A 57,671-nucleotide genomic window follows, 5' to 3' on the forward strand; every position below is an offset into this window, starting at 1 on the left:
CGACAGCGTGGCACGCAAGAAGCCGGCTCCCGACATCTACCAATGGGTACTTGCCGAACTCGGCCTGTCGAGCGAGGCCTGCCTCGCCATCGAGGATTCCGCGATTGGCGTTGCCGCCGCACGGGCGGCGGGTCTGCCGGTTGTCGTGACAGCACACGCCGGATCGATCGGCGAAGACTTCAGCGGCGCCCGCACCGTGCTCGATGGCCTCGGCGATCCGGCTCCGTCTGAGGGCGCGCGGGCGCTCGCCGGAACTCCGCCAGCCGACCACGCCGTAACACTCGCCGACCTGCGCCGCTGGCATGCCGAAAGCGTACGATGAAGTCCTCTGCGAAAGACTGAGCCGATACGCCCACCCACCTCATCACTTCCGATTCAATTTCACCCTGGAGAACGCACCGTGGACCAATCCAACCGCTACGCCAACCTGTCACTCAAAGAAGAAGACCTGATCCGCGATGGCGGCCACGTTCTCTGTGCCTATCACTTCAAACCGAAGGCCGGTTACGAGCCCGTCGCGACGGCCGCTCACTTCGCCGCCGAATCCTCGACCGGCACCAATGTCGAGGTCAGCACCACCGACGATTTCACGCGCGGCGTCGACGCGCTGGTCTATGAAGTGACGGCGCGGCCCGATGGCGACTTCCTGATGAAGATCGCCTACCCGGTGGCGCTGTTCGACCGGAATATCACCGACGGTCGCGCGATGATCGCCTCGTTCCTGACGCTGACCATCGGCAACAACCAGGGCATGGGCGACGTCGAATACGCCAAGATGCACGACTTCTACGTGCCGCCGGCCTACCTGCAACTCTTCGACGGCCCGGCAGTGAATATCCGCGACATGTGGCGCGTCCTTGGCCGGCCGCTCAACAACGGCGGCATGATCGTCGGCACCATCATCAAGCCCAAGCTCGGTCTGCGGCCGCAGCCTTTCGCCGACGCCTGCCATGAATTCTGGCTCGGCGGTGATTTCATCAAGAACGATGAACCGCAAGGCAACCAGATTTTCGCGCCGCTCAAGGAAACCATCCGCCTCGTCGCCGACGCCATGCGCCGCGCCCAGGACAGCACCGGCGAAGCCAAGCTCTTCTCCGCCAACATCACGGCCGACGACCCCTTCGAGATGATCGCGCGCGGTGAGTACATCCTCGAAACCTTCGCCGAAAACGCCAATCACGTCGCCTTCCTGGTCGATGGCTATGTCGCCGGCGCCACGGCAGTGACGACCTGCCGCCGTCGCTTCCCGAGCCAGTTCCTGCACTACCACCGCGCCGGCCACGGTGCCGTCACCAGCCCGCAAAGCAAGCGCGGCTACACCGCCTTCGTGCATTGCAAGATGGCACGTCTGCAAGGCGCCTCCGGCATCCATACCGGTACCATGGGCTACGGCAAGATGGAAGGCGAAGCGGCTGACCGCGCCATTGCTTACCAGCTTGAGCAAGACGTCGCCGAAGGCCCGTACTTCCGCCAGGAATGGCATGGCTTCAAATCGACGACGCCGATCATTTCCGGCGGCATGAACGCCCTGCGCCTGCCCGGCTTCTTCGACAACCTCGGCCACGCCAACGTGATCCAGACCTCCGGTGGCGGTGCGTTCGGCCACAAGGACGGCGGTGCCGCCGGCGCGCGCTCGCTGCGTCAGGCCCACGAGGCCTGGCAAAAGGGCATCAACCTCGTCGATTACGCCAAGGATCACAAGGAACTCGCCGGCGCCTTCGAATCGTTCTGGTTCGACGCCGACAAGATCTATCCGGGCTGGCGCGAAAAACTGGGCGTCTCTGCCTGATCGTTCCCCGGCGCGCCGGCGACTGCCGTTCCTGCGGATAGCCGCCGGCGATTGAGTCCTAGATCCCGCTCCCGCCCGCGCGGCCCGCGTCACGCGGGCGCGGGCTTCGGCGAAAAAGCACCGCGGCCGACTGGAACGATAGCGCCTACAAAGCCGCCAGATAAGCCGGCGCGCGTTCGCGGGTGAATTCCCAGAACGCCGCAATAGCCGGGGTCAGGCGTTTCTGCCGCAGACGAATCAGGTGCCACTGCCGCATCACGGGTGTTCCTTCAACCGCCAGAATCGCCAGCTTGCCCGCCGAGAATTCGAGCCCCAGCGTATGACGCGAAAGAAAACCGATGCCCAGGCCAGCGACAACGGCTTGCTTGATGGCATCGTTGCTGCCCATCTCCATGCCAATCGGCGGACGACTCCCGTGCGCCGCGAAAAACTCCTCCAGCGCCGAACGCGTGCCGGAACCCGTCTCGCGCACGATCAAGGTTTCGCCGGCCAGATCGTCGAAACGCAGCGTGCGGCCGGCCAGCGGGTGCCCGGCCGCCGCGATGAAGACGAGCGGGTGTGGCGCCAGTACGGCCGATTCAACATCGAGGCCTGCCGGCGGGCGCCCCATGACGGCGACGTCGACGGCGTTATCCGCCAGCAGACGACGAACGTTTTCGCGGTTGTCGATCAACAGGCGCAGGCGCAATTCCGGGTGCAGGGCGCGAAACTGCGAAAGCAGGGCCGGCGCGAAATACTCGGCGGTGCTCGCCGCCGCCACGGCAATCCGCCCGCCACGCAGACCGCGCAAGGCAGACAGCGCCTCATCGGCGTCGCGCAGCGACTGCTGGATATGGCGTGCGTGTTCGAGCAGCGTCTCGCCGGCCTCGGTGAGGAAAAGCCGCTTGCCGATGCGCTCGAAGAGATCGGCGCCGGCGGCCTCCTCCAACTGGCGGATTTGCAGGGAGATCGCCGCCTGCGTCAGATACAGCTGCTCGGCGGCACGCGCGAACGACAGATTGGCGGCGGCGACGGCGAATATCTGCAACTGCCGCAACGTGGCGTTGCGAATGCTTGCATTCCTCATATTTACAGCTTCCAGACAAAGACCCGGCGCCTGTCGTGGGCGCCGCAAAAGCGTTTACACTGCACTACAGGGAACCTCCTGTAACCATCGCAGTATCCACCGATTTCACAACTTTTTAGCGCCTGCGGGCGCGACTCTTGCGGGGAGCCTGTCGCATGCTATTCGGACGTACCAACGTCAATAAATTCCTGGTCGAGGAACAGCGCCGCAACCCGGCGCTGGCCGGCGACTTTTCGATGCTGGTCAGCGACATTGTCCGCTCCTGCAAGACCATCGCCCAAAGCGTCTCGCGTGGCGCGCTGGCCGGCGTGCTAGGCGACGCCGGCAGCGACAACGTGCAGGGCGAAGCACAGAAGAAGCTCGACGTACTGGCCAACGAGAGTTTCCTGCACCACTGTGAGTGGGGCGGCCATCTGTCGGCGCTGGCGTCGGAAGAGATGGAAGAGATTTACCCGATCCCCGCCGGCAACCCGCGCGGCGCCTACCTGCTCGTTTTCGACCCGCTCGACGGCTCCTCGAACATCGACGTGAACCTCTCGGTCGGCAGCATTTTCTCGATCCTGCGCTGTCCCGGAAACATCGAAACACCGACGGTCGACGATTTTCTGCAACCGGGCACGCAGCAGGTGGCGGCGGGCTATGCCATTTACGGCCCGGCAACCATGCTCGTGCTCACCGTCGGCAACGGCGTACATGGCTTCACGCTCGACCGCGAGATCGGCGAATTCCTGCTGACGCACCCCGATCTCAAGGTACCGGCAGAAACCGGTGAATTTGCCATCAACACCTCGAACGAGCGCTTCTGGGAGCCGCCGGTACGCCGCTACGTGGACGAATGTCTGGCCGGCAAGACCGGCGAGCGCGGCAAGGATTTCAATATGCGCTGGATCGCCTCGATGGTCGCCGAAGTGCATCGCATCCTCATGCGCGGCGGCGTCTTCATGTACCCGCGCGACACCAAGGACCCATCGAAGCCCGGCCGCCTGCGCCTGATGTACGAAGCCAACCCGATGGCGATGATCATCGAACAGGCCGGCGGGCTTGCCTCCACGGGCCGCCAGCAGATTCTCACGATTGCCCCCGATTCGCTGCACCAGCGCGTGCCGGTCATTCTCGGCTCGCGCGCCGAGGTCGAGCGCCTCGTGCGCTACCACGACGAATACGACCGGGGAGAAGACAAGCCCTACAGCTCGCCCCTCTTCGGTACCCGCTCGCTGTTTGCGAGCGACAACTGACCCTCTGAACCCCCGCCCAGGAGAACACTCGCATGTCGATCAGGCACCCGGTCATTGCCATTACCGGCTCTTCCGGCGCCGGCACCACGTCGGTGACGCGCACCTTCGAGAACATCTTTCGCCGAGAAAAAATCAACGCCGCCATCGTCGAAGGCGACTCGTTTCACCGCTACAACCGGCAGGAAATGAAAGTCCGGATGGCGGAAGAGGCCGCGTCGGGCAATCAGCATTTCAGCCACTTCGGTCTTGAGAACAATCTGCTCTCCGAACTCGAAGAGCTCTTCCGCCATTACGGCGAAACGGGCACCGGGCGCAGTCGCCACTACGTTCACGACGATGCCGAAGCTATCCGTTTCGGCTCGTCGCCAGGCACGTTTACCGACTGGGAAGAGTTGCCGCCAAGCGATCTGCTGTTCTACGAAGGCCTCCACGGCGCAGTGAAGACCGAATCCGTCGACATCGCCCGACACGTCGACCTGCGCATCGGCGTCGTGCCGATCATCAACCTCGAATGGATCCAGAAGCTGCACCGCGACAAGGCGCTGCGCGGCTATTCGACCGAGGCGGTGGTCGACACCATCCTGCGGCGCATGCCCGACTACGTGAACATCATCACGCCGCAATTCTCGGAAACGCACGTGAACTTCCAGCGCGTGCCGACGGTGGACACCTCCAACCCCTTCGTCTCGCGCGACATCCCGAGTCCCGACGAAAGCTTTCTGGTGATCCGCTTCGCCAACCCGAAGGGCATCGACTTCCCCTATCTGCTGAACATGCTGAAAGACTCCTTCATGTCGCGCCCGAACACCATCGTCTGTCCGGGCGGCAAGATGAGTCTCGCCATGCAGATGATTTTCACGCCGATGCTGCTACAACTGCTCGACCGCAAGCGCCGCGCCTTCTGACGCCTGAGGGGCGCCGCCCGCCGACGTTTGCGGTGCGGCGCCCCCTTTGACGCGAGAGCCGCTTACGGCGCCGCGCCTGCCTCCGGGCGGGTGACGAAGCCGATCCGCGACAGGCCGGCGCGACGGGCGGCGCTCAGGGTTTCGGCAACGATTTCGTAGCGGCTGGCGCGATCGGCGAAAAGATGCATTTCGACCCGTTCGTCACGCGCCACAGCGGCATGGAAGGTCGCTTCCAGCGCCCCGCGCACCACCGCCTGCGAGCCGACGAAGATGCGCCCGTCGGCGCCAATCGACACATTCAGGATCGTTGGTGGCGCCGTCAGGGGCGCACTTGCCGCGCGCGGCAGATCGACCGGCACCGCGTGCATCATCAAGGGCGCGGTGATGATGAAGAGAATCAGCAAGACCAGCATGACGTCGACCAGAGGCGTCATGTTGATCTCGACCATCGGCATGGCGGCGGTCTGCTGTGCCCGTGCCGCCTGAAATTTTCGCGTACCGGGCAGACGCGCCGCCATTTACGCCCCCTCCGCCATGCGTGGCAGCGCACGGGCGGACGCTGCAGATGCCGTCGCCTCGTGCGCGAAGAACGCCAGCAGGTCGTCCGCGAAGGCATCGAGTTCGGCAAGGAAAACGCGGTTGGCGCGACCGAAGGCATTGAAGGCGAATACCGCTGGCAACGCCACCAGCAGACCGGCCGCCGTCATGATGAGGGCTTCGCCGACCGGGCCGGCAACCTGCTCCAGCGCCGTCTGACCGGAAATGCCGATGGCGACGAGCGCATGGTAAATCCCCCAGACGGTGCCGAAGAGTCCGACGAAAGGCGCCGTCGCGCCAATCGTCGCCAGCAGCGTCAAGCCCTGCTCCAGCCCAAGCTGTGTGACGGCAAGCTGCTGCCGCAAAGCACGCTCCAGCTGCTCGGACGGCGCGAAGCGTGCCTGCAAGGGAGCCGTTACCGCCGCGTCATCGCCTGCCCGTACCGGCTGCCGACACGCTGCCTCAAGCAGGCGAACGAACGGACTACGCCGACCATGCCGACCCGTCGTCCCCCTTGGATTATTCCCTCCCGCGGCACGCAAACGCTCAAGGCCCTCGGCGAGCGACGCCGCCGACCAGAAAGCGCCGCTGGCGCGGGCGGCACGACGAAGCTGGCGCCCCTGCCACAGCTTGATGAAAATGAAATACCAGCTGGCCACCGACATCAGCGTCAGCAGGAAAACCACACCATGCGAGGCCAGATCACCGGCTGCCCACAAATGCGCGAAGCCAAAGGCGTTGGACGCGGCCTCTCCACTCATTCCATGCATCTCAAGACTCCAATCTGAAAAGAATCGGCACCAGCACCGGGCTGGCGACCGGCGTGTCGCCGCGTTTGGCGGGAACGAAAGTCCATTGCCGGACGGCCTTCAGCGCCGCCTCGTCGAGGCGCGAACTACCCGACGACACATGCAGTTCGACGCTGTCGGCGCCGCCCTGCGCATTGACCCAGACGCGCAGCACGACCTTGCCCTCCTCGCCCGCCCGACGCGCCAGCGGCGGGTAGACAGGTGGCGGGTTGTGCAGATAGTGCGCGTCGAAACGCGGTGGACTGAACGCGCCCTCCGCTCCAGCAATTGACGCGGCGGCAGACCCAGCGACGCCCGTCGTGGCCGACACCGCCATCTCGACGGATGTCGCATTGGCAGGCGCCGGCGCCGCCGGCGCCTCTGCCACCCGACGGCTCGTCACGGCCACCGCCGCTACGGTTGTGCGAGAAGTGGCAACCCGCGTTGTCACATTCGCTGCGCTCGCTGCGGGCGGAGAATGCGCGGGCATCGGCGACGCTGAATGCTCCGGCACCAAGAGGTCGACCACCAGCGGCGGTAAAGGCGTCGTGACGGGCGGCGGCGTACCGACCAGCCAGACAATGAAGGCGCCGTGCGCGACGACGAGGCCAACCAGCAGTGCGCCACGCGCGCGCTGGCCGTGCCCAGCATCCGGCGCAATAGCAGGCCCAACAACGTGGCTATCGCCCGGTGCAGCACCTTGCTCATCAGCGCGCCCATTCGCGTATCCAGCGCAGCGGCCACGCCCTCGTGCAACCCCCTCTCGCGCCAGAACGCGAGCCGGCGTCAGGCGCCCGCCGGGCATCGACCATGGCGAACTCATGACGCACCTCCCGCCACCGGCTGGCGTGGCCGGCGCAGACGGCGCCAGCCAAGCACACACCCCGCGCCACAGATGACGACGCCGAGCGCAGAAAGGACGATCACCGCAACGTCGCGCCCCAGCGTCCAGGTCGCCAGCGGCGGGAAATCGAGGCGATGCAGCGCCCCGAAGAGCCAGCGATGCCAGCGGCTAGCGCTGTCGACGCGCGCCTCGATGTGCGCCGTCGTCGGGTTGAGATAAACGAGCGTGTGCTCCGCGTCAGCGAAGCGCAGCCGCAGTACCGGCCAGCTGCGCGGCCGATGGCGCAGCGGGTAGTAGTTATCGTCCGCCTGGTCGAGCCAGTCGGCCGCTACCAGCGGCGCCTGCGGGCGCAACTGACGGGCGCGCGCGATCAGATCGGCGCGCGGCAGAAACGCCGTCACCTCGCCCGCCGGCAAGGACTGCACGCGACTGCCGCTGCCATCGAGCAGCACGGCATACGGCGCGCCACCCAGACGCTGCCATTGAATCTCGCGTACCGCCGGATCGGCGGCTGCCGCCGGCCAATGCGCCAGCACCGACGCATCGAGCGGCCCGCCAGCCAGAACCTTTTGCTCGGCCGACAGCGAAGCCCCCCCCGCCAGCCAGCCGAAGGGCGACAAGGACAGCCAACCGCTGAATAGCCAGGTCGCGACAAACACCCCGCCGGCGATGCCCGCCCAATGGTGCCAGCGCTTGACGCCATGGCGATACGGCGATACCCGCCCGCCCGGATAAGGCGAACGCCAGCGCAAACGCTGGATCCCGAGGAGAAGGCCGCCAAGGGCCAGCAGCAGGGCGGCGAAACTCAACCAGAGCACGACCGCGCGCCACAGTTCGCTCATCTGCCGCAAAGGGGTGAAATACAGCCAGTGCAGCACGCTGCCGACCCAGTTCCAGGCGCGCTCCTGCGCGTCGCTATCGAGCACGACTTCACCGCTGCGCTGCGACACATAGAAGGCATGCCCGGCGGCATCGTCGATCTCGACGCGATAAAACGGTCGCCAGGCGTCGAAACGCTTGTAAACCGTCCACTGGTCGCGCGTCAGTTCGACGACCGTTGCGTTGGCCGTGGCGCCGACCGCTTCACTGGCCTTTTCACCGGCCATCGTCCTGAACGGCGTTCCGGCCACGGCGCTGGCGGGTGCGCTGCTCGGCGACAGCCCGGCCGCCACCGTCGCCAGAAGAAAATTCTGCGCGATGGCCGCTGCCTCCTCAGCCGACACCGGCGGACGCGGCGTGCCGTCGGTAGCCGCCACAGCCCACCAGCGACCGCCCGCCAGAAAGTGATACGTCGGCCCGGCGGCCGTGCGGTTAACGCGCACGACCTCGGGCCAACCGGGCAAGGCCAGCGCCTGCCAGGCCGCCAGCGGCGTCACGCCAGGCACTTGCAGAGCCAGCGCCGGCAAGGCGCGCAGACGCTCCGCCTCGGTCAGCTGCGGGCGCGCCACGAACAACATGACAACGCCCGAAACACACCAGAGCAGGACGACAAGGCCCAGGCCGACGCCAAGCCAGCGATGCGTCAGATGCAGCCAGCGCATGACGCGCCCGGCCACGTCAGAAGCTCATCTCGGCCACCAGCTCCAGCCGGCGCGAGTCGCCGAGCACAAACTGGCTGTTGTACGCGCTCGTCGCGTACACGCGGTCGGTCAGATTACGGCCGAAGAGACGCAGCGTCGTCCGTTTGTCGACCGTCCACGCGAGACTGGCGTCGGCCACCGTGTAGGCCGGCAATTCGCTGAGATTGGCGTTATCGGCGTAACGCTTGCCGACATAGCGCCCACCCAGCGAGGCCTGCCAGGCGCCGATGCGGTAATGCGCCCAGAGATTGGCAACGCGCTCCGGCACATTGGTCGGGCGATTGCCGGCACGCGACATCGCCACCCCGCCGACCGACTCGGAAAACTCGTCGTAACGCGCCTGCAAGGTCGTGAAGTTGCCCTCGACGCGCCAGTTTTTCCAGGGTGAGATGGCGCCCGTCAGCTCGATCCCCTGCGAATGCTGGCTGCCGCCCTGAATCGACAGGGCCGCGTTATTGGGGTCGCGGGTGATGATGTCGTCTTTCTTGATGCGGTAGACCGCCGCCGTCCACTCGCCACGCCCCTCGGCAAAGCTCTGCTTGATGCCGGCCTCGATCTGCCGGCCGGTGGTCAGGCGATACGAGCGGTTGGCGAGATTCATGCTCACCAGACTGGTCACCGGATCGCTGCCGGTGCTCGCCTGCACGTAGAGCGAAGTCGCCTGCGTGGCGCGGAACGTCAGCCCGAGGCGATAGGCATTGCCGGCGAGCGTCGTCGTCAGGCCAGTGCCGCCACCGACGAGATCGCTGCGCGAGATGTCGGCCAGGTCGCGACGCGCGCCGGCCAGCAGCAGCCAGCGCTCGCTCAGAGTCCACGCGTCCTCGGCATAGAAGGCGTTGAAGGTCGTTGCCGTCTCGTAGCGCGGCAGCGTCGGATCGGCGCTCGCCCAGTTCCCGTGATCGGGATTGCTGGCGCTGACGACCGACGAGCCGCTGTAGGGTGAGTTGTTGATGTGGCGGAAATTCACGCGTGCCGTTTCCCAGCCGAGAACCGTCGCATGACCGTCATGGCGCAGCGCCGCTTCCAGACGGTTGCCGGTCTGCGCCATCTCGTGTTCGATGTGCAGGTAATCGCTGCGCGCCACCGTACCCAGCGCCGGATTGAGCCGGTAGTTCTCGATGTTCTGCCAGAGACGCGTCGCTTGCAGGGTGTACAGCTCGTTGCTCAGGGTCAGGCCGTCATTGACGCGCCACTCGCCACGCAGGCGCAGGCGCTTGTCTTCGTAGCGGATGTTCGAGTTATCGGCGTTGTAGTTTTCGCGGCGCAGCGACTCCTCAATGTGGCCGTTGTTGGTCGGCGTGCCCCAGTAACGCTCGGGATGCTGCATGCTGTAGTCGGCAATCAGATCGAGGCGAACGTCGCTCGACGGCTGCAGGCGCAGAGTGCTCATCAGCTTGCCGCCGCGCGAATCGCCAAGATCGCGATAACCGGGGCTGGCCGTGCCGTAGGCATCGAGGCGAAAACTGCCGATCTCGCCAACGGCGCCCGTCGCACCGACGCCGGCGCGCGTGCCGCCTTCGCTATCGACACCCAGTAACGTCTCGAGACTCGCCTGCCGGCTGGGCGCCTTGCGCACGGCGTTGACCGTCGCCCCGACCGTACCGCTGCCAAACACCACCGACGCCGGCCCGCGCAGCACTTCGACGCGCTCGTAGCCCCAGGCGCTGCCGGGATAATTCTGCGTGCCCGCGCCGGTCTGCAAACGCACGCCGTCTTCGGCGATACCGACCGAGTTGGTGCCGGAAAAACCCCGGCTGGAAAACGACAGCCCACCATTACCGCCCGAGCCGGTATCGGTCAGGCCGGTGCTGCGGGTAATCGCCTCGCGCACCTGAAAATCGCCGCGTTCGCGCATGGCAACGCTATCGATAGTGTCAACACTGGCCGGCAGATCGCGCGTCGCGATGCCGGTCCGCGAACCGGTCAGGCTTACCTGATCCAGCGCCAGCGTCGCGACATCCTGACTGGCGCTGACTTCGACGGTCGACAACTGCGTCTGCGCATGAGCACTGCCGACGGCAGCAAAGGCCGCCGCCAGCGCCAGCGATACGGGAGAGACGCCCAAACGCCCGCCACGACCGGCGGACGGGGTGAAACGGAAAGAAGCCGAGGGGAAACAACGATGGCCGGGAACCCGGCGGCGACGAAAAGACACGAGCAACACTCCTGAAGGTCAAGAACGACTGGCCGGGCATCAGGAGCAGGCACTACAGGGCACAGGCGCAGCGCGGGCACGGCGCAAACGCGCCCGCCCCGTCGCTTGGCGGCAACGGAAATCCCTGTCATGACTCGGCTCTATCCGCAACCCCGCGGCCAGAAGCTGGTTAATGCCGCGCCACCAACACAGGCAGCGCGTCATCGCACGATCAAAGGCCGGTCTCCGGGCTCACACGTCTTGAGGCATCGCCTTCCCAAAACTGTCCCCTCCACAACGACTGGAGAGGTCCGAGGTTTCAGTGGCTGGCATTTCCGGGGAGGAAACGCCGTGATGCGTCCGCACGTGCTTACCGTTGCGGGGGCAGCCGAAGCTTGGCGGCCAGTGGCCGTGACTTCGTTCCCGTTTCACCCGGCGGTTGTGGCCGCCGGACACCTTTGATCACGTCACCCGGAATAGCCACGCTGCGTAGCGGGCTATCCCGAGTGGGCACGAATAGTACGCGTAAATGCGCCCGAGAGGGGCAACACGCCGCTGACATTGCCGGCCGCGCAACGACTGGGCTATCATCCGCGACCATTCGGGTGCCGCGCTCCACGTCCGTGGAGCCGGTGAAACGGGAAGCCGGTGACTCTGAGTTCGCGCTCGGACAGTCCGGCGCAGCCCCCGCTGCTGTAAGCCGGACGACTCCGCCATTCGCCACTGTGCACATGCACGGGAAGGCCGGCGGGGAAGGATGAAGGCAAGCCAGAAGACCGGCCCGATGATTACGTAGCACCATTCTCCGGGGTGACGAGAACGGTTGTGATGATTTGCTGCGCGCGCCGTTCGCCCAGCCCTTCTTACGATCCGCCCCGCTGGTATCCGTTTTTGCCGCTTCCGAGGGGACGTCATGCACATCATGGAGGGCTTTCTGCCGGTCGAGCACGCGCTGGGTTGGGCGCTGGCGTCGGCGCCCTTCGTCGCCGCAGGCATTGTTTCGATCCGGCGGACGATCCGCGCCCGCCCCGAACTGCGCATGCTGCTCGGCGTTGCCGCTGCCTTCACCTTCGTCCTCTCGGCGCTGAAGCTGCCGTCGGTCACTGGCAGTTGCTCGCATCCCACTGGCACCGGCCTCGGCGCGATTCTTTTCGGCCCGGCGGCGATGGCACCGATTGGCGCCGTCGTCCTGCTCTTCCAGGCGCTGCTGCTGGCGCATGGCGGCCTGACGACGCTGGGCGCCAACCTGTTCTCGATGGCCATCGTCGGCCCCTTCGCTGCGGCCGGCGTCTTTCGCCTGACGAAAGGGCTGGGTGCGCCGTTTGCGCTGTCGATCTTCCTCGCCGCCAGCCTCGCCGACCTTGCCACCTACGTCGTCACCTCGCTGCAACTGGCCTGGGCCTTCCCCGACCCGGTCGGCGGCATGGCCGCGTCATTCGCCAAGTTCGCCGGAATCTTCGCCGTCACGCAAGTGCCGCTGGCGATCAGCGAGGGACTGCTGACGGTGCTCATCTTCAACGCGCTGGCGCGCTTCAATCCGCAGGAATTGCGCGAACTGCGCGTCACCGGCCAGGCGGAGTCGCAGGCATGAAGCACCGCCAGAACCTGCTGTTGCTGATTGCCGTCATCCTCCTCGTCGCCCTGCCGCTCTGGCTGGTGCCGAAACCCGCTGCCGACGCCGAAGGCAAGACGGCCGACCTCTTCACCGGCGCCGACGACAAGGCGCGCGACCTGATCGGCACCATCGACCCGCACTATCAGCCGTGGTTTGCTCCCTTGCTGGAGCCGGCCAGCAACGAGATTTCCTCGCTCCTTTTTGCCCTGCAAGCGGCGCTCGGCGCCGGCTTCATCGGCTACTACCTCGGCGTCTCGGTCACGCGCGAAAAAGCGGCGCGCACGGCAGCAGCGAACGCGAAGGCGGAAACACCATCAGGCGCGAAGAGGGTTTCGGCGGCGGCGGCACCCGCCGACGAAGTGCCAATTGCCGACGCCCGCGCCACCGGGGAGCCTGCCGCCCGTGCTGATTGAGCAGGCCGCTTATGCCAACCGCTGGCGCACGGTGACGCCGGGCGCCAAGGCCCTCTTCGCCGGCTGCGGGCTGGTGGCGGCCTTTCTCGCCGCCGCGACGCCCTGGCAGGCGGCCGCCGTCACCACCTGCCTCGCGCTCGTCACCCTCGTCGGCGCCGGCATCGCGCCCCGCCTGTACCTGCGCGTGGCGGCGCCGGCGCTTGGCTTTCTCGCCATCGGCTGCCTGTCGCTCACCTACTCACTTAATTTTGACAGCGACAGCGGCGGACTCTCGCTCGCCGCCAGCGCCAGTGGCCGCACGCAGGCGCTCGAAACTGGCGCACGCGCGCTGACGGCGCTCGCCGCCCTGCTCTTCCTCGTCCTCAGCACGCCGCTGAGCGACCTGATCGCGTTGCTCCGACGCCTGCAGATGCCGGAAATCCTGCTCGACATCATGGTGCTCTGCTACCGCACACTCTTCGTCTTCAGCGCCGCCCTGCGCGACATCCATACCGCGCAGGCGGCACGTCTGGGCTATGCCGCCCCGCGTCTGGCGCTACGCTCTTCGGCGCTCTTGCTGGCCGGCCTCGTCGGTCAGATCTGGCAACGCGCGCACGCCCTCCATCTGGCCGCCGAGGCACGTAACGGCGACGGCCCGCTGCGCTTTCTTGCCCCCCCCTTCCGGCACGCCCGACGCGACACGACGATTGCCGCCCTGGCCGGGCTGGCCCTGATCGCCCTCGCCGCCAGCGCCCGCATCGCTGCACGCTGGCATCCGGCATGAGCACGCGCATGAACTCACGCAGCGCCGCGCCCATCCCCCCACGGAACGGCCCCCTGCTCGAATTCGACGCCTTGCGCTATCGCTACGACGACGGCACGGCGGGCCTTGACGGCTGTTCGCTGAGCGTGCAGTCGGGCAGCCGCAACGCGCTGATCGGCGCCAATGGCTCTGGCAAGACGACGCTCTTCCTGCACGCCAACGGCCTGTTGCGCCCCGAGGCGGGCGAAGTGCGTTACGCCGGCACGCCGCTCGACTACCGACGCGCCGGCCTGCGCGCCGCCCGCACGCACATCGGGATCGTTTTCCAGAACCCCGAGCATCAACTCTTCTCCGCCAACGTGCGCGAAGACGTCTCCTTCGGCCCGCTCAACCTTGGCCTTGATACGGCGACCGTCAGCGCGCGCGTCGACGCGGCGCTCGCCGCCGTCGGCATGCAGACGCTGGCCGAGCGGCCGGTGCACAACCTCAGCTTCGGCCAGAAAAAGCGCGTTGCCATCGCCGGCGTACTGGCCATGCAGCCGCGCGTGCTGCTGCTCGACGAACCCATGGCCGGCCTCGACGCACGCATGCAGGACGACCTGCTCGCCCTGCTCGAACGCCTGCATCACGACGGCATGACCATCCTGCTGGCGACGCACGACATCGATTTCGCCTATCGCTGGGCCGACCAGATTCACCTGATGGCTGCCGGACGCTGCACCGCCACACTCGCCACTGCCTCGCTCGCCGAGCACGCCGACGCGCTCGCCGCCGCCGGCCTCCGTCTACCCGACGTCATCCACGTACAGCGCGCCCTCGTCGCGCACGGTGTCTTGCCGGCCAGCGCGCCGGCCGCCACCTGCCTGAGCGATCTGCTCGCCCGACTGGAACGCCTGCGCAGCAATGCGCCATCCACCGCCAGCGTCTGAACTCCACCGCCCATCTCCCACACGTCATGACACCGCCAGACACCTCAACCACCGCGCCCGCCCCGGAGCAAACCGCCGCGCCAACCCTGCCCGGCAAGATATGGTTCGTCGGCGCCGGCCCCGGCGACCCCGAACTCCTGACCCTCAAGGGGCGGCGACTGCTGGAAGAAGCAGGAGCCATCCTGTACGCCGGTTCGCTGGTCAACGAAGCCGCGACGCGCTTTGCGCCCGCCGGCTGCGTCATCCGCGACTCGAAGGACATGACGCTCGAAGCGATGAACGACTGGCTGATCGAACACGCGCAGCGCCACGCCACCGTCGTCCGCCTGCAAACCGGCGATCCCGGCCTCTACGGTGCGCTGATCGAAATGACGCGACCGCTCACCGCCGCCGGCCTCGCCTGGGCGGTCGTGCCGGGCGTCTCGTCGGCCTTTGCCGCCGCCGCAGCCGCCGGTGAAACGCTGACGCTGCCGGAAGTGACGCAAACCGTCATCCTCACGCGCGCCGGCGGACGCACGCCGGTGCCGGCCGGCGAAGACCTGGCGGCACTGGCCACCCACCGCTGCACGCTCTGCATCTTCCTGTCGATCACCCTGCTGCACGAAGTGCAAGCCGCCCTGCGCGCCGCCGGCTGGCCGGAAGAAGCGCCGATCCTCGTCGTCCAGAAAGCCTCCTGGCCGGGCGCCGAAAAGATCGTCCGCGGCACGCTCGCCGACATCAAACGCCGCTGCCAGGACGAAAAAATCGGCACACAGGCAATGATCATTGCCAGCCCGACCCTCGGCGCCGGCAACTGGGAGAGCGTCATCCGCTCGAAACTCTACGACCCCGCGTTCACGCACGGCCACCGCCGCGCCAGCGCATCCGCCGACTCCGACACCGCGCGACCGGCCGATCCCTCCTGAGGACTTCCCCATGCACGACACGACACTCCTGCTCGTCGGCCACGGCTCCCGGCAGCCGGCAGGCAACGCCGAAATCGAACGCTTCGCCGCCCTCTGGCGCGAACGCCACCCCGACTGGCGCATCGACGTCTGTTTCATCGAATACGCCGACGTGCTGCTCGACGCCGGCCTCGACCGCGCCGCGCAAAGTAGCAACGGCAGCGGCAGCATCCGCCGCGTCATCGTCATCCCCTTCATCCTCAACGCCGCCGGCCACGTCAAGATGGAGATGCCGGCCGCCATCGCCGCCGCGCGGGCGCGCCACCCCGAGGTACGCTTCGACTGTCTGCGCCACCTTGGCATGGGGCCGGAGGTGCTCGCCATCCTTGAGGATCAGCGCACGACGCTGCTGCATTCGCTGGACATGCCCGATCCGCGCAGTACCGGCGTCATCCTGCTCGGGCGCGGCTCCTCCGACGCCGGCGCCAACGGCGAACTGGCGAAGATGGCGCGCTGGATCTTCGAGGCCGCCGATCACGACCTCGTCGACATCGCCTTCACCGGCGTTGCCTGGCCGCGACTGGAAACCGTCGTGCAGCGCCAGGTACGGCTTGGCATGACGCAGATTCTGGTCATTCCGGTGTACCTCTTTACCGGCGTGCTGATCGAGCGCATTGCGGCGCAACTGGCCCGGCTGCGCCGCCAGTACCCGCAGATCGCCTTCGCCGCCAGCGAGCACTTCGGTTTCGACCCGCGCATTGCCGCACTGCTCGACGCACGCCTTGCAGCCCACCTCGCCGCCGACCTCGAACACGGCGACGCCGCGAGCAGCCTGCTCGAATGCGACGGCTGCAAATACCGGCAAGCCGCCGAAGAAGACCACCTGCACGATCACAGCCACACGGGCGCGCATGCGCACGGAGCAGGGCACGCGGCGCATGGCCACGCCGATATGCACGCAGAGACGCACGCCAACGCGCATGCCGACCATCAGCACGCCGGGCACGCCCACCATCATCACCCGCACACGACGACGCCGCACCGGCACGCCTGAACCATGAGCACGAATACGATCACCGAGCAGATGACGGCCGCCGGCCAAGCCATCGAACACGACTCCTTCGCCATCATCGACCGCGAAGCCGGGCCGCACGCCTACACCGCCGCGCAATGGCCGGTGGTGCGGCGCATGATCCACGCCAGCGGCGACTTCGCCTTCAACGGCCTGGCCGAATTTCACTCCGACGCCATCGACGCCGGCCTGTCGGCGATTCTGCGTGGCGGCACGCCTATCGTCGCCGACGTCGAAATGATCTGCGTCGGCCTGTCGGCGAGCCGTCTCGCCCACTTCGGCCTGCGGACGCGCCACTACATCGCCGACGCAGACGTCATCGAACGCGCCCACGCCGAAGGCAGCACACGCGCCGTTCAGGCCATGCGCAAGGCGCACCGTCAGGGTGAACTCGACGGCGCCATCGTCGCCATCGGCAACGCGCCGACCGCCGTTCTCGAACTGCTGCGCCTGATCCGCGACGACAACGTGCGACCGGCGCTGGTCATCGGCCTGCCGGTCGGCTTCGTCTCCGCCGCCGAGTCGAAAGACCTGCTCGCCGCCAGCACGCTCGTGCCGTGGATCGTCGTGCGCGGTCGCAAGGGCGGCTCGACGCTCGTCGTCGCTGCCATCCACGCGCTGCTGGCACTCGCCGAAGACCGGCAACGCCATGGCGGCTGAAACACCCCGCCTGCGCAAGGCGACGGCAACGCGCCAGCGCGGCCAGCGCACCGGCTACACCACCGGCGCCAACGCCGCGGCGGCCGCCGTCGCGGCGACGCTCGGCCTGCTGCGTGGCCGCGTGCCGGACGAGGTTTTCTGCCGGCTGCCCAACGATCAGGAGATCGCCTTCAGTATCTGCGAAGGCGAGCTTGATGGCGACACCGCGCGCGCCGTCAGCATCAAGGACGCGGGCGACGATCCCGACGTCACGCACGGCGCCCGCCTGACGGCGACGGTACGCCGCGTCGCCGATGGGCGGTCGGAAGTGCGTCTGGGCGGCGGGCCGGGCGTCGGCACCGTCACCCGCGAAGGCCTCGGGCTGGCTGTCGGCAGCCCGGCAATCAACCCCGTGCCGCGTCGCAACATCCTCGACAACGTACGGCGGCAGGGCGCCGCGCTGCTGGCGAGCGGCGACAGCCTCGACGTCACCATCGCGGCACCGGGCGCCGAAGAAATCGCCCTGCGCACGCTCAATCCGCGCCTTGGCATCCTCGGCGGCATTTCGATTCTCGGGACGACCGGCATCGTCCGCCCGTATTCGACGGCGGCCTTTCGCGCCAGTGTCATTCAGGGTATCGAGGTCGCCGCCCGGCAGGGACAGCGCAGCGTCGTCTTCACCACCGGCGGGCGCAGCGAGAAATTCGCCATGCGCCAGCTGCCGACGCTGGCCGACGCCTGCTTCGTGCAGATGGGCGACTTCATCAAAGCCGCCTTCCAGACCGCCATCCGCCAGCACATGCAGCACATCTACATCGGCGCCATGGTCGGCAAGCTGACGAAGATGGCGCAAGGGCTGGCGGTCACGCATGCCTGGAAGGAAGCGGTCGACCGCGATATCCTCGCCGACTGCGCCAGCGCGGTCGGCGCATCGGCCGATCTCATCGCCGAGATTCGCGCGGCCGAAACCGCCCGTTTCGCTGCCGAACGGCTGACGCAGGAAGGCCGCCATGTCGCCTTTCACCGGGAACTGGCGCGGCGCGCGATGCACAGTCTGCGTGACTGTTATCCGGGCCCTTATCAACTGAGCGTGCTGGTCTGCGATTTCGACGGCCAGCTGATCACCCGCGTCGAGGAGAACGACTGTGACGGCGCCTGATTGCAACATTCTCGGCATTCTCGACGACGGCCTCGCCGGTCTGGGCGACGACGCCCGGCAATGCCTGCACGAGGCCGACCTCGTCATCGGCGCCGCGCGCACGCTGGCGCTCTTGCGCGAGCTGCCCGGCGAACGCGAATGGCGCACCCTCGACGGCGCCCTCGGCGACGTTCCCGGCTGGATTCGCGACGCCCGGGCAGCCGGCCGGCGCTGCGTCGTGCTGGCAACCGGCGACCCGCTCTGCCACGGCATCGGCCGCTTCCTCGTCGCGAAGCTCGGCACCGACGGCCTGCGCATCGTGCCGGCGCCCTCGACCCTGCAACTGGCCTGCGCACGACTGCACCGCCCCTGGCAGGATTACCGCATCGCCAGCTGCCATAGCGGCAATAGCGGCGAGTGGAACGGCTGGGACGACTCTGCACGCCCCGAACACGCCCTCTACCCGCTGCTGCGCGCCATCGCTGAATCGCCGCGCGTAGCCGCTTTCACCGGTCCCGAGAACACGCCGACACGGCTCGCCCGCGCCCTGCTCGCCGCCGGCTATGGCGACGAAATTCGCCTGTCGGTCGCCGCCCGGCTGGCGCTCGCCGACGAAGCCCTGTTCGCCGACCTCAGGCTGACGGAAGCCGCGACGCGCGAATTTCCGCAACCGAACGTCGTCCTGATCGAGCGCGATACGCGGCGCGCGACGACCACCGGCAGGCATGGAGCGAAGGAAACGGACGCCACGGAGTGCGCGCCCCGCCACGCCGGAGAGCCGCCGCTGTTTGGCATTCCAGACGCCGATTTCGTGCAGCGCCAGCCGGAAAAAGGCCTCATCACCAAGCTCGAAGCGCGCGCCGTCTCGCTCGCCAAACTGGCGCTGCGCGCCGACAGCATCGTCTGGGACATCGGCGCCGGCTCCGGCGCGGTCGGACTCGAAGCCAGCCGTCTGTGCCCACGCGGTCACGTCTTCGCCATCGAAAAGAATGCCGCCGACGCCGCCAACGCGCGCGCCAACGCGTATCGCCTGCGCGCCACCAACTACACCTTGCAGGAGGGAAAAGCGCCGGCCGGTCTCGATAGCTGGCCGGCGCCCGACGCCGTCTTCATCGGCGGTTCCGGTGGCGAACTGACGACGCTGATCGACGCCGTGCTGCGGCGCCTGCGTCCGGGCGGCCGACTGGTAATGAATTTCGTTACCCTCGAAAACCTCGCCACGGCCACCGCCACCCTCGCGCGCCTTGGCGCCGCGTGGGACGTGGTGATGCTGCAAGCCGCACGCAGCCAGCCGATTCTCGACATGCACCGGCTGGCCGCACAAAACCCTGTCTGGATCGTCGGCGCCCAAGCCGGCTCCTCGCCCGAAAGCTCCCATGACTGACCCCCGCTACGGCCGCCTGATCGGCGCCTCCCTTGGCCCCGGCGATCCCGGCCTCATCACCCGCCGCGCCTGGGCCGCCCTCGAATCCGACGCACGCTGGCTGTACCCGGTAAAAAAAAGCGGCGGCGGTCGGGGCGACTCCTACGCCCTTGCCATCGTCGAGCGCAGCGGGCTGCCGATTCCGGACGACGCCGAGGCACTTGTCTTCCCGATGTCGCGCGATGCGCAGGTGCTCGCCCGCGCCTGGGCGACGGCGGCGGCACGCACGCTCGACGTGCTCGCCAGCGGCCGCGATGCCGTCTTCCTTGTCGAAGGCGACGCGTCCACCTTCGCGACCTTCGGCCATCTCGCCCGTGCCGTGCGCGCGCTCAACCCGGCCATCGAGGTGGAAACCATCGCCGGCGTCAGCTCCTTCGCCGCCGCCGCGGCGACGACGGGCGTGCCGCTCGCCGAAGAGGACGAAACGCTGGCCGTCATCCCCGCTGCCTACGGCGTCGCGGTGATCGACCATCTGCTCGACGATTTCGACACGCTCGTCCTGCTCAAGGTGAAGCCGCTCATCGACGAAGTGCTCGACCTGCTGGCGCGCCGCGACCTGCTCGCCACCAGCTGCCTCATCGAGAAAGTCGGCACGCCGGAAGAGCGCATCATCCGCGACGTCGCCAGTCTGGCCGGCACGACACTGCCGTATCTGTCGCTGATGCTGGTGCGTAACCCGAAACGGGCGCGCGGCGAACTGCGTCGCGGCTGCCGCAAGCGTCTCGCCCCGGCGGGTGCGCCCGACGAAGCCTCGACGATCACCGCCACGCAAGAAGCCGCTGCGTGACGCCAACACCGGCTCCACGCCCCTCTTTGCCCATGCACACCAACGTTGACCGACTCTCCCATTCCCGTGCCCGCCGCTGAACGCCTGGCCGTGCTGGCAATCACCCGGCACGGTATTGCCCTGGCCGCGCGCCTGCTCGCCGCCCGGCCCGACGCAACACTCTTCGTGCCCGAAAAATTCGCCGCCGAAGCAGCGCAGGCCATCGCCGCGATGCGCCCGCCAGCCGTCGCCCAGCCCGCGACCACGAACGATGCTGGCGCTGGCGCACCGCGGCCAACGACCAACGCCCGCCAGCTGCCGGCGCAGCTCAAGCCCTATGCCGGAAGTGCCGGCGCGCAGATCGGCGGAATCTTCGCCGCCTTTGACGGCATCGTCGCGATCCTCTCGCTGGGCGCCATGGTGCGCCTCGTCGCGCCGCACCTGCGCGACAAGACGCGCGATCCAGGCATCGTCGTCGTCGACGAAAGCGGCCAGTTCGCCATCCCCATGCTCTCCGGACATCTGGGCGGCGGCAACGCATTGGCCGGCACCGTCGCCCGCCTCATAGGCGCCACGCCGGTTCTCACCACGGCCTCCGACGCCCGCCAGACGCTCGCCGTCGACCTGCTCGGGCGCGAACTCGGCTGGGTCTGCGAAGGCAGCCACGCCGCCCTGCTGCGGGCGAGCGCCGCCGTCGTCAATGACGAGCCGGTCGCCCTCGTGCAGGAATGCGGCAGCCACGACTGGTGGCGGCGACACGCAAATGGCCGCTGCGGCCCACTACCCGCCAACATCCACTGCTTCACCCGCCTCGAAGCGCTCGAAGAACTCGCCCACGTCAGCCCCGACGCAGCACCGTTTGCGGCCATCCTCTGGGTGAGTGAGCGCCCCTTGCCGCCCGCACTGGCCGAGCACTTTGGCGATACGCTCATCCGTTACCGCCCCGGCGCACGCGGCGCGAATCCCGCCACACCCGAACACAGCAGCACATGAATGCCATGCCCTCCTTCGCCGGCACCTTCCGAATTGCGCTCGGCATCGGCTGTGACCGTGGCACGCCGCAGGCAACGATTGCCAGCGCCGTTGCCGGTGCGCTTGCCGCCGCCGGCCTCAGTGACGCGCGCATCGTCGCCGTCGCCAGCATCACCCTGAAAGCCGACGAAGCCGGTCTCCTCTCCTGCGCCGCCGCACATGGCTGGCCGCTGCACTTCTATCCGCCCGCCGAACTTGACTGCGTGCAGGTTCCGCATCCGTCGGCCATTGTCCGCCGTCACACCGGCAGCGGCTCGGTCTCCGCTGCCGCCGCGCTACGCGCCGCCGGCGCCGTCAGCGACAGCGGCACCGAACTCTCGGCCCTGTTGCTCGAAAAGCACACGCTGCGCGGCGCCGACGGCCGCAACGTCACCGTATCCATCGCCCGCTGCGTCGACCACAGCACGCCTTCCCCGGACCATTCATGACAGCCCCTCTCCCCGCCCGTCCCGGCAAGATCACCCTCGTCGGCCTCGGCCCCGGCGCCATCGAACACATGAGCGGCCGGGCGCGCGCCGCCATCGCCGAGGCCGACACCGTCATCGGCTACGCGGCCTACATCCGCCTCGTCGCCGAACTGCTACCGGGCAAGGAAGTCATCAAGAAAGCGATGACCGAAGAACTCGACCGCGTGCACGAAGCCGTCGACCGCGCCCGGCAGGGCAAAAACGTCGCCCTCATTTCCTCCGGCGATGTCGGCGTCTACGGCATGGCGGGCGCTACCTACGAAACGCTTTTTCAGGCGGGCTGGACGCCCGACGACGACATCGCCGTCGAAGTCGTCCCCGGCACCTCGGCGATCAACAGCTGCGCCGCGCTCGTCGGCGCGCCGCTGACGCACGATTTCTGCGCGATTTCGCTCTCCGACCTGCTGACGCCCTGGCCGGTCATCGCCCGCCGGCTCAACGCCGCCGCCGCCGCCGATTTCGTCGTCGCTCTCTACAACCCGAAAAGCGGCCGCCGCACGCGGCAGATCGCCGAGGCACGACGCCTCTTTCTCGCCCACCGCCGCCCCGAAACGCCGGTCGCCATCGTCAAATCGGCGTACCGCGCACGCCAGCATATCGAATTCGCTACCCTCGACAGCCTGCTCGACGCCGATATCGGCATGTTGAGCACTGTCCTCATCGGCAACAGCAGCACCTTCATCCAGCACGGTCGAATGGTGACGCCGCGCGGCTACGCCAACAAATACGAAACCGCCAGCGGCGCCGCGCATCGTGGCGAGCGGGCTGGCCATTCGCTGTCGAGCGGCCTTGACGGCTGGCTCGCCGCATTGCGCGAGGAGCACGCAAACGGACAGAGTATCGCCGCGCTGGCCAGCCGCTTCCAGCTACCCCCCGACTACATCGCCGCCACGCTGGCCGACGTTGACGAGGCCCTGCACGCTGCCAGTGACACCGCACACGACGCGTGACGCCCTCTGAACACGTGAGCCTCGCTCGCACTGCCTTCCCCGTGCCCCGCAAGGCGCCCGGGCACGGTGCGAAAACGCCCTCGTCATGATTCGACCCCAATACGATAAGTCAATGTTCTAACTTAACTTTTCGCACCCACTCCGGGACAATTCAGCACTTGGCAAGCGCTCGCGCGCAGAGGACAATGCCGCCACTCTTTAGGGCGGCGGGCTCGTAGCACTGACTCGCAGCACCGCACGACGGGACGCCCTCCCGCTCTTTCTGGTTGAGCCTTCCTTGCCTCCGCACGCCCACGATCCCCCCGCCGCCGGTCTCTGTTGCGTTCCGGCGACTGTCAGCCCCCCGACACCGGAACTCAGCCCCTCGTCGCTCACGCCAGCCGCTACGGCCGAGGCGGCGTCTGCGTCTGTGGCCTCGCCTACGGCCGCCGCAACGACCCGCAGCATGCCGACCGTCGCCGCTACGGGAGAACCGTCCGCCTCTGGAGTCTTGGAAGCCGGGGGATCGCACCGGCTGGTACCGGCTCTGACGCCTCCCCTTCTCCCCCTGCTGGCGCCCGACGCGCCCACCGCCGAGCAGCTGCTGGCGCTGGCCGCCGCCATTCCCGGCGTCGTCTTCCAGTTCATCGCCCGCCCCGACGGACGCCGACAATATCTCTATATCAGCCCGGGCATCGAGCTGACACACGAAGTCAGCATGCGCGCCGCCTATGCCGACGCCGAACGGGTATTAGCCTGCATCGTTGAAGAAGACCGTCCCGGCCACCGCTCGCTGATGGAATACGCCATCGCCACGCGCAACCGCTGGCGACACGAATACCGCATCCGCACAGCCAGCGGCCGTCTGAAGTGGATACACAGCGAAGCGCTGCCGCAGTTGCAGGAAGACGGCAGCACGCTCTGGCACGGCGTCTTGAGCGACGTCACCGATCGCCACCGTCTGCTCGACTCGCTGGCCACCAGCGAAACCTTCAACGCCACCATTCTCAACTCGCTCGCCGAACACATCGCCGTGCTCGACGAGCGCGGCGTCATCGTCGCGGTCAACGAAGCCTGGCGACGTTTCGGCGCCGAAAATGGCGCGCCGCCAGAGTTCTCGGCGTGGACGGGCCTGAGCTACCAGCGCGTGTGTACGCGCGCCGGCAAGGCGCCCGTCGACGCCACGGGCAACCGCGCCTGGCAAGGCATCGAAGCGGTCATCGCCGGCCGGCTGGAGGAGTTTTCGCTCGAATATCCCTGCGATTCGCCGGACACGGCGCGCTGGTTCGCCATGCGCGTACATCCGTTGGCACCGCCGCGACGTGGCGCCGTCGTCGCCCATCTCGACATCACCCGCCGCAAGCTCGCCGAACAGGCGCTGCGTGAAAGCCAGCGCAGCCTGCTGCTGGCGCAAAACGCCGGGCGCGTCGGCAACTACAGCATCGATCTGAGTAATGGCCGCTGGCAGGCGTCGGCGATGGTCATCGACATCTGCGGCATCGCCCCGGCGGTGGAATACAGCGGCGAAGACTGGATCGGGCTGATCCACCCCGAGCACCGACAACGCGCCGCCGCGCACTACGACGAAGTGCTGGCGACCGGCTGTCGTTACTCGCAGGAATACCGGATCGTTCGACCGCTCGACGGCGAAACGCGCTGGATCGCCTGTGAGGGCGAACTCGATCCGCGCCCCGACGGCAAGGCACGCCTGATCGGCACGATCCACGACATCACCGAGAGCAAGCGCGCGCAGCGCATGCAGCTGCGCGCCATCATCGACGCCGCCCCGTACGGCATGTTTCTCGTCGGCGAAGATGGCGCTATCCAGCTGCACAACGCGGCGGCGGCGGAGATCTTTGGCTACCCGCTCGGCGAACTGCAGGGGCTGCCCATCGACCGTCTGGCGCCGGCCAACCAGCGCGACGCGCATGCCCGCTACATCCGCCACTACTGGCAGGATGCCGCGCTGCCGCGCAGCAGCCTGAACCGCGAGCTGACGGCACGCCATCGCGACGGGCATGAGTTCCCGGTGGAAGTCAGCCTCAGCCCGATGTGGCTCGACGGCCAGAAAGTGCTGATCGCCGCCGTCAACGACATCAGCGCCCGCAAGAACGACGAACTGCGCCTCAAGCACAGCGAAGAGCGCCTCGAAATGGCCACGCGCGCCGGTGGCATCGGCATCTGGGACTGGCTGCTCGACAGCGACACGCTGCTCTGGAACGAGACGATGTTCGCCCTCTACGGCCTGCGTCCCGACGAGTTTGGCGGCACCTCGGACGACTGGCTGCGCTGCGTGCACCCGGACGACCGCGAACGCGTCCACGCCAGCGATCTGCGCGCCCTGCGCGACACGCACGAGCACGACTGCGAATTCCGCATCGTCTGGCCGAACGGCAGCGTGCGCCATATCAAATCGGTCGGCAAAGTGCTGCGCGACGAAGGCGGCCACCCACGCCGCATGCTCGGTACCTGCTGGGACATCACCGCGCAGAAGCACGTCTCCAACCAGCTGCAACTGGCGGCCACCGTGTTTTCGGCGATTCGCGAGGGCATCCTCGTCGCCGACGAAAACAACCGCATCGTTGCCGTCAACCCGGCCTTCACCCGACTCACCGGCTACACCGCCGAAGAAGCGCTCGGCGAGACGACGCGCCTGCTCAAATCCGGCCGCCACGACACGCCCTTCTACCGCGACATGTGGCAGACCCTTAAGACGCACGGCCATTGGGAAGGCGAAATCTGGAACCGCCGCAAGGGCGGCGAGATATACCCGGAATGGCTGATGATCAGCGCCGTGCACGATGAAACCGGCACCCTGCGCTCGCACGTCGCCATGTTCTCGGACATCACCGAGCAAAAACGCGCCGAGCAGGCGATCTGGCAAGAAGCCAACTTCGACGCGCTGACCGGCCTGCCCAACCGCCGCATGCTGCGCGACCGCCTCGAACAGGAGCTGAAAAAGGCGCACCGCACCCGCCTGCCGCTGGCACTACTCTTCCTCGACCTCGATCACTTCAAGGAGGTCAACGACACGCTCGGGCACGGCATGGGCGATCTGCTGCTCAAGGAAGCGGCGCAGCGTCTGTGCCAGTGCGTGCGCGAAGCCGACACGGTCGCCCGCTTCGGCGGCGACGAATTCACCATCGTTCTCGGCGAACTCGAAGATCGCAGCAGCATCGACCGCATCGCGCAGGAAATCCTGCGCCGCCTGGCCGCGCCTTTCCGCCTGCCGGACGAAACGGCCTACGTCTCGGCGAGTATCGGCGTCACCCTCTTTCCGGACGACGCCCGCGACATCGACGCCCTGCTGAAAAACGCCGACCAGGCGATGTACGCCGCCAAACGTCAGGGGCGGAACCGCTACAGCTACTTCACGCCGGCGATGCAGGAGCTCGCGCAAAAGCGCATGCACCTGACCCGCGATCTGCGTAGCGCGCTCGCCAACAACGAATTCCGCGTTTACTACCAACCCATCGTCACGCTGGCGGACGGCCGCATCCACAAGGCAGAAGCGCTGATTCGCTGGCAGCACCCGCAACGCGGTCTGGTCAGCCCGGCAGAGTTCATCCCCCTCGCCGAAGAAACCGGACTGATCAACGACATTGGCGACTGGGTGTTTCGCACCGCCGCCACGCAGGTCGCCCGCTGGCGGAAACACTACTGCCCCGATTTACAGATCAGCGTCAACAAGTCGCCGGTCCAGTTCCGCAACAAGGACGACGACCTCGCGCCCTGGTTCGACTGGCTGAAAGGGCTCGGTCTACCGGGGCAGAGCATGGTGATCGAAATCACCGAAGGCCTGCTCATGGAGGCCAGCCCGCTCGTCCGCGAGAAGCTGCTCGCGCTGCGCGACGCCGGCATCCAGGTCTCGCTCGATGATTTCGGCACCGGCTATTCGTCGCTGTCCTACCTGAAGAAATTCGACATCGACTACCTGAAGATCGACCAGTCCTTTGTCCGTAACCTGGCGCCCGACTCCGACGATCTGGCGCTCTGTCAGGCGATCATCGTCATGGCACACAAACTCGGCATCCACGTCATCGCCGAAGGCGTCGAAACCGAGGCGCAACGCGCCCTGCTGGGCAGCGCCGGCTGCGACTTCGGGCAAGGCTACCTGTTCGCGGAGCCGCTACCGCCCGAAGACTTCGAACGCCGACTGGCGGGCTGAAGCGCCCTCACCTGGCGCGCGCACCAGGCGGGCAGTGGCCGGCAAAGCGAATGGCGTGACCGAGGCCCCGGCTCGCGTGCCACACGATGTGCTGCCTGACGCGACGACCGAGCGTCTCGGCCAGCCAGGCCCCGGCGTTGATACCCCCAGACGCAAAAATCCCGGCACGAGGCCGGGATTTCATCAAACCGCGTCGGTAACGCCCGTGGCCTAGACCGACGGGCGTTCATCGAGCGCTTAGCGGTCGCCGAAGCTGCGACGAGCGGCCGTGTCGCGCGGCGCCGAGCGATTCTGAGCATCACGCGCGCCCCCCCAACCCGTTCGCCCTTCGGCGCTGTGGCCCGGCTTGCCGTATCCACTACGCGCTTCGCCGTTGCCACGGCCGCCCTTCCAGCCACCCGGCTTGCTGCCCGGCGCACGCGACGGCGGCGACGAACGACGCACCGGTTCGAAACCCGGAATGACATTCACCGGAATTTCCTGCTGCGTCAGCCGCTCGATCTTGCGCACGTTGAAGCGTTCGCCGTGATTGACGAGCGATACCGCCAGACCATTACGGCCAGCGCGACCGGTACGGCCGATGCGGTGGATGTAGTCTTCGGCAAACTTCGGCAGATCGTAGTTGAAGACGTGGGTGATCGTCGGCACGTCGATGCCGCGCGCCGCCACATCGGTCGCCACGAGAACGCGCAACTGACCGCGACGCAGCGCGTTCAGCGTACGGTTACGTGCGCCTTGCTGCATGTCGCCATGCAGGGCAGCCGCGGCGAAACCGGCGACGTTCAGACGATCGGCGATGGTGTCGGCATCACGCTTGGTCGCCGTGAAGACGATGGCCTGGTCGATGCTCGTATCGCGCAGGAGATGATCGAGCAGACGATTCTTGTGTGCCAGATCGTCCACAAAGTGCAGACGCTGCTCGATGTTGTCGTGGCGCGCGGCAACCGCCGTCGCCTGAACCAGTTGCGCGTCGCGCGTGATGCGGCGGGCCATGTCGCCAACGACGCCGTCGAGCGTCGCCGAGAAGAGCATGGTCTGACGCGTCGCCGGCGTTGCGGCAACGATGCGTTCGATATCGTCGATGAAGCCCATGTCGAGCATGCGGTCGGCTTCGTCGAGCACCAGCGTTTCGAGGCAGGAGAAGTCGATCTTGCCCGACTCCATGTGATCGATCAGGCGGCCCGGCGTCGCCACGAGGATCGCCGGATTCTGCGCCAGCAACTGCATCTGCTTCGGGTAAGGCATGCCGCCGAGAATGGCAACGGCGCGCACATGGCGCAGCGTGGCACCGTACTTGTCGGCAGCGGCGGTCACTTGCAGGGCCAGTTCGCGGGTCGGCGCCAGCACCAGCATCTTCGGCTGCGCCGGCGAGAAACGCTGACGGTCGCTGCGGCCACGCGGCGCGTGACGGCCGAAATTCGGCGTCGACGGGGCGGCCGCCGTCGGGGCCTGGCTGGCAAAGCGGTGCAGTGCCGGCAGCAGAAACGCCGCCGTCTTGCCCGAGCCGGTTTGGGAAGACACCATCAGGTCGCGGCCGGCGAGAGCCGCCGGAATCGCTTGCGCCTGTACGGGTGTCGGTTCGTTGTAGCCCGCATCAGCGAGCGCCTTGAGCACAGCCGCGTGCAGGCCGAGTTCGGCAAAAGTCATCAGTCTCTTTCGTGGGTAAGGCGCGCTGCAACCGGAGAAATTCCAGTGCCGGCGCGAAAATGCGCAACGCCAACCAACGAAATGACCGAGGGAATCTCGGGGGGATTTCGGCACAACAGCTTTGTGCCGGATCGGCAGTCGATGAATCGACGCCAGGAGGCAGGAGGGCTTGGCGGCCAGGTTCGCGATGCTTGTCCTGTGTGTCGCGGCGAATCCGCAAGCGTGCAGGACTGCGCAGTATAGCGGAAACCTCGTACTAACGCTAACTTATTGCCAGATGCGCTTGCGCGAGGCGCCTTGCGCGCGTCGCGCCCGCCTAACGCGTCGGCGCCTATGTCTGGGCGACAGCGGCAACGACAGGGGCGGTCGAGTCGGTCGCAAGATCGGCCGCAGGATCGATCGCGACATCGGCGGCAATATCGCTCGCCATATCCGCCGCGAATATCTCCGTGACCAGCACGCTCTGAGCGCCGAAACAAAACTTCGAGCGCCGCCCCCAGAGCACCGGCGACGACCCGCCGAGCACGGCACAGGCGGGAGCATATAAAGGGTGCCTGCCATCGATGCGGCACACATGCAGTCGCCCACGTTCGAAGCCCGGATGCGCAAACAGCAGCGAGCCGAGCGAACGTTCCCCCAGACGCGCCAGCCAGCGCGTCAGCGGCCCACGTGGCTGTGTCGCCAGCACGGTATGCGCGAACACGCGCGGCCGCCCGTCGCACAGAAGCGTCACGTCGCGCACCCACACCTGCGCCCGCGGATCAAGGTGCAAGCTCGCCGCCTCATCCGGCGTCGGCCGTGCCTTCAACTGCCGCAAGAGCTGCAAGGAGAAGTGCCCGCAAGAGCGCAGCCGCGCAGTCAGCGAGCCCCGGTCAAACAACCAGGAGCGAGGGGCTGGCACGTCCGGATGACGCGCCAGCGCCACCTGCCAACGCCGGGTGAGGCGACCACTCACGCAACGCCCCGAGAACGCAACCGCGCGACGACTTAAACGACCACTCACACGACTCCTTACTGCGGCGCCGGCGAGCGCTCGACACCAACGATACGCATGCCCCGGCCAAGACTGCGGCTGGCGAACCAGCCCAGATTCATCTCCAGCGCAAAACGGGCAGGCTGCGCGGCGCAGTGGTTGTTCTCCGTCTGCGGCTGCATGTCCTCGATATTGATGATGCGGCCCTCCTCATCGAGGAAGGCGACCGACAGCGGCAGCAGGGTATTACGCATCCACATGCAATGGCGCGCCCGCTGCGGAAAGACGAACAGCATGCCCTGCTGCGTCGCCAGCGTCCGCCGGTACATCAGGCCCTGCATGCGCGTTGCCTGATCGGACGCCACCTCCGCCTCGATGCGGTGAATACCGGCCGACAATTCGATCTGCGGAAATTCCGCCGCCTGCGCCGAGGCGAGGCCGAAGGCCAGCGCGACCAGAGAAACAACTCCGCCCAAGCGATGCCAGAAAATCACGGTGCGCATGCGTAACCTCGTTCAGTGGCGGGGCGCTGGTTTGTGGCGACGATTGGCATGCGCGCCGTGGCGGCGCGAGGCCGGCAGTGAGGCAGCGTTATGCGCCTTGCCCGGCTTATGCACCGACAGAGGCGCGCGCGACGCGGCGTTCGGGTGCGCCGCCGGGTGATGCGGCGCTGCTGTCGAGCTTGCAGATGTCGCCGGTTTTGCGGAAGCAGAGCGCACCGCCGGAGCGGGAGCCGTGGGCGTGACCGGCTTCGTCGGCTTTACAGCGACGGGCGCGGCGTGGGCTCGCGGAGCCACAGTCTGCGGCGCCATGACGACCGTTCCATCGGCATCTTCCGCCGTCTTGGGGACGGCATGCGCCGCCAGCGTCGCCACCATCAGCAGCAGAGCCAGAGAAAATCGTTTCATCGATGTTTCCTCGAAGAAGAAGGAGCCCGCGGACGTGGCCGCGAGGGCGCTGCCAGCGGCGGCAGCGCAAGGAACTCAGGCGAGACTCGCCGCCATTCACCGGGCGCCAGCGACTCGGTGGTCGCGGGGCCGATAGCATAGCGAAACAGGCGCAAGGTGGGAAACCCGACATGCGCCGTCATCCGCCGCACCTGCCGGTTGCGCCCCTCGGCGATCTGAATCTCCAGCCACGACGTCGGCTTGTCGCGGCGAAAGCGGATGGGCGGCTCGCGCGGCGGCAAGTCCGGCGCGTCGATCCGCCGCACCTGCGCCGGCCGTGTCGTGAAGTCGGCATAGCGCACGCCCGCGCGCAAGGCCGCCAGGGCGTCGTCCGTCGGGATGCCTTCGACCTGCACCCAGTAAGTCTTCACCAACTTGAAGCGCGGATCGGCGATCCGCGCCTGCCATACACCGTCGTCCGTCAGCAGGAGCAGGCCCTCACTGTCGGCATCGAGACGCCCCGCCGCATAGACGCCAGGCACGTCGATATACGCCGCCAGCCCACGCCAGCGCCCCTCGTCGGTGAATTGACTGAGGACGCCGTAGGGCTTGTTGAATAAGAGGATTTGCGACACGTCAGTCCGAAGTCCGTCCGAGAATTCACACGACACAAGAAACCCGCGATTGGCCGGGCGCTCGCCCGATCCGTACGGCGCGACACATGAGGCGTACGCAGCATCGCCAAGGCGGGCGCCCCGCAAAACGCGATGCGACGCCAGCGCCCACTTACCTCAAACCGACCCGCCACTGGAATGGCGGGCAAGAATGCTCACGCCGGCGCGCATTGTAGCGGCCCGCCAACGCGCGCAGTGAAGACGGGTATACTTGCGCGCTTCGCGGTCAGCCTCCGTCAGACTCGTGCGTTAGCTGACGCACACCCTGCCGGACGCTCTCCGCCGGCAACTTCACGGCGAGCACAGATGAGGCAGAACACCGCCGCATCGCACCCAAGCTTCCTCATGACAAACACCCCGCCCCCCTCCTCCGGCGCCGCACCGACCGACGCGACGACCTCACACCCCGGCGCACTCGCCGCACTCGCCGCCGCCGAAGTCCCCGCGACACACCCCGACCGCTGGGCCGGTGAACTGGCGGCACTGAACACCCGCCTGCGCGATGGCGAAACGATCTTTGGCTGGCTGGAAATCGACTTGAGCCCCGCCTTGCGTTTCGTTCCCGGCCTTATCGTCCTCACCGACCGGCGCCTGCTGGCGCGCGGTGCCGACGATACCGGCCCGACCAATGCAGACGGCTGGAGCGAGTGGCCGCTCACAGCCGACCTCTCGCTCGTGCGCCACGATCATGCCGGCGTCGGCGCGCTGACGCTCTACGGTGCCTCCGGCATGCTGACCCGCTGGCGCTACACGTTGGTGTGCGATCTGGCCGCCGGGCGCCTGATCGAGCAATTCGACCGCCGCCGCACGGCATTGGCAAGCGGACGCCAACCGGCTCCGCAGGAGCAATCGCTCTGTCCGCTCTGCGACACCGTCCTGCAACCGGGACAGGACGAGTGCCCCAACTGTAACCGCGAGATTCACGCACCGCCCTCGACGTGGACGCTGTTCCGTCTCTGGCGCTTCGCCCATCCGTATCGCGGCCGCCTGCTGATGGGCTTCCTGCTCATGCTGGCGTCGACGGCGGCGACGCTGGTGCCGCCGTACCTGACCATGCCGCTGATGGACGAGGTGCTGATCCCGTTCCAGAACGGCGCGCCGATCGACACGCACAAGGTTTATCTGCTGCTCGGTGGTCTCTTTGCCGCCGCGCTGGTTGCCTGGTCGCTCGGCTGGGCAAAGACCTACATCCTCGCGCTGGTCAGCGAACGCATCGGCGCCGACCTGCGCACGACCACCTATCAGCACCTGCAGACGCTCTCGCTCGAGTACTTCGGCGGCAAGCGCACCGGCGACCTGATCACGCGCATCGGCTCCGAGTCGGACCGCATCTGCGTCTTCCTCTCGCTGCACCTCTTGGACTTCGCCACCGACGTGCTGATGATCGCCATGACAGCGGCCATCCTCATCTCGATCAACCCGTGGCTGGCACTGGTGACGCTGGCGCCGCTGCCGTTCATCGCCTGGCTGATCCACGTCGTCCGCGACAAACTGCGCTACGGCTTCGAGCAGATCGACCGCGTCTGGGCGGAAGTGACGAGCGTACTCGCCGACACCATTCCCGGCATCCGCGTGGTCAAGGCTTTCGCGCAGGAGAAGCGCGAGGTCGAGCGCTTCCGCGACGCCAATGCGCGCAATCTCGCGGTCAATGACCGGGTAAACAAGATCTGGTCGCTATTCACGCCGACCGTCACGCTGATGACCGAAATCGGCCTGCTCATCGTCTGGGCCTTCGGCATCTGGCAGGTGTCGCAGAACTCGATCACCGTCGGTGTGCTCTCGGCCTTCCTCGCCTACATCGGCCGCTTCTACACGCGGCTCGACTCGATGAGCCGCATCGTCTCGGTGACGCAGAAAGCCGCTGCCGGCGCCAAGCGCATCTTCGACGTGCTCGACCATGTGTCGAGCGTGCCGGAAACGACCAATCCGGTACCGCTGCCGCAGCCCTTCGCCGGCAACATCTCGGTGCGCAAGGTCGGCTTCCGCTATGGCAACCGCACCGTGCTGCGCGACGTCGATCTCGACATCCACGCCGGCGAGATGATCGGTCTCGTTGGCCACTCGGGTTCGGGCAAGAGCACGCTGGTGAACCTGATCTGCCGCTTCTACGACGTTTCCGAAGGCTCGATCCGCATCGACGGCGTCGACCTCAGGTCGCTGTCGGTCGCCGACTACCGGCGCAACATCGGACTGGTGCTGCAGGAACCCTTCCTCTTCTTCGGCACCATTGCCGACAACATCGCCTACGGCAAACCCGACGCCAGCCGCGCCGAAATCATCGCCGCCGCACGCGCCGCGCATGCGCACGAGTTCATCCTGCGCCTGCCGCACGGCTACGACTCGCTGGTCGGCGAACGCGGCCAGGCGCTCTCCGGTGGCGAACGCCAGCGCATCTCGATCGCGCGCGCGCTGCTGATCAACCCGCGCATCCTGATCCTCGACGAAGCCACCTCGTCGGTCGATACCGAAACCGAACTGGAAATCCAGGGCGCGCTGGAAAACCTGATCCGCGGCCGCACCACGATCGCCATCGCGCACCGCCTGTCGACGCTGCGCCGCGCCGACCGGCTGGTCGTCCTCGACCGCGGCCGCATCGTCGAGGAAGGCCCGCACGACGATCTGATCGCCCGCGAGGGCGCCTACTTCCGCCTCTACGAAGCGCAAACCAAGCAACTCGAAGAACAGATCGCCGAAGCCGGCTGGACCATTACCACCGAGCGCACACCGGCGGCCCCCCGCTAAGACCGCCCGCCCAAGGAACTCGCCATGTCGCACCTCCCCTCGGACATTCCCTTCAACCTGCACCGCGACGCCTTGGGCCAACTGGTATTTACCGACCGCGACGGTAACCAGCACGCCGGCGTCGTGCCGGTGCGCGCCTTTCCAATCACGGCGCCCGGCGCCAGCGTCTCGATTGTCAGTGTCGATGGCGGCGAACTGGCCTGGATCGAAGACCCGCAGACGCTCGACGATTCGCTGCGCGCACTGATTGACGAAGAACTCGCCAGCCGCGAATTCATCCCCGAAATCCGCCGCGTCAAGAGCGTCTCCAGCTTCGCCACGCCAAGCACCTGGACACTCGAAACGGATCGCGGCGAAACCTGCCTCGTCCTGCGCAGCGAAGACGATATCCGCCGTCTGACGCCGCCCGCCTTGCTCATCGCCGACGCCCATGGAATTCACTTTTTGATCCGCGACCGCACGGCGCTCGACGCGCACAGCCGCAAGTTGCTGGATCGATTCCTGTGACCAGCGCCCGCACCGGCGTACTATTTTTCGCGCGCGGGTCAGCGGCGCCGCACAGCGCGCGTTAATCTCGCAAACCCGAAGCGGACGATGCCCTCCTTTTTACCGCGCAATATTGACGATTTCGCGACGCTTTTTTTACTTTCCCGCTGATTAATTTCCGCTCCAAAGAGCCCATGAAAGACATCAAGATTCTCGAAATCCGCCACCTGCGCGGACCGAACATGTGGACCTACCGGCCGGTGCTTGAAGCGCTGGTCGACATCGACGAACTCGAAGACTTCCCGTCGAACCTGATCCCCGGTTTTTACGAACGCCTGTCGGCGGCGCTGCCCTCGCTGATCGAGCACCGCTGCAGCTACGGCGAGCGCGGCGGCTTCCTGCGCCGCGTCAAGGAAGGCACCTGGCCGTGCCACATCCTCGAACATTGCACGCTCGAACTACAAAACCTTGCCGGCATGCCCGGCGGCTTTGGCAAGGCGCGCGAAATCGAGAAGCGTGGCGTGTACAAGGTCGTCGTCCGCGCCTGGCACGAAGCAGTGACGCGTGCCGCGCTGTACTCGGCGCGCGAGCTGATCATGGCGATGATCGAAGACCGCCCCTTCGACGTCGACGCGGCTGTCGCCAATCTGCGCGACCTCGTTGACCGCCACTGTCTCGGCCCGTCGACGGCGTCGATTGTCGATGCCGCCGACGACCGCAACATCCCGGCGATCCGCCTCCTGGCGCGCGGCAACCTCGTGCAGCTCGGCTACGGCGCCCGCAGCCGGCGCATCTGGACGGCCGAAACCGACCGCACCGGCGCCATCGCCGAGACCATCTCGCGCGACAAAGACCTGACGAAATCGCTGCTGGCCTCGTGCGGCGTTCCCGTCCCCGAAGGCCGCCTCGTCGATAGCGCCGAAGATGCCTGGGATGCCGCCGAAGACATCGGCGGGCCGGTCGTCGTCAAACCCTACGACGGCAACCATGGCCGGGGCGTGTTCATCGAGCTGACACGGCGCGAAGAAGTCGAATCCGCCTACGCGATTGCGCTGGAAGAAGGCAGCGGCGTCATCGTCGAACGCTGCATCCCCGGCGCAGAACACCGCCTGCTCGTCATCGGCGGGCGACTGGTCGCCGCCAACCGCAGCGACATGGCCTCGGTCATCGGCGACGGCAAGCAAAGCATCCTCGAACTGATCGCCAGCCAGATCAACGCCGACCCGCGCCGTGGCAGCACCGAAGACCACCCGCTCAACATCATCCGTCTCGACTCGGCGGCGCGCATGGAAATCAGCCGTCAGGGGTTCACGCCCGAATCGGTTCCGCCAGCCGGTCAGGAAGTGCTGATCCAGCGTAACGGCAACCATGCCTTCGACGTCACCGACGAGGTACATCCCTCCGTTGCCGCCGCCGCCACGCTGGCCGCGCGCATCGTCGGCCTCGACATTGCCGGCATCGACCTCGTCTGCCGCGACATTGGCCGCCCGCTCGAAGAACAAGGCGGCGCCATCGTCGAGGTGAATGCCGGACCGAGCCTCCTGATGCACCTGAAGCCCGCCGTCGGCAAGCCGCGCCCGGTCGGACAGGCCATCGTCGAACACCTCTTCCCCAACGACGACGATGGCCGAATCCCGGTCGTCGGCATCACCGGCAGCCGTGGTAAAACGCCGGTCGCCCGCATCGTCGCCAGCCTGATCTCGCTGTCCGGCAAGTGCACCGGACTCGCCTGTAGCAAAGGACTCTTCATCGACCGTCGGCAAGTCGAAGCCGGTGACCGCACCGACTGGGACGCTGCCAACCGCATGCTGATGAACCGCTCCGTCGAAGCCGCCGTCTTCGAAAACGGTGCCGACGAAATCCTCGGTGAAGGCCTCGCCTACGACCGTTGTCAGGTGGCGGTCGTCACCAACATCGATCCGGCGCTGCACCTGGGCCGCTTCCACATCGACACCACCGAAAAGGTCTTCAACGTCCTGCGTACGCAGGTCGACGTCGTCCTGCGTCATGGCGTCTCGGTACTCAACGCCGGCGATGCGATGGTGGCGGAGATGGCACCGCTGTCCGACGGTGAAGTCCTCTGGTTTGCGCGCGACGCTGCGCTGCCGGCCGTCGTCGAACATCGCGCCGCCGGCGGCCGCGCCGTGCTTCTGGACGGCGACCGCATCGTGCTGGCGAAGGGCGAGCAGGCCACGCCGCTCGTCGCGCTCGGCGACATCCCGCTGCTCGCCGGACACCGCGACGCGGCGCAGATCGACAACCTGCTCGCCGCGATTGGCGCGGCTTGGGCGCTCGACATCCCGACCGACATCATCCGCACCGGCGTCGAAACGTTTGACGTGATCTAGAGAATCGAGAACTGCCGCCAGCCGCCTGCGCGGCTGTCTGGCGCACCTTACCGAGCCTGAGGAAGATCGTTCATGGAAGTATCCCGCCTCCGCGCGCTGCGCGGTCCGAATTTGTGGAGCCGGCACACGGCCATCGAAGCCATCGTTTCGTGCGACGAACAGGAGCGCAGCCTGGCGCTGCTCCCCGATTTCGAGACCCGCCTGCGCGAGCGCTTTCCCGAAATCGCCCTGCTCCAGCCCGCCGGCTTCCAGGAGAAAGTGGCGATGGCGCACGCCTTGGAGTTCGCCGCTCTCGGCCTGCAAGCACAAGCCGGCTGCCCGGTCACTTTCAGCCGGACGACAACGACCGTCGAGCCGGGTATCTATCAGGTTGTCGTCGAATACAGCGAAGAAGCGGTCGGCCGACTGGCCTTCGATCTGGCGCTCGAACTGTGCGTCGCCGCTGCCACCGAGCAGCCCTTCGACCTGCCGGCAGCGCTTTCGCGGCTGCGCGATCTGGACGAAGACGTACGCCTCGGCCCGAGTACCGGCTCCATCGTTTACGCCGCCGCCGCGCGCGGTATTCCCTTCCGGCGGCTGACGGAAGGCAGCCTCGTGCAATTTGGCTGGGGCAGCCGCCAGCGCCGCATTCAGGCCGCCGAGACCGACGCCAGCAGCGCCGTCGCCGAAGCGATTGCGCAAGATAAAGACCTGACCAAGATGCTGCTGCGCGCCGCCGGCGTGCCGGTTCCGCTCGGTCGTCCGGTCAGCGACGCCGAAGACGCCTGGGCGGCCGCTCTCGAAATCGGTCTGCCGGTCGTCGTCAAGCCGCAGGACGGCAACCAGGGCAAGGGCGTCGCCGTCAACCTGACGACGCGTGAACAGGTACAGACCGCCTACAACGTCGCCGAAGCCATCAGCGATGAAGTGCTCGTCGAACGTTACCTGCCGGGGCATGACTATCGCGTGCTGGTCGTCGGCAGCAAGGTCGTCGCCGTGGCCCGCCGCGACCCGCCGCAAGTCATCGGCGACGGCGTACAGACGGTTCGCCAGCTCGTCGATCAGGTCAACCGCGATCCGCGCCGTGGCGCCGGTCACGCCACCTCGCTGACGAAAATCCGCTTTGACGATATCGCCCTGGCGCGCCTCGCCGAACAGGGGCTCTCCGCCGACTCGATCCCGCCGCTCGGCGTGCGCGTCGTCCTGCGCAACAACGCCAACCTGTCGACCGGCGGCACGGCCACCGACGTCACCGACGATACGCACCCCGATTTTGGCGCCCGTGCCGTCGCCGCCGCACGCACTGTCGGCCTCGATATCTGTGGCGTCGACATCGTCTGTGAAGGCGTGCTGCGCCCGCTCGAAGAGCAAGGCGGCGGTGTCGTCGAAGTCAACGCCGCGCCGGGCCTGCGCATGCATCTGCAACCCTCCTACGGCAAGGGGCGCGCCGTGGGTGAAGCAATCATCAGCAACATGTTCGCCGACGGCGACGACGCGCGCATCCCGGTGGTCGCCGTCGCCGGCACCAACGGCAAAACGACGACCGTGCGCCTGATCGGCCACCTCATGCAGCAGCGCGGCTGGCGCATCGGCCTGACCAGCACGGACGGCGTCTATGTCGAAGGTACGCGCATCGACACTGGCGACTGCAGCGGCCCGAAGAGCGCGCGCAACGTCCTCATGCATCCGGACGTCGACGCGGCGGTATTCGAGACGGCGCGCGGCGGCGTCCTGCGCGAAGGGCTCGGTTTCGACCGCTGCAATGTCGCCGTCGTCACCAACATCGGCAAGGGCGATCATCTCGGCCTGTCCTACATCAGCACGGTCGAAGACCTCGCCGTGGTCAAGCGCGTCATCGTCCAGAACGTGACGCCCGACACCGGGGTTGCCGTGCTCAACGCCGCCGATCCGGTCGTCGCCGCCATGGCCGACTCCTGTCCGGGCACCGTAACCTTTTTTGCCGCGGATCGCACGCTGCCGGTCATGGCCAAGCATCGCGCGCAAGGGCGCCGCGCCGTCTGGCTCGACGGCGACGCCATCGTCACCAGCGAAGACCGCCACGAAGAACGCTACCTGCTCGCCGATATCCCGCTGACCGCCGGCGGCACCCTCGGCTTCCAGGTCGAGAACGCCATGGCAGCGATTGCCGCTGCCCGCGCCATCGGCATCACGCCTGAGCTTATCCGTCAGGGTCTGGCGACCTTCGTCAGCGATGCAGCGACGACGCCGGGACGCTTCAATCTCTTCCAGTACCGCGGTGCCACGCTGATTGCCGACTACGGCCACAACCCGGACGCCATCGGCGCCCTGGTGCGCGCCATTGACTCGATGAACTCCAAACGCCGCTGCGTCGTCATCAGCGGCGCCGGCGACCGCCGCGACGAAGATATCCGCCAGCAAACCGAAATACTCGGCGATGCCTTCGACGACGTGGTGCTCTATCAAGACCAATGTCAGCGCGGTCGCGCCGACGGCGAAGTGCTGGCGCTGCTGCGCGAAGGTCTTGCCAACGCGCGCCGCACCAGCCGCGTGCAGGAGGTCCACGGCGAATTCCTCGCCATCGACACTGCCCTCGCCGGACTCGCGGCGGGCGACCTCTGCCTGATTCTCATCGATCAGGTCGAAGAAGCCCTGGAGCACATCGCCAAGCGCGTCGCCGAGGGTTGAATGCCAGCGTGGCGACGCCATCGTTCAGTCACGGCGGCCGACCAGATGGCCGGCGCCGTCTCGCCGGATGAGGTACGCCGGTGAAGCGCCAGCTCTGGGGTGACATCGCGCTGGCGCTGGCGCTCGTCGCGCTCGTTGGCGGCGGTGCCTGGTGGGCACGCTCGTCGTCTCCGGCGGCGCCGAACGACGCCGCGACGAACGCCAACTGCGATCTCAATGCCGGCGCCTGCGCCCTCCGTCTGCCTGACGGTGGCACGCTCGATCTATCGATCACGCCGCGACCGATCGCCCCTCTGCAACCACTCGAATTGCGGGTAAACGTCCGCTCCAGCAACGTGCGCCCGCTCGCCATCGACTTTCGCGGCGTCGACATGGACATGGGCCAACTCCGTGTGCCGCTGACACCCACGCGAGAGGGTGACGGCCACTTCGCCGCAACGACACAACTCCCCGTTTGCAGCACGGGCCGCATGCGCTGGCAAGCGCACATCGAGCTTGAGGATGCGAGCGGCGCGAAGTTCTCGACGGAGTTTCTCTTCGCGGCGGGCAATGCCACGCCGGCGGCAGCAGGCCCCCCCCCGGCGCCAGCGGCGAATAAAGAAGGCCCTCCCGCCCACCGCGCCGAGGTGGCGCCCACGGCTATTGCGCCAACACCTCCGCCCGCCGCCACGCTCGCCCGCAACGCAGACGACTTCACCTTGCGTAGCGCGCACGGCCCGGTCTCGCTGCACGACTTTCGCGGCAAATGGGTTCTGCTCTATTTCGGCTACACCTATTGCCCCGACGTTTGCCCGACGGCACTCGGTGTCATCGCGCAGGCTCTGGCAAAGCTATCGCCGGAAGAGCGGACGCGCGTGCAGCCGATCTTCATCAGCGTTGACCCGGCACGCGACACTCCGGAACGGCTGCGCGACTACACCGCGTTTTTTGACCCCGCCATGATCGGCCTGACGGGTAGCACCGACGATATCGCCGCCCTCGCCCGCCGCTATCGCATCTACTATCAGGCCCAACCGGCCGACGCCAACGGCCGTTACAGCGTCGACCACAGCGCCACGACGCTGCTTCTCGACACGGCCGGAACGCTACAGGAACGTCTGCCGCACAGCACGACCGCCAACGAACTCGCGCACGCGCTGCAACAGCGGCTCGCTGCCTCTCGCTAAGCGCCCTCTCCCCGACGCCCGGTCGCCCCACCACCTTAGCGCGAGCCTCCCGCCGCCGAAACCGTGCGCCGCCCCGATAAGCCGCGACACCACCAAGCCCCACCCACACGCAAACACCGGGCACCTTGCCGCAGCAACGCAGTCATAATCGCTGTCGGCGCCATGCGCACCGACGACAGACAGCCGCACGTACAATCGTCACAATGTCTTGCCCCACGATGTTCCGCCTCGCCGCCCACCGGTGGCCCTTGCCTTAAGGAGAAACCCATGTCGCTTGCCCGTCGCCCCCTTCACTCCGGCATTGCCATTCTGGCGCTGGGGTTGCCGCTCATCGTCTGTGCGCAATCCTCGTCCACCATGTCGCACGCGCATGGCGAGCATGCCATGTCAATGGCGACGATGCCCAGCGTGCGTGTCGTCGATCCCTACGTGCGACTGGTACCCGCCACGGCGCCGGCAAGCGCTGCCTTCTTTGTACTGCATAACGACAGCCATGATGCGCGGCGACTGGTCCGCGTCGACAGCAGCGCCGCCAAGATGGTCGAACTGCACAACCACATCAACGATAACGGCGTGATGAAAATGCGCCCCGTCAAGGACATCGAAATCCCCGCCATGGGCGAAGCCACCCTCAAGCCGGGCAGCTACCACGTCATGCTGATCGACCTCAAAGTGCCGCTGAAGGAAGGCGGCAGCGTGCCGCTGACGCTCGTCTTCGACGATGGCAGCGTGCAGAAGGTCGATGCGCCGGTGCGCAACATTACCGCCATGGACATGCCCGCGCACAGCGGGATGAAGCCCTGACCGCTTAAAACGCCAGGCCGGCGACCAGCAGCACGCAGAAGAGGAGTTGCAACTGCGCCGTACGCGCGAGCAACTCATTGAACGCCGGCCCGGCCGGCTCGCGCCGGAAGCGTGCAATCAGCGCAACGATTGCCGGCAGCGCCAGCAACGGCAGCGCCAGGGACCAGCCACGACCCGCCAGCCCCGCCAGCAACGGCAGCAGAGCAAACGGCGCCAGCATTTCGGCGGCGAAGACCAGTTCGATCCGCTGCCGGCCGAGGAACACCGCCAGGGTGCGCTTGCCGGCGCGCGCATCGGTGTCGAGATCGCGTGTGTTGTTGACGGTGATCACCGCCGCCGCGAGCATGCCGACCATGGCCGCCGCCACCAGCGCCGCCGGATCGAGCGTCAAAGTCTGCAAATAGTAGCTGCCGCCGACGGCCGCCAGACCGAAAAACAGCAGCACGAACACTTCGCCGAACGGCGAATAGGCAATCGGCCGCGGGCCGCCGGTGTAGGCCCAACCAGCAACCAACGACGCCAGGCCGATGGCAACGATGGGCCAACCACCGTACCAGACGAGATAGACGCCAAAGTTGAAGGCAAGACCAAAGGCGATCCACGCGCCTCGCCGCACCGCCGCGCCCGTCAGCCAACCCATCGCCGTCGCGCGCGGCGGCCCCAGGCGATCCGGCGTATCGGCGCCGCGCTCGAAGTCGGCAACGTCGTTATGCAGATTGGTGCCGATCTGGATCAGCATCGCCGCCAGCAAGGCGATCAGCGCCGGCAAAAGGTAAAACGTCTGCGTCTGCGACCAGGCGACCGCGCTCCCAACGAGCACCGGTGCCGCCGAAACGGTCAGCGTTTTAGGCCGTAAGGCGAGCCACCAGGCACCGACGAGCGAAGGCCGCGCAGCGGAAAAACCCGGCGCAGATGCGGTATGGGCAGGGGTGCCGGCCGGCAGGCGGCGGCTTTCGGGAGGCGTGATAGAATTCAAATCTTTTCCAGAGGCAGCCACGTTCCTTGTCGACGCTCCGAGGATTGATCAGAGGCCATCACCGTGATTGACCGTCCGGAAGGGTGGTGCCGAGAGAGGGACTCGAACCCTCACGTATTTCTACGGCGGATTTTGAATCCGCTGCGTCTACCGATTCCGCCATCTCGGCCACGACACGCGGGGAGCGCATCGGGGAGGGCGAATTATCCTCGATTCCCTCGTCAGCGACAAGCGAGCATGCAGCGCATGTGTCATTGAATGTTTCGCCCCGCCCTCGCGCGCGCTAATCTGCGGGCGAATTCACCGAATTCACCGAATTCGCCGATCCCCACACAGGCTCACCGATAAAACTGGCAGCGAATCCGCCAACGAATCTGCCCACACCACGCGCTGCGTTGCCCGCCTTTCTCGCCCATCTCTGCTGCCCGTCCCCGTTGCCAGCTCCTTTTGCCCGACTGCCGCATGCTCACTGTTGATGATTTCGATTTCGTACTGCCGCCCGAACTGATCGCGCAGCACCCCGCCGCCGAACGACGGGCGAGCCGCTTGCTGCACGTGCGCGGCGCCCACGCCGAGGCGCGCAGCGACCGCTCCTTCGCCGAACTCCCGCAACTCGTTGCCGCCGGCGACCTGCTTGTCTTCAACGATGCACGGGTGATCCGCGCGCGCCTCTTCGGCAGCAAGGAGTCGGGGGGACGCGTGGAAGTCATGGTCGAGCGCATCCTCGACGGCCGGCAGGCGCTGGCGCAGGTGCGCGCCTCAAAATCGCCGAAACCGGGCACGCGCCTGCGGCTCGAAGACGCCTTCGACGTGCGCGTCATCGGCCGCAGCGGCGCCAACAACGAATTTTTTCTGCTCGAACTGTGCGACGACAGCGCGCACGCCGGAGGCGCCGGAACGACCGAAGGCGCCGGGAGTACAGAAGGCACCGACTTCTGGACGCTGCTCGAACGCCACGGACATCTGCCACTGCCGCCCTACATCACGCACGCCGCCGGCGTGGAGGACGAATCGCGCTACCAGACGGTATTCGCGCGTTATCCCGGCGCCGTCGCCGCGCCGACCGCCGGCCTGCATTTCGACGAAGCCCTGCTCGACGAACTGCGCGCACGCGGCATCGAAACCGCTTTTCTGACGCTTCACGTCGGCGCGGGCACCTTCCAGCCGGTACGCGTCAGCCAGATCGCCGAGCATCGCATGCACCGCGAGCGCTTCGAGATTCCGGCGGCGACGATTGCCGCCATCGCGGCGACCCGAGCGCGCGGTGGCCGCGTCATCGCCGTCGGCACCACCAGTCTGCGCGCACTGGAAGCCTCCGCCGCGGCGACCGGCGACCCCACGGCCGGTCTTGCCGAGACGGAGATTTTCATCACGCCGGGCTACCGCTTCCGCGTCGTCGATCGGCTGCTCACCAACTTCCACCTGCCGCGCTCGACCCTGCTCATGCTGGTGTCGGCCTTCGCCGGTCTTGATACCATTCGCGCCGCTTATCGCCACGCTGTCGAGCAGCGCTACCGCTTCTTCAGCTACGGCGACGCCATGCTGCTCGAACGCGCCGATACCGCCGACACCCCGAATCAACCCCAGCCGCCCGCCCCGGAATCCACGCATGCACTTTGACCTGATCACCACCGACGGCGCCGCGCGCCGTGGCCTTCTCACGCTCGCCCACGGCGAGGTCGACACCCCCGCCTTCATGCCGGTCGGCACCTACGGCACGGTCAAGGCGATGACGCCGCGCGACCTCGCCGCCACCGGCGCGCAGATCTGCCTCGGCAACACCTTCCACCTGTGGCTGCGTCCGGGACTCGACGTCATCGGCGCGCACGGCGGCCTGCACCGCTTCATGAACTGGGACGGCCCGATCCTCACCGATTCGGGCGGCTTCCAAGTGTTCTCCTTAGGCGCCTTGCGCAAGATCAGCGAAGAAGGCGTGCGCTTCTCGTCGCCGATCAACGGCGACAAGCTGTTCCTCACGCCCGAGGAGTCGATGCGTATCCAGCACGTGCTCAACTCCGACGTGGTGATGATCTTCGACGAGTGCACGCCCTACCCGGCCGACCGCCAGCAGGCGGCCGACTCGATGCGCCTCTCCTTGCGCTGGGCGCAGCGCTCGCGCCAGGCACACGACGCGCTCGGCAACGCCAACGCGCTGTTCGGCATCGTTCAGGGCGGCATGTACGAAGACCTGCGCGACGAATCGCTGGCCGGGCTCACCGACATCGGTTTCGATGGCTACGCCATCGGCGGCCTCTCGGTCGGCGAACCCAAGGAAGACATGACGCGCATCCTCGCGCACACCGCGCCCAAACTGCCACAGGACCGGCCACGCTACCTGATGGGCGTCGGCACGCCCGAGGATCTGGTCGCCGCAGTGTCCGCCGGCATCGACATGTTCGACTGCGTGATGCCGACGCGCAACGCGCGCAACGGCCACCTGTTCACGCGTTTCGGCGACGTCCGCCTGAAGAATGCGCGGCACAAGAGCGACCTCGCGCCGCTCGACGCCTCGTGCGACTGCTACACCTGCCGCAACTTCACGCGCGCCTACCTGCACCACCTCAACCGCTGCGGCGAAATCCTCGGCGCGCAGCTATGCACGCTGCACAACCTGCACTACTACCAGACACTGATGCGCGAACTGCGCGAAGCCATTGCCGCTGGCCGGCTCACTGAGTACGTCGCGCAGTTCCACCGTGAGCGCGCACAGGAAGAACGCGCCGCCTGACGCGGCGCTCCCGCGTTACGCACACTCACCTATCTCAGGTGCGCGCTTCGAGCGCCTCCCAGCGCTCGAGCAAAGCCAGCAGTTCGTCGTCGATCTGCGCCAGCCGCGATGACACGGCGGCTGCCTCCTGCGCCGGCCCCGTGTAGAGCGCCGGATCTTCGAGACGTGCGCCAAGACGCTTCTGCTCGTCCTCCAGCTCGGCGATGCGGCCGGGCAAGGCTTCCAGTTCGCGCGTTTCTTTGTAGCTGAGCTTGCTGCGCGCTGGGGCCGCGGTGCTCGGCGTTGCCTTGCCGGCCGGCGCCTTTGGCGGCGCCGACGAACGCGCTGCGGCGCTCTCGGCGAGCGCCTGCGCACGCTGCTGCGCGTGCCAATCGGCCCAATCCTGATACCCACCGACGTACTCGCGCCAGAGACCGTCGCCCTCGGCAGCAATGGTCTGCGTCACCACGTTATCGAGAAAGGCGCGGTCGTGGCTGACGAGAAAGAGCGTGCCGCTGTATTCCTGCAGGCGCTGTTCGAGCAGTTCGAGCGTTTCGATATCGAGATCGTTGGTCGGCTCGTCGAGGACCAGCACGTTGGCCGGACGCGCGAAAAGACGCGCCAGCAACAGGCGATTGCGCTCGCCGCCCGACAGCGAGCGCACCGGCGAACGCGCCCGCTGCGCGGGAAACAGGAAATCGCCGAGATAGCTGATGACGTGTTTCTTTTCGCCACCGAGATCGACGAAGTCCGAGCCGGGCGAGATCACGTCGGCGAGCGTCGCATCGTCGTCGAGCTGCACGCGAAACTGGTCGAAGTACGCGATTTCGAGCTTGCTCCCCAGACGCACACTGCCGCTATCCGGCGCCAGCTCGCCGAGGATCAGGCGCAGAAGCGTGGTCTTGCCGGCGCCGTTGGGGCCAATCAGACCGATCTTGTCGCCACGCTGAATACGACACGAAAATTCGCGCACGATCTGGCGGCGGGCGCTGCCCTCGCCGAAATGCTTGCTGACAGCATCAAGCTCCGCGACGAGTTTGCCGCTCTCGCGCCCGGCATCGAGCGACAGCGCCACCTGCCCGGTGCGATTACGCCGTGCCGCCCGCTCGCGGCGCAAGCCCTCAAGGCGCAGGACACGGCCTTCGTTACGCGTACGCCGCGCTTCGACGCCCTTGCGAATCCACACTTCTTCCTGCGCCAGAAACTTGTCGAACTTGGCGTTCTGAATCGCCTCGTCGTGCAGCATCCGCTCCTTGCGTTGCAGGTATTCGCCAAAGCTGCCGGGGAAGGAAGCGAGGCTGCCGCGATCGAGTTCGACGATGCGCGTCGCCACCCGATCGAGAAAACGGCGGTCGTGAGTGATGAAGAGCAGCGTCGTGCCGCCGCCAATGAGCAGATCCTCCAACCACTCGATGGCTGCGATATCGAGGTGGTTGGTCGGCTCGTCCAGGAGCAGCACGTCAGGCGTCACCGCCAGCGCCTGCGCCAGAGCGAGACGTTTTTTCTGGCCGCCGGAGAGGCTGCTGACGCGCGCCGTCGCGTCCAGCGAAAAGCGCTCGATGACCCGCTCGACATTAGCCTCGAGCGACCAGGCATCGCGCGCTTCCAGCGCCTGCTGCAAGGTGTGCAGGCGTTCGAGCAGGGCGTCCGGCGACAGCGCCGCCAGGGACGGATCGGCGGCATGGCCCGCCTCGGCCGCCAGCGCCTGCGAAACCGCGTGGTAGTCGGCGAGCAGCGCCGATACCTCGCCCATGCCGGCAACGATGACTTCGAGCACCGACATCTCGGGATCGAGCGGCGGCTCCTGCGCCACATAGGCAACGGTCAAGCCCGGCGCGCGCCACACCTCGCCGTCGTCGAGCGAAGAAGAACCGGCGAGCACGCGCAGCAAGGATGACTTGCCGCAACCGTTGCGGCCAATCAGGGCGACGCGTTCACCGGGGTCGAGCTGGAAATCTGCGTTATCGAGAAGAGGTGCGGAACCGAAGGCAAGGTCGCCTGCGGACAAGGTAAGCAAAGGCATTGATCAGGGTTTTCCGGTGAGGCGCTTGAGGTCGGCGATAACGTCGGCGGCGTGTTGTTCGGTATCGACCGACAGGTAGGTCTTGGCGATCTTGCCTTGCGGGTCGATCAGGAAAGTGTAACGGCGTGCGAAGCTGATGACACCAAAATCGCTGAAAGCGCCGTAGCGCTGGGCCACGACGCCCTTGCGGTCGGCGAGAAGCGGAAACGGCAGACGATGCTTGCGCGCGAAGGCGGCGTGCGAGGCCGAGTCGTCGACGCTGACGCCGAGAATCCGCGCGCCCAGTGCCGAGATTCGCGAGAAGTCGTCGCGAAAACTGCACGCCTCCTGCGTGCAGCCGGGCGTGTCATCCTTCGGATAAAAATACAGCACCACCCATTTGCCTTGCAGGCTGTCCAGACGCATCTCGCGCCCGTCCTGATCGGGCAGGGCAAACCCCGGCGCCATCGTTCCTACCGCAGGCACTTCGGCCGCCTGCGCGTTCACGGCAGCGCCGGGCATTCCGGCAAAGGCGACAAGGCCGAAGCACAGGCCGATCAGCAAACGTTTGATCATGAAATTCTCCTCGAAAGACAACTCACCGCGCCGCGACCGAGGCGGCTACACGCGGCCCGCACGGACGCGGACATCAAGGCGCCTAGAGATGAAAGCGCGAGAGCATACCCTGCAATTCATCAGCGAGGCGCTGCAAGCCGACGGCTTCGCTGGCGTTGCTGCCGGCAGTGTCGGTGTTGTTCTTCGACAACTGCGCGATGCCTTCGATCAGCCGGGCAATCTCCTGCCCGACGGCGGTTTGCTGTTGCGTGCTCTCGGCGATGCTGCGCACCGTCTCCAGCGCCCGTTCGGCACGTTCGTCGATGACGGCAAGCGATTCGGCCGCGCCCCGCGCCGTGTCGACGCCGCCGTTCATCTGCGCGCTCACGGACTGCATGCTGGCCACGGCGCGGGCGGTTTCGTCGATGATGGTGCCGATGGTCGCCGCAATTTCGCCCGTCGACAGCGCCGTGCGTTCGGCAAGCTTGCGCACCTCGTCGGCAACGACGGCAAAGCCGCGCCCCGCCTCGCCAGCCCGCGCCGCCTCGATGGCGGCATTGAGCGCCAGCAGATTGGTCTGATCGGCAATCTCGCGGATGACGCCGACCACGCCGGAAATCTGCTTCGAACGCTCGCCCAGCGATTCGATCTGCTGCGCCGAGTCGCGCACATCGCTCGAGATGCGCTCCAGTTCGCTCATCGTCTGCACGATCACCGTGCGCCCTTGCGCGGCGGCGCTGCGCGCATCTTCAGAGTAGGTGCTCGCCGCGTTCGCCCGCTCGGCGACATGGGTGATGCTGTCCGACATCTCCTGCGAGGCGGCGCTGATCCCCGAGGCCGACTGTGCTTGCTGTTCGGCGCCGCGCATCGTCTCCTGCGCCGTCTGCTGCAAATGCGTAGACGCAGCACCCAGACGTTGCGCGGCATCGGTGATCTCGCCCAGCAAGGTACGGAAGCGGCGAACCATGGTGTCGATGGCGCGGGCAACGACTTCGGCTTCGTTACGACTACCGATATCGCTGGTCATGATCTGCACTCGCAAATCGCCCTCGCCGAGTTTGCCGACCTCGTCGGCGAGCATCCCCAAACCGGCCAGACGCTGCCGCACCAGCCAGAAAATCGCCAGGCAGAGAAAAGCCGCCGAGAGCAGCGAGACGACAATCAGCGCATTGCGCAGCTTGACGCTCTCGACGAGGAATTCGTCGAGCCAGCTGCCGGCCACCAAGGTCCAGTTCCATTTGCTCGACGTGGCGATGACGCTCAATTTCTCGCGTTCCTCGCCCGCGCTGTCGAGCATGCGGTAGTGCGCCACTCCTTCCTTGCGCGTGATGAAATCGCGCAGGCTGTTGCGTAGCGACTCATCGAGGCCCGCCTCGCCAATCGTCTTGCCCTGCCATTGCGGGTGCAGCACGAATTCGCCAATCGCCTGTTCATCGGGCAAGGGGCGCATGATGAAGACGTAACCGCTGCTGCCAACGACGACCTTGGCAAAAAGATCGTGGATCTGCGTCATCTCCGCCGCCAGACTGAGCCGGATCGACACGCCGCCGTAGACCTTGCCCTCACGATCCTTCAGCGGCTTGACGACGCTGAAGAAATAGGCGCCCTGACGAATGGTCAGACCGCTGTAATCCTCGCCCTTGAGCAGCGCGGCGGCAACCGGATCGCTGGCCGGAATCTCGCTGCCGTACAGCGTCTTGCCGTCCTTTTGCAACAAGGTTGCGGCACGGAATACGCGCCCGTTGTACACCGAAAGAATCGCCGCGTCGTCGCCGCTCAACTCGCGGAACTCGACCAGACGCCGGTTGCTCCCGTTAATGACCTCATTGCCGATACGAATGGCCGGCAGATCGACGTTGCCGGTTTTGACCATCCCCTCGCCCGGCGTGACCGCCGCGCCGAGGAACTTGAGGAAGAACTGGTGCTGTCGCTCGCCACGCGTCTTGACGTTGTCAAAGTAGCTGTCGAGCGTGCCCACCATGACCTTCGTCTGCTGAACGAGATCCTCGCTCGCCGCGTTCACGGCAGCGCGCGAGGACATCCACTGGCCGATCACGGTCAGGGCCGTGAACACCAGCAGCAGCAGAACAACCGTCGCGAGGATGATCTGTTGCGCAATCGGCAAGCGGCGATACGACTTCATGCGTCCCCCCGTTTTTCATGAAATGGTGCGCGTCGGCTTCTGCGGCCCGACATGGCGGCTGACAACGCCTTATATGACAGGCGCCCGGCCGACAGTTCATATTTTTCAACGCATTTGGTGCTCACTGCGGCAGCGGCTACAATGGCGCCCGCTCTCCGTAGTTCAATGGATAGAACAGGGTCCTCCTAAGACTCAGATGTGGGTTCGATTCCCGCCGGGGAGGCCAACTTCAGCGCCACCGTCGTTCACACGACGAGTGGCGCTTCCTCCATCAGGGGGATCTGTTCGCGCAGTTCGAGAATGCGATCCTGCCAGTAGCGTGTCGTGTTGAACCACGGGAAAGCCCGCTGAAATGCCGGATCGTCCGCACGCCGCGCCAGCCAGCCCGCGTAATGGATCAGGCGCAAGGTGCGCAGCGCCTCGATGAGATACAGCTCGCGCGGATCGAACGACCGAAACGCAGTATAGGCATCGAGAATCTCGCCCAATTGCTGCTGTTGCTCGGCGCGCTCGCCGGCAAGCAGCATCCACAGATCCTGCACCGCCGGCCCCATGCAGGCATCGTCGAAGTCGACAAAATGCGGGCCGGCGTCCGTCCACAGCACGTTTCCGGCGTGACAATCCCCATGCAGCCGCAGCCCAGTGACGGCGCCCGCGCGGGCGAAGGAGTCGCGCACGCCGGCGAGTGCCGCGTCGACGACGCCGAAATAGACATCGGCCAGCTCGGCAGGCAAAAACCCGGAACGCCAGAGGAAATCGCGCGGCGCCTCGCCGAAGCTGCGCACGTCGAGCACACGCCGCGCCAGGAACGGCGCACGAGCGCCCACCTGATGCATGCGCGCCAACATGCGCCCCATCCAGGCGAGCGTTTGCGGCCGCTCGAATTCAGGCTGGCGCCCGCCCTGACGCGGATAAACGGCAAAGCGCAAAGCCTCGGCCCCTTTCGCCTCGCCCGCAAAATGCAGGCTGCGCCCCTCTAGAAGCAAAGGCGCCACCGCCGGCAACTCGGCGGCAACCAGTTCGTCGACGAAGGCATGTTCTTCAAGAATGGCGGCGTCCGACCAACGTCCAGGCCGGTAGAACTTGGCGACGACGGGTTCCCCCTCCTCCGGCCACACCATGTACACGCGATTCTCGAAACTGTTGAGCGCCAGCAGACGACCATCCGGGCGCAGCCCGACGGCCGTCAGCGCATCGAGCAGGGTATCCGGCGTCAGATCGGCAAACGGCGTGCGGCCGGCAGCGCTGGCGCTTTCCCAGGAACTGTCGGGATCCGCTGCGCGGGTGCGATCCCGGCCGGCGGCAACGCCCGAGCGGGGTTTTCGTTTCATGTTGGCTCCTCAATGCAAAAAGGGCGATGTTGCAAGACGTGACGCGAGGCGCACGCGGTGACGCGCAGTAACGCAATGTGCGATGTCTTGTCGCCGAACCGACATAGCCTACGCCAGACTGAACGCCGTCGCTCCCCCGCCACGTCGCCAGGGCATGTCACGCCTCGCCCCAACTCGCCGCCCCCCGGCTCAGCGCTTGCCCGCTCCTGCCTGTCATCGACTGCCGTCAGCCCCCGTCACGCAGCGCGGCGCGGCTTGCTGTCGCCCCGTGCCAGAAGGTAATATGCGCCCTCATTTCAAGGCATTGGACGCATTTCGCGAACCCGTCGCCGCGCCTGTTCGCCCTGATGCCGATGCGCCAACCGCTCCCCGTCGCTGTGTATTCCAGACCCCGTCACTCGCTGCTGCACCTGCGAGCCGCCGCGCTTTGCCATCGATGCGCCCGCTCATGGGGCGAGGTGGAATCGGCAAAGGCAGCGCAATCGGCATCCCGTGCGCACGCCGCAGCGCGCGCTGGCCGCAGGCTCTCGCCAAACGCAGGCGCACCGGGCGCGTGCCGGTCGCCGACCGAGGGCGCCCGCGGCGCACGCCACCCACTGGAGAATTCCTGATGAACGCCCCCACCACGGGTTCCCCGTCACCGGCACCGGTCACGCTCGTCGGTTGCGGACCGGGTGCCGCCGACCTGCTGACGCTGCGTGCGCTGCGCGCCATCGAGCAGGCCGACGTGCTGGTTTACGACAACCTCATCGGCGAAGACATCCTGCACTTTGCCCGCCCGGACGCGGAGCGTATCTACGTCGGCAAACAGGCGTCCCGCCATACCTTGCCGCAGGAAGAAATCAACGCGCTGCTCGTCCGTCTGGCGCAGGCCGGGCGCCGCACGGCCCGCCTGAAGGGCGGTGATCCCTTCATTTTCGGGCGCGGTGGCGAAGAGATGGACGCGTTGCGTGCCGCCGGCATTGCCGTCGAGATCATCCCCGGCATCACGGCTGCCGCCGCCTGTGCTGCGGCAGCCGGGATTCCGCTGACGCATCGCGAGGAAGCCCGTTCGCTGGTACTGACGACGGGGCACGGCAAACCGGGCGCCGACGAACCTGACTGGGCGGCGCTCGTTCGCCCCGGCCAGACGGTCGCGTTTTACATGGGCGTCAGCAATGCCGGCGAAATCGCCGCGCAGCTGCTGCGGCATGGCATGGCCGGAACGACGCCGGTCGCCATCATCGAACGCGGCGCCACGCCACGCCAGCGCATTCACGCCGCGACGCTGGCGACGCTGGTGGCACGGCTGAGCGAAGCGGGCGTCAAGGCGCCGGCCTTGCTCATCGTCGGCAACGTCGCCGCGCGCGTCGCTGACGGTCGCTGATCGTCGACAACAGTCGCTGACCGCGCCCACCGAGATCGTCGCCCGCATGGCCCGCCATAGCATCGACATCAGCGAAAACGCCGGCATCCGCTCGCTGCATTTCGGCTCCGACTGGGTGCAAGGCGCCATGCGCGTGCGTCGCCCCTTCGCGCTGGAACTCGCCTATACCCGCGAGATGATGAGCGGCCTGCTGCTGCGCGATGCGCCGTGGCCGGCCAAGGCGCTGCTGGTGGGGCTGGGCGCCGGCTCGCTCTGCAAATTCATTTACCGCAACCTGCCGCAGACGGCGATTACGGTCGTCGAGATCGACGAGCGCGTCGAGATCGCCGCTCGGCTGCATTTCCGCCTGCCCGACGACCCGGCGCGGCTACGCATCGTCATCGCCGATGCCGTCGACTATCTACTGCGCAGCAACGAGTCCTTCGATCTCATCCTGCTCGACGGATTCGACAGCAACGGTCGCGCGGGCGCGCTCGATACGGCGCCGTTTTACGCTGCCTGCCGCGCTCATCTGGCGACGGACGGTCTGCTCGCCGTCAATCTGCTCGGCCGCAGCCGGGGATTCCAGGCCAGCGCGGCGCGCATTGCCGACGCTTTCGACGGACGGGCGTGCGTCTTCCCCTCCTGCGACAGCGGCAACGTCATCGCCTTGGCCGCCACGGGCGACGCCATCGACATCGCCCCCGACACGCTCAAGCAACGCGCCACAGCGCTGAAAGAAAGCACGGGACTCAATCTACTGCCGACGCTGGCACGGCTGGCGCAGGCGGGCGCCTTTGCCGGTGGGCGCTGGCGCTTCTGAGCGGCGAGCCGCTACGGATTCGCGCTCAGGCTGTCACGCTGCTGCCAGTCGCCGCCCAAGGCCTGATAAAGCGCAGCGGTATCCGTAAAACGTGCCGCCTGCGCCTGAACCAGCGCGATCACACTCTGCGCATGCGCCTGCTGCGCCATCAGTACCGCCGGATAACCGACGGCACCGACCTGCCACTGCCGTTGCGCGATCCTCAGGCTGCGTGACGCGGCATTTTCGGCGGCGGCGACCGCCTGCACACGGCGGGCGTCGGCGTCGATGGCGTGCAAGGTATCGGCCACCTCCTGAAAAGCGCTGAGCACAGTGCTCCGGTACTGCGCCGCCGCCTGCTCGTAGGCGGCCTGCGCCGCACGCTCGCGATGCGCAAGCGCGCCCCCCCGAAAGAGCGGTTGCGCGATATCCGCCCCGGCGCTCCAGAATCCGGCCCCCGTCTTGAGCATTTGCCCCAGCGTCTCCGCCGCGCCGCCCAGCGTTGCTGTCAGGGTGAACGACGGTAGTCGGGCCGCCTTCGCCACGCCGATCTGCGCGCTTGCCGCATGCCATTGCGCCTGCGCGGCGCGAATATCGGGACGCTGCTCGACCAGACGCGACGGCAGACTGACGGGCAAATCCTGCGGCAACGACAATGCCGCAAGCTCGAAACGCTGGCGGATGCCTGCCGCCGGCGAACGCCCGGCCAGCACGCTCAACAGATCGCGCTGCTGGGCCAGTTGCAGTTCCAGCGGCGGCAGGCTGGCGCGGGCCTGCGCCAGCACGGCTTCCTGCGCGCTGACATCCGCCGCCCCCAACTGGCCTAGCACTTGCTGTCGCCGCACCAGGTCGAGCTGCCGTGCAGCGGCCTCGATCAAGGTATGCGTCGCGGCGATCTGCGCCCGCAATGACGACTCCTGAATTGCCGCCACGACAATGTTCGTTGTCAGCGTCAGGTAAACCGCCTCGCGCTGGAAGCGCTGCGCTTCGGCCTGCGCCTGCAAGGACTCGACCTGACGGCGATTGGCGCCAAATACGTCCGGCGCGTAGCCGATGCTGAGCTGGCCGGTGTGCAGGGTGTAATACGTCGCCCCCGACGACGCCGGACTGGCGAGCGGCGCGGCAATACGCTGTCGCGACGGCATGAGGTGCGCATCGACACTCGGGAAATACGCGCCCTGCTGCGCGAGGACGTTTTCCTGCGCGCCACGCAAGGCGGCCTCGGCGGCTTCCAGGTCAGGATTTGCCTGCACGGCGGCATCGACGAGCGTATTGAGTTCAGGCGAACCAAAGCACGTCCACCAGCGCAGCGGAATCTCGGCCCCCTCAGCCCAGCGCTGGGCCACGCCACCAAGAGTCGGCGCTTCGGCGGTCGCCGCCGGCAGCGCCTCTGCGGTATAGCGCGTCACCGCCGGTGCCGGCGGCGTAGGGAAATCCGGCCCCACCGCGCACCCCGCCAGCGCGGCAGTCAAGACCGCCCAGGTCGGGACGAAGGCGACATGTTTTTGCCTCATGAGCGGTCTCCTTCGTCAGCGCCCTGATCAAAATCAGCGAACGCATCGGCAGGACGACGACGCGCGCGTGCCTGCGCATGCGTCTCGATCCAGTGATAGAGCGCCGGCAGCAGCAACAAGGTCAACACCGTCGCACTCACCAGGCCGCCGACGACCACCGTCGCCAGCGGACGCTGCACGTCGCTGCCAAGACCGGTCGCCAACGCCGCCGGCACAAGCCCCAGCGCGGCGACGGTCGCCGTCATCAGCACCGGGCGGAGGCGCTCGCGTGCGCCCTTGATGATCGCCTCGTCCAGGCTGAGGCCGGGCTCCTGACGCCAGCGATTGAGGTTGGAGACCATGATGATGGCGTTGAGCACGGCGACGCCAAACAGCGCGATGAAGCCGACGGCACCCGACACATTCAAGGTCATGCCGCGCAGATGCAGGGCAAGCAGCCCGCCCACCGTCGCCAGGGGAACGGCGAGCAGGATGAGGCCCGGTTGCCGCAGGTTGCGGAATTCGCCGAACAGCAACACGAACATCAGGGCCAGCACCATCGGCAGGATGAGCGCCAGACGCGCTTGCGCACGCTGCTGATTCTCGAACTGACCGCCCCAGCCGATGCTGAAACGCGTCGGATCGTAGGTGACTTCGCGCTCGATGCGGTGCTGGGCTTCGTCGAGGAAGGACGACAGATCGCGACCGCGCAGGTTGAGCCGCACAGTCAGATGCCGCCGCCCCATTTCGCGCGTAATCGTCGTTTCGCCCTCGGCAAAGCCGATCCTGGCGATCTGTTCCAGCGCAATGCGTGCACCGTTGGCCGCCGGCAGCGTCAGATCACCGATGGCCCGCAGATCGTTGCGCGAGGCGTTGGCAAAGCGCGTGCTGACGTCGTAATGCCGGTTTTCGACATACACCTGCGTCACCGGTGCGCCACCGATCCCCGTCTGGATCAAGGCCATGACGTCGGCGATGTTGATCCCGAGGCGTGCCGCCGCCTCCCGATCGACGTCGATCCGCACCTGCGGCAGCGGCGGTTCCTGATCGATCACGACGTCTTGCGCCCCGCTCACGCCGGCGAGCACGTGGCTGACTTCGCCAGCGATCCGCCGCGTCTCGGTGAAATCGTCGCCATAGATTTTCACCACCAGATCGCTGTGCGCGCCCGCCAGTTTGTCGAGCACGCCATCAATCATCGGCTGCGTGAAGCCCACCTGAATCCCCGGCAACTGCCGGAAGCTCTCGGCCATGCGCTCGATCAGCTGCTGCTTGCTGAGACCCGACGTCCACGTATCGTAAGGATTCAAGGTCACCGAGCACTCGATGTGCGAGGGAGTAAACGGATCGGTTCCGTCGTCGTTGCGGCCAAGCTGCGTGACGATATGCCTGACCTCCTTGAACTCCAGGGTTTTGGCGCGCAGCTGCGACGCCATCTCGCTGGCCTTGTCGAGGGAAATGCCGGGCGGCAATGTCACTTGCAGCCAGATCGATCCCTCGTCGAGATAGGGAAGGAAATCGCGACCAATCGTCGCGCCCAGCACCAGCACGGCGGCAAAGCTGGCGATAAAGAGCCCCAGAGCCAGACGCGAGCGGCCCACCAGCGTTCGCAACAGGCGCTCGTAGCGCGGCGTCAGCCACTCCAGCACGGGGTTGTGGAAGACTTTCGCCGGCTTGCGAAATGCCCAGTACGCAAGGCCCGGAATGAGCAACAAAGCCACCAGCAAAGCGCCCAGCAAGGCGAAGCCCACGGCAAAGGCCATCGGCGAAAACAGCTTGTACTCGATGCGCTGGAAGGCGAACAAGGGCAGATAGGCGACGATGATCACGAGGATGCCGAAAAAGATCGGCCGGCTGACGGGCAGCACCGATTTCATGATGTCGCGCCCCGACAGCGCCCGCTCCGGCGCCGCCTCGCGCTGGCGCAGGATGCTCTCCATGATGACGATGGCGCCGTCGACGAGGATGCCGAAGTCGATGGCGCCGAGCGACAGCAGATTCGCCGGCACCTTGTTGTGGTGCATGAGAATGAAAGCGGCCAGCAGCGCCAGCGGAATCGTCAGCGCCACAATCAACGCCGCCCGAGGCGCGCCGAGGAAGAGCAGGAGCACCAGCGTGACCAGCGCCATTCCCTCGAACAGCGTCTTGCCGACGGTATGTACGGTGGCGTCGACGAGGTAGCTGCGGTCGATGTAGGGCACCACCTTCACGTCCTTCGGCAGAAGGTGCTCGTTCAGGTCGTCGACGGCAGCGTGCACGCCAGCCATGACGCGCGACGGGTTCTCGTTTTTCAGCAGCAGCGTGATGCCTTCGAGGGTATCGGCTGTCTCGTCTTTGCCGAGAATGCCGTGCCGCTCCTGATTCCCCAGCACCACCCGACCGAGATCCTTGACCAGCACCGGCACGCCGTCTTTCTGCGTGACAACGATAGTGCCCATGTCGTCGAGCGTGCGGATCAAGCCGACGCCGCGCACGACAAGCCCCTGCTCGCCACGGTTCATGATGCTGCCGCCGGCGTTGGCGTTGTTGTTGCTGATCGCCTGCGAGATCTGCGCCAGCGAGACGTTGTATTTGGCGAGCTTGAGCGGGTCGAACTCCAGCAGGTATTGGGTCGTCAGGCCGCCGAAGTTGGCGACATCGACGACGCCCGGCACCTGTTTCAGCCGCGGAATGACTTTCCAGAACTGGAGTTCGGAAAGCTCGCGCAAATCACGCGTCTTCGACTCCAGCGTGTAGCGGTAAATCTCCCCGATCGGCGAACTCAAGGGGTCGAGTCCGGGCTGCGCGCCATACGGCAAGGAAACGCCGCTGATGCGTTCCTGCAAGCGCTGGCGCGACCAGTAATCCTC

The 57,671-nt window shown here is 66.8% G+C and carries 46 protein-coding genes, 2 tRNA genes and 2 riboswitches (2 of these 50 cut by a window edge); of the genes, 29 read left to right on the forward strand and 19 right to left on the reverse strand.

Annotated elements, in window-relative coordinates:
• Both GHK24_RS09680 and GHK24_RS09685 read left to right on the forward strand, forming a co-directional pair.
• A protein-coding gene (locus tag GHK24_RS09680; protein WP_153472650.1) for an HAD-IA family hydrolase crosses the window boundary here: on the forward strand, positions 1 to 322 show its end. It extends 497 nt beyond the left edge of the window; only the last 322 of its 819 coding nucleotides appear in the window; its start codon lies off the left edge, out of view; it ends in the stop codon at positions 320 to 322.
• A 78-nt stretch (positions 323 to 400) separates the two neighbouring features.
• Entirely contained in the window at positions 401 to 1,789 is a 1,389-nt protein-coding gene (locus tag GHK24_RS09685) for a ribulose-bisphosphate carboxylase (RefSeq protein ID WP_167682234.1), read from the forward strand.
• A 145-nt stretch (positions 1,790 to 1,934) separates the two neighbouring features.
• Here GHK24_RS09685 and GHK24_RS09690 read toward each other — a convergent pair whose 3' ends face one another.
• Positions 1,935 to 2,855 carry a LysR family transcriptional regulator gene (locus GHK24_RS09690; protein ID WP_153472655.1) on the reverse strand — a complete coding sequence of 307 codons (921 nt, stop codon included), beginning with the start codon at positions 2,853 to 2,855 and terminating at the stop codon, positions 1,935 to 1,937.
• A 155-nt stretch (positions 2,856 to 3,010) separates the two neighbouring features.
• Here GHK24_RS09690 and GHK24_RS09695 point away from each other — a divergent pair, with 155 nt between their 5' ends.
• Positions 3,011 to 4,090: a class 1 fructose-bisphosphatase gene (locus GHK24_RS09695; RefSeq protein WP_153472657.1), complete on the forward strand. Its 1,080-nt coding sequence runs from the start codon at positions 3,011 to 3,013 to the stop codon at positions 4,088 to 4,090.
• Positions 4,091 to 4,122: 32 nt separating this feature from the next.
• Entirely contained in the window at positions 4,123 to 4,995 is an 873-nt protein-coding gene (locus GHK24_RS09700; protein ID WP_153472659.1) for a phosphoribulokinase, read from the forward strand.
• Positions 4,996 to 5,057: 62 nt separating this feature from the next.
• Here the strand turns inward: GHK24_RS09700 and GHK24_RS09705 are convergent, their stop codons facing one another.
• Genes GHK24_RS09705 through GHK24_RS09725 form a run of 5 tightly spaced genes read right to left on the reverse strand, consistent with a single transcriptional unit; the run spans position 5,058 to position 10,899 of the window.
• Entirely contained in the window at positions 5,058 to 5,513 is a 456-nt protein-coding gene (locus tag GHK24_RS09705) for an ExbD/TolR family protein (RefSeq protein ID WP_153472661.1), read from the reverse strand.
• On the reverse strand, positions 5,514 to 6,293 hold the full coding sequence (locus GHK24_RS09710) for a MotA/TolQ/ExbB proton channel family protein (protein WP_153472663.1): 780 nt from the start codon (positions 6,291 to 6,293) through the stop codon (positions 5,514 to 5,516).
• A gap of 10 nt (positions 6,294 to 6,303) precedes the next feature.
• Positions 6,304 to 7,143 (reverse strand): energy transducer TonB, encoded by an 840-nt coding sequence (locus GHK24_RS09715; protein WP_153472665.1) that lies wholly within the window; start codon positions 7,141 to 7,143, stop codon positions 6,304 to 6,306.
• Positions 7,140 to 8,720 carry a PepSY domain-containing protein gene (locus GHK24_RS09720; protein WP_153472667.1) on the reverse strand — a complete coding sequence of 527 codons (1,581 nt, stop codon included), beginning with the start codon at positions 8,718 to 8,720 and terminating at the stop codon, positions 7,140 to 7,142. Before GHK24_RS09720 ends, GHK24_RS09715 begins: the two co-directional genes overlap by 4 nt.
• A 1-nt stretch (position 8,721) precedes the next feature.
• Positions 8,722 to 10,899, reverse strand: coding sequence for a TonB-dependent receptor (locus tag GHK24_RS09725; protein WP_340666162.1), 2,178 nt, complete (start codon positions 10,897 to 10,899; stop codon positions 8,722 to 8,724).
• A gap of 199 nt (positions 10,900 to 11,098) precedes the next feature.
• Positions 11,099 to 11,353, reverse strand: a riboswitch (cobalamin riboswitch).
• A 110-nt stretch (positions 11,354 to 11,463) separates the two neighbouring features.
• Positions 11,464 to 11,677, forward strand: a riboswitch (cobalamin riboswitch).
• A 114-nt stretch (positions 11,678 to 11,791) separates the two neighbouring features.
• Here GHK24_RS09725 and GHK24_RS09730 point away from each other — a divergent pair.
• From GHK24_RS09730 to GHK24_RS09795, 14 genes are all read left to right on the forward strand, one after another.
• Positions 11,792 to 12,469, forward strand: a complete 678-nt coding sequence (locus GHK24_RS09730) for an energy-coupling factor ABC transporter permease (protein WP_153472669.1) — start codon at positions 11,792 to 11,794, stop codon at positions 12,467 to 12,469.
• On the forward strand, positions 12,466 to 12,906 hold the full coding sequence (locus GHK24_RS09735; RefSeq protein ID WP_153472671.1) for an energy-coupling factor ABC transporter substrate-binding protein: 441 nt from the start codon (positions 12,466 to 12,468) through the stop codon (positions 12,904 to 12,906). Before GHK24_RS09730 ends, GHK24_RS09735 begins: the two co-directional genes overlap by 4 nt.
• Positions 12,896 to 13,669, forward strand: a complete 774-nt coding sequence (cbiQ, locus tag GHK24_RS09740; protein ID WP_167682226.1) for a cobalt ECF transporter T component CbiQ — start codon at positions 12,896 to 12,898, stop codon at positions 13,667 to 13,669. Before GHK24_RS09735 ends, cbiQ begins: the two co-directional genes overlap by 11 nt.
• Positions 13,670 to 13,677: 8 nt before the next feature.
• Entirely contained in the window at positions 13,678 to 14,577 is a 900-nt protein-coding gene (locus GHK24_RS09745; RefSeq protein ID WP_153472673.1) for an energy-coupling factor ABC transporter ATP-binding protein, read from the forward strand.
• Positions 14,578 to 14,603: 26 nt separating this feature from the next.
• On the forward strand, positions 14,604 to 15,482 hold the full coding sequence (cobM, locus tag GHK24_RS09750) for a precorrin-4 C(11)-methyltransferase (protein WP_153472675.1): 879 nt from the start codon (positions 14,604 to 14,606) through the stop codon (positions 15,480 to 15,482).
• Positions 15,483 to 15,492: 10 nt separating this feature from the next.
• Positions 15,493 to 16,515, forward strand: coding sequence for a sirohydrochlorin chelatase (locus GHK24_RS09755; RefSeq protein ID WP_153472677.1), 1,023 nt, complete (start codon positions 15,493 to 15,495; stop codon positions 16,513 to 16,515).
• Positions 16,516 to 16,518: 3 nt separating this feature from the next.
• Positions 16,519 to 17,193, forward strand: a complete 675-nt coding sequence (locus tag GHK24_RS09760; RefSeq protein WP_153472678.1) for a precorrin-8X methylmutase — start codon at positions 16,519 to 16,521, stop codon at positions 17,191 to 17,193.
• Positions 17,183 to 18,331 (forward strand): cobalt-precorrin-5B (C(1))-methyltransferase, encoded by a 1,149-nt coding sequence (locus GHK24_RS09765; RefSeq protein WP_153472679.1) that lies wholly within the window; start codon positions 17,183 to 17,185, stop codon positions 18,329 to 18,331. The genes GHK24_RS09760 and GHK24_RS09765 overlap by 11 nt, the downstream gene beginning before the upstream one ends.
• Positions 18,318 to 19,694 (forward strand): precorrin-6y C5,15-methyltransferase (decarboxylating) subunit CbiE, encoded by a 1,377-nt coding sequence (gene cbiE / locus GHK24_RS09770; protein WP_340666163.1) that lies wholly within the window; start codon positions 18,318 to 18,320, stop codon positions 19,692 to 19,694. Before GHK24_RS09765 ends, cbiE begins: the two co-directional genes overlap by 14 nt.
• Positions 19,687 to 20,520, forward strand: coding sequence for a precorrin-2 C(20)-methyltransferase (cobI, locus tag GHK24_RS09775; RefSeq protein ID WP_153472681.1), 834 nt, complete (start codon positions 19,687 to 19,689; stop codon positions 20,518 to 20,520). The genes cbiE and cobI overlap by 8 nt, the downstream gene beginning before the upstream one ends.
• 45 nt (positions 20,521 to 20,565) lie before the next feature.
• On the forward strand, positions 20,566 to 21,492 hold the full coding sequence (locus GHK24_RS09780; protein WP_153472683.1) for a cobalamin biosynthesis central domain-containing protein: 927 nt from the start codon (positions 20,566 to 20,568) through the stop codon (positions 21,490 to 21,492).
• Positions 21,489 to 21,959 carry a cobalamin biosynthesis protein gene (locus GHK24_RS09785; RefSeq protein WP_228384643.1) on the forward strand — a complete coding sequence of 157 codons (471 nt, stop codon included), beginning with the start codon at positions 21,489 to 21,491 and terminating at the stop codon, positions 21,957 to 21,959. Before GHK24_RS09780 ends, GHK24_RS09785 begins: the two co-directional genes overlap by 4 nt.
• On the forward strand, positions 21,956 to 22,948 hold the full coding sequence (cobJ, locus tag GHK24_RS09790; RefSeq protein ID WP_153472685.1) for a precorrin-3B C(17)-methyltransferase: 993 nt from the start codon (positions 21,956 to 21,958) through the stop codon (positions 22,946 to 22,948). Before GHK24_RS09785 ends, cobJ begins: the two co-directional genes overlap by 4 nt.
• 445 nt (positions 22,949 to 23,393) lie before the next feature.
• The gene (locus GHK24_RS09795; protein WP_153472687.1) at positions 23,394 to 27,095 is read left to right on the forward strand and encodes a PAS domain-containing protein; all 3,702 of its coding nucleotides are present in this window, start codon (positions 23,394 to 23,396) and stop codon (positions 27,093 to 27,095) included.
• A 237-nt stretch (positions 27,096 to 27,332) separates the two neighbouring features.
• On the opposite strand, the gene GHK24_RS09800 is transcribed toward GHK24_RS09795, so the two are convergent.
• The 5 genes from GHK24_RS09800 to GHK24_RS09820 all read right to left on the reverse strand — a co-directional run bounded on the left by GHK24_RS09800 (position 27,333) and on the right by GHK24_RS09820 (position 31,237).
• Positions 27,333 to 28,742 (reverse strand): DEAD/DEAH box helicase, encoded by a 1,410-nt coding sequence (locus tag GHK24_RS09800; protein ID WP_153472689.1) that lies wholly within the window; start codon positions 28,740 to 28,742, stop codon positions 27,333 to 27,335.
• 331 nt (positions 28,743 to 29,073) lie between these two features.
• Positions 29,074 to 29,697, reverse strand: coding sequence for a chorismate lyase (locus GHK24_RS09805; protein ID WP_194286409.1), 624 nt, complete (start codon positions 29,695 to 29,697; stop codon positions 29,074 to 29,076).
• Positions 29,698 to 29,753: 56 nt separating this feature from the next.
• Complete coding sequence (locus tag GHK24_RS09810) at positions 29,754 to 30,218, reverse strand: DUF192 domain-containing protein (RefSeq protein ID WP_153472693.1); 465 nt, start codon at positions 30,216 to 30,218, stop codon at positions 29,754 to 29,756.
• 12 nt (positions 30,219 to 30,230) lie between these two features.
• Entirely contained in the window at positions 30,231 to 30,623 is a 393-nt protein-coding gene (locus GHK24_RS09815; protein ID WP_153472694.1) for a hypothetical protein, read from the reverse strand.
• The gene (locus GHK24_RS09820) at positions 30,620 to 31,237 is read right to left on the reverse strand and encodes a pseudouridine synthase (protein WP_167682202.1); all 618 of its coding nucleotides are present in this window, start codon (positions 31,235 to 31,237) and stop codon (positions 30,620 to 30,622) included. Before GHK24_RS09820 ends, GHK24_RS09815 begins: the two co-directional genes overlap by 4 nt.
• 384 nt (positions 31,238 to 31,621) lie before the next feature.
• On the opposite strand from GHK24_RS09820, the gene GHK24_RS09825 reads away from it, so the two are divergent.
• The 6 genes from GHK24_RS09825 (at position 31,622) to GHK24_RS09850 (ending at position 41,468) form a co-directional block, all read left to right on the forward strand.
• A complete protein-coding gene (locus GHK24_RS09825; RefSeq protein ID WP_153472696.1) occupies positions 31,622 to 34,018 on the forward strand; it encodes a cyanophycin metabolism-associated ABC transporter in 2,397 nt (798 codons plus the stop codon).
• Positions 34,019 to 34,042: 24 nt separating this feature from the next.
• Positions 34,043 to 34,525, forward strand: coding sequence for a cyanophycin metabolism-associated DUF1854 family protein (locus tag GHK24_RS09830; protein ID WP_153472697.1), 483 nt, complete (start codon positions 34,043 to 34,045; stop codon positions 34,523 to 34,525).
• Between the two features lie 173 nt (positions 34,526 to 34,698).
• Positions 34,699 to 36,852, forward strand: a complete 2,154-nt coding sequence (locus tag GHK24_RS09835) for a cyanophycin synthetase (RefSeq protein WP_153472698.1) — start codon at positions 34,699 to 34,701, stop codon at positions 36,850 to 36,852.
• Positions 36,853 to 36,924: 72 nt separating this feature from the next.
• On the forward strand, positions 36,925 to 39,498 hold the full coding sequence (gene cphA, locus GHK24_RS09840) for a cyanophycin synthetase (RefSeq protein WP_153472699.1): 2,574 nt from the start codon (positions 36,925 to 36,927) through the stop codon (positions 39,496 to 39,498).
• Between the two features lie 80 nt (positions 39,499 to 39,578).
• Positions 39,579 to 40,664 carry an SCO family protein gene (locus GHK24_RS13905; RefSeq protein WP_340666164.1) on the forward strand — a complete coding sequence of 362 codons (1,086 nt, stop codon included), beginning with the start codon at positions 39,579 to 39,581 and terminating at the stop codon, positions 40,662 to 40,664.
• A gap of 267 nt (positions 40,665 to 40,931) precedes the next feature.
• Positions 40,932 to 41,468, forward strand: coding sequence for a copper chaperone PCu(A)C (locus GHK24_RS09850; protein WP_209022657.1), 537 nt, complete (start codon positions 40,932 to 40,934; stop codon positions 41,466 to 41,468).
• Positions 41,469 to 41,472: 4 nt separating this feature from the next.
• On the opposite strand, the gene GHK24_RS09855 is transcribed toward GHK24_RS09850, so the two are convergent.
• Together GHK24_RS09855 and GHK24_RS09860 are read right to left on the reverse strand one after the other, a co-directional pair.
• On the reverse strand, positions 41,473 to 42,444 hold the full coding sequence (locus GHK24_RS09855; protein ID WP_228384644.1) for a 1,4-dihydroxy-2-naphthoate polyprenyltransferase: 972 nt from the start codon (positions 42,442 to 42,444) through the stop codon (positions 41,473 to 41,475).
• A gap of 84 nt (positions 42,445 to 42,528) precedes the next feature.
• A tRNA-Leu gene (locus GHK24_RS09860) sits at positions 42,529 to 42,613 on the reverse strand.
• Between the two features lie 293 nt (positions 42,614 to 42,906).
• Here GHK24_RS09860 and queA point away from each other — a divergent pair.
• Together queA and tgt are read left to right on the forward strand one after the other, a co-directional pair.
• Positions 42,907 to 44,064 carry a tRNA preQ1(34) S-adenosylmethionine ribosyltransferase-isomerase QueA gene (gene queA / locus GHK24_RS09865; protein WP_153472700.1) on the forward strand — a complete coding sequence of 386 codons (1,158 nt, stop codon included), beginning with the start codon at positions 42,907 to 42,909 and terminating at the stop codon, positions 44,062 to 44,064.
• Positions 44,054 to 45,172: a tRNA guanosine(34) transglycosylase Tgt gene (gene tgt, locus GHK24_RS09870; protein ID WP_153472701.1), complete on the forward strand. Its 1,119-nt coding sequence runs from the start codon at positions 44,054 to 44,056 to the stop codon at positions 45,170 to 45,172. The genes queA and tgt overlap by 11 nt, the downstream gene beginning before the upstream one ends.
• A 34-nt stretch (positions 45,173 to 45,206) precedes the next feature.
• On the opposite strand, the gene GHK24_RS09875 is transcribed toward tgt, so the two are convergent.
• The 3 genes from GHK24_RS09875 to GHK24_RS09885 form a co-directional block, all read right to left on the reverse strand.
• Positions 45,207 to 47,174, reverse strand: coding sequence for an ATP-binding cassette domain-containing protein (locus GHK24_RS09875; RefSeq protein WP_153472702.1), 1,968 nt, complete (start codon positions 47,172 to 47,174; stop codon positions 45,207 to 45,209).
• A 3-nt stretch (positions 47,175 to 47,177) separates the two neighbouring features.
• Positions 47,178 to 47,729, reverse strand: coding sequence for a peroxiredoxin (locus GHK24_RS09880; protein ID WP_153472703.1), 552 nt, complete (start codon positions 47,727 to 47,729; stop codon positions 47,178 to 47,180).
• A gap of 82 nt (positions 47,730 to 47,811) precedes the next feature.
• Positions 47,812 to 49,851 (reverse strand): methyl-accepting chemotaxis protein, encoded by a 2,040-nt coding sequence (locus GHK24_RS09885; RefSeq protein ID WP_153472704.1) that lies wholly within the window; start codon positions 49,849 to 49,851, stop codon positions 47,812 to 47,814.
• A gap of 151 nt (positions 49,852 to 50,002) precedes the next feature.
• Between GHK24_RS09885 and GHK24_RS09890 the strand changes: the two genes are divergently transcribed.
• Positions 50,003 to 50,077, forward strand: a tRNA-Arg gene (locus tag GHK24_RS09890).
• A gap of 19 nt (positions 50,078 to 50,096) precedes the next feature.
• Here GHK24_RS09890 and GHK24_RS09895 read toward each other — a convergent pair.
• Positions 50,097 to 51,182 (reverse strand): serine/threonine protein kinase, encoded by a 1,086-nt coding sequence (locus GHK24_RS09895; protein ID WP_153472705.1) that lies wholly within the window; start codon positions 51,180 to 51,182, stop codon positions 50,097 to 50,099.
• Positions 51,183 to 51,792: 610 nt separating this feature from the next.
• On the opposite strand from GHK24_RS09895, the gene cobA reads away from it, so the two are divergent.
• Positions 51,793 to 52,548 carry a uroporphyrinogen-III C-methyltransferase gene (gene cobA, locus GHK24_RS09900; RefSeq protein WP_153472706.1) on the forward strand — a complete coding sequence of 252 codons (756 nt, stop codon included), beginning with the start codon at positions 51,793 to 51,795 and terminating at the stop codon, positions 52,546 to 52,548.
• Between the two features lie 46 nt (positions 52,549 to 52,594).
• Entirely contained in the window at positions 52,595 to 53,350 is a 756-nt protein-coding gene (locus GHK24_RS09905) for a fused MFS/spermidine synthase (RefSeq protein WP_153472707.1), read from the forward strand.
• An 11-nt stretch (positions 53,351 to 53,361) separates the two neighbouring features.
• On the opposite strand, the gene GHK24_RS09910 is transcribed toward GHK24_RS09905, so the two are convergent.
• The gene (locus GHK24_RS09910; RefSeq protein ID WP_153472708.1) at positions 53,362 to 54,843 is read right to left on the reverse strand and encodes an efflux transporter outer membrane subunit; all 1,482 of its coding nucleotides are present in this window, start codon (positions 54,841 to 54,843) and stop codon (positions 53,362 to 53,364) included.
• A protein-coding gene (locus GHK24_RS09915) for an efflux RND transporter permease subunit (protein WP_153472709.1) crosses the window boundary here: on the reverse strand, positions 54,840 to 57,671 show its 3' portion. It continues 303 nt past the right edge of the window; only the last 2,832 of its 3,135 coding nucleotides appear in the window; its start codon lies beyond the right edge, outside the window; the stop codon is at positions 54,840 to 54,842. The genes GHK24_RS09910 and GHK24_RS09915 overlap by 4 nt, the downstream gene beginning before the upstream one ends.

Source organism: Rhodocyclus gracilis, from assembly GCF_009617575.1.
Lineage (GTDB): Bacteria > Pseudomonadota > Gammaproteobacteria > Burkholderiales > Rhodocyclaceae > Rhodocyclus > Rhodocyclus gracilis.

Excerpts from the sequence above, each read along its gene's own strand:
- GHK24_RS09705 (WP_153472661.1), bottom strand. The coding sequence starts at position 5,513 with ATGGCGGCGCGTCTGCCCGGTACGCGAAAATTTCAGGCGGCACGGGCA.
- GHK24_RS09835 (WP_153472698.1), top strand. The coding sequence starts at position 34,699 with ATGAAAGACATCAAGATTCTCGAAATCCGCCACCTGCGCGGACCGAAC.
- GHK24_RS09700 (WP_153472659.1), top strand. The coding sequence starts at position 4,123 with ATGTCGATCAGGCACCCGGTCATTGCCATTACCGGCTCTTCCGGCGCC.
- cobJ (WP_153472685.1), top strand. The coding sequence starts at position 21,956 with ATGACAGCCCCTCTCCCCGCCCGTCCCGGCAAGATCACCCTCGTCGGC.
- GHK24_RS09710 (WP_153472663.1), bottom strand. The coding sequence starts at position 6,293 with ATGAGTGGAGAGGCCGCGTCCAACGCCTTTGGCTTCGCGCATTTGTGG.
- GHK24_RS09765 (WP_153472679.1), top strand. The coding sequence starts at position 17,183 with ATGGCGGCTGAAACACCCCGCCTGCGCAAGGCGACGGCAACGCGCCAG.
- GHK24_RS09715 (WP_153472665.1), bottom strand. The coding sequence starts at position 7,143 with ATGAGTTCGCCATGGTCGATGCCCGGCGGGCGCCTGACGCCGGCTCGC.
- GHK24_RS09905 (WP_153472707.1), top strand. The coding sequence starts at position 52,595 with ATGGCCCGCCATAGCATCGACATCAGCGAAAACGCCGGCATCCGCTCG.
- GHK24_RS09875 (WP_153472702.1), bottom strand. The coding sequence starts at position 47,174 with ATGCCTTTGCTTACCTTGTCCGCAGGCGACCTTGCCTTCGGTTCCGCA.
- GHK24_RS09850 (WP_209022657.1), top strand. The coding sequence starts at position 40,932 with ATGTCGCTTGCCCGTCGCCCCCTTCACTCCGGCATTGCCATTCTGGCG.
- GHK24_RS09760 (WP_153472678.1), top strand. The coding sequence starts at position 16,519 with ATGAGCACGAATACGATCACCGAGCAGATGACGGCCGCCGGCCAAGCC.
- GHK24_RS09755 (WP_153472677.1), top strand. The coding sequence starts at position 15,493 with ATGCACGACACGACACTCCTGCTCGTCGGCCACGGCTCCCGGCAGCCG.
- GHK24_RS09885 (WP_153472704.1), bottom strand. The coding sequence starts at position 49,851 with ATGAAGTCGTATCGCCGCTTGCCGATTGCGCAACAGATCATCCTCGCG.
- GHK24_RS09690 (WP_153472655.1), bottom strand. The coding sequence starts at position 2,855 with ATGAGGAATGCAAGCATTCGCAACGCCACGTTGCGGCAGTTGCAGATA.
- GHK24_RS09730 (WP_153472669.1), top strand. The coding sequence starts at position 11,792 with ATGCACATCATGGAGGGCTTTCTGCCGGTCGAGCACGCGCTGGGTTGG.
- GHK24_RS09785 (WP_228384643.1), top strand. The coding sequence starts at position 21,489 with ATGAATGCCATGCCCTCCTTCGCCGGCACCTTCCGAATTGCGCTCGGC.
- GHK24_RS09910 (WP_153472708.1), bottom strand. The coding sequence starts at position 54,843 with ATGAGGCAAAAACATGTCGCCTTCGTCCCGACCTGGGCGGTCTTGACT.
- GHK24_RS09735 (WP_153472671.1), top strand. The coding sequence starts at position 12,466 with ATGAAGCACCGCCAGAACCTGCTGTTGCTGATTGCCGTCATCCTCCTC.
- GHK24_RS09745 (WP_153472673.1), top strand. The coding sequence starts at position 13,678 with ATGAACTCACGCAGCGCCGCGCCCATCCCCCCACGGAACGGCCCCCTG.
- GHK24_RS09815 (WP_153472694.1), bottom strand. The coding sequence starts at position 30,623 with ATGAAACGATTTTCTCTGGCTCTGCTGCTGATGGTGGCGACGCTGGCG.
- GHK24_RS09830 (WP_153472697.1), top strand. The coding sequence starts at position 34,043 with ATGTCGCACCTCCCCTCGGACATTCCCTTCAACCTGCACCGCGACGCC.
- cobI (WP_153472681.1), top strand. The coding sequence starts at position 19,687 with ATGACTGACCCCCGCTACGGCCGCCTGATCGGCGCCTCCCTTGGCCCC.
- cobM (WP_153472675.1), top strand. The coding sequence starts at position 14,604 with ATGACACCGCCAGACACCTCAACCACCGCGCCCGCCCCGGAGCAAACC.
- GHK24_RS09795 (WP_153472687.1), top strand. The coding sequence starts at position 23,394 with ATGCCGACCGTCGCCGCTACGGGAGAACCGTCCGCCTCTGGAGTCTTG.
- GHK24_RS09825 (WP_153472696.1), top strand. The coding sequence starts at position 31,622 with ATGACAAACACCCCGCCCCCCTCCTCCGGCGCCGCACCGACCGACGCG.
- GHK24_RS09800 (WP_153472689.1), bottom strand. The coding sequence starts at position 28,742 with ATGACTTTTGCCGAACTCGGCCTGCACGCGGCTGTGCTCAAGGCGCTC.
- GHK24_RS09880 (WP_153472703.1), bottom strand. The coding sequence starts at position 47,729 with ATGATCAAACGTTTGCTGATCGGCCTGTGCTTCGGCCTTGTCGCCTTT.
- cobA (WP_153472706.1), top strand. The coding sequence starts at position 51,793 with ATGAACGCCCCCACCACGGGTTCCCCGTCACCGGCACCGGTCACGCTC.
- GHK24_RS09895 (WP_153472705.1), bottom strand. The coding sequence starts at position 51,182 with ATGAAACGAAAACCCCGCTCGGGCGTTGCCGCCGGCCGGGATCGCACC.
- queA (WP_153472700.1), top strand. The coding sequence starts at position 42,907 with ATGCTCACTGTTGATGATTTCGATTTCGTACTGCCGCCCGAACTGATC.
- GHK24_RS09695 (WP_153472657.1), top strand. The coding sequence starts at position 3,011 with ATGCTATTCGGACGTACCAACGTCAATAAATTCCTGGTCGAGGAACAG.
- tgt (WP_153472701.1), top strand. The coding sequence starts at position 44,054 with ATGCACTTTGACCTGATCACCACCGACGGCGCCGCGCGCCGTGGCCTT.
- GHK24_RS09810 (WP_153472693.1), bottom strand. The coding sequence starts at position 30,218 with ATGCGCACCGTGATTTTCTGGCATCGCTTGGGCGGAGTTGTTTCTCTG.
- cphA (WP_153472699.1), top strand. The coding sequence starts at position 36,925 with ATGGAAGTATCCCGCCTCCGCGCGCTGCGCGGTCCGAATTTGTGGAGC.